General features: G+C 52.7%; 37 protein-coding genes and 1 tRNA gene (1 of these 38 running past the window's edge). 27 read left to right on the top strand and 11 right to left on the bottom strand.

Going from position 1 to position 57,671, the window contains the following annotated elements; genetic code table 11:
• The 8 genes from AAIG11_RS13115 to AAIG11_RS13080 form a co-directional block, all read left to right on the top strand.
• Positions 1–1,842, top strand: partial view of a type 2 lanthipeptide synthetase LanM family protein gene (locus AAIG11_RS13115; protein ID WP_343186697.1) — the 3' portion only. 1,449 nt of this gene lie to the left of the window's left edge; only the last 1,842 of its 3,291 coding nucleotides appear in the window; its start codon lies beyond the left edge, outside the window; it ends in the stop codon at positions 1,840–1,842.
• A 133-nt stretch (positions 1,843–1,975) separates the two neighbouring features.
• On the top strand, positions 1,976–2,314 hold the full coding sequence (locus AAIG11_RS13110; RefSeq protein WP_343186696.1) for a Nif11-like leader peptide family RiPP precursor: 339 nt from the start codon (positions 1,976–1,978) through the stop codon (positions 2,312–2,314).
• A gap of 173 nt (positions 2,315–2,487) precedes the next feature.
• Positions 2,488–2,838 (top strand): hypothetical protein, encoded by a 351-nt coding sequence (locus AAIG11_RS13105; RefSeq protein ID WP_343186695.1) that lies wholly within the window; start codon positions 2,488–2,490, stop codon positions 2,836–2,838.
• 39 nt (positions 2,839–2,877) lie between these two features.
• Complete coding sequence (locus tag AAIG11_RS13100; protein ID WP_343186694.1) at positions 2,878–3,810, top strand: ketopantoate reductase family protein; 933 nt, start codon at positions 2,878–2,880, stop codon at positions 3,808–3,810.
• A gap of 48 nt (positions 3,811–3,858) precedes the next feature.
• Positions 3,859–5,877 carry a sensor domain-containing diguanylate cyclase gene (locus tag AAIG11_RS13095; RefSeq protein WP_343186693.1) on the top strand — a complete coding sequence of 673 codons (2,019 nt, stop codon included), beginning with the start codon at positions 3,859–3,861 and terminating at the stop codon, positions 5,875–5,877.
• A 163-nt stretch (positions 5,878–6,040) separates the two neighbouring features.
• Complete coding sequence (locus tag AAIG11_RS13090) at positions 6,041–6,700, top strand: Pr6Pr family membrane protein (RefSeq protein WP_343186692.1); 660 nt, start codon at positions 6,041–6,043, stop codon at positions 6,698–6,700.
• Between the two features lie 139 nt (positions 6,701–6,839).
• Positions 6,840–6,915, top strand: a tRNA-Arg gene (locus AAIG11_RS13085).
• Between the two features lie 343 nt (positions 6,916–7,258).
• Positions 7,259–8,710, top strand: coding sequence for a stalk domain-containing protein (locus AAIG11_RS13080; RefSeq protein ID WP_343186691.1), 1,452 nt, complete (start codon positions 7,259–7,261; stop codon positions 8,708–8,710).
• 104 nt (positions 8,711–8,814) lie between these two features.
• Here the strand turns inward: AAIG11_RS13080 and AAIG11_RS13075 are convergent, their stop codons facing one another.
• Both AAIG11_RS13075 and AAIG11_RS13070 read right to left on the bottom strand, forming a co-directional pair.
• The gene (locus AAIG11_RS13075) at positions 8,815–10,023 is read right to left on the bottom strand and encodes a glycosyltransferase (RefSeq protein WP_343186690.1); all 1,209 of its coding nucleotides are present in this window, start codon (positions 10,021–10,023) and stop codon (positions 8,815–8,817) included.
• 127 nt (positions 10,024–10,150) lie between these two features.
• On the bottom strand, positions 10,151–12,178 hold the full coding sequence (locus AAIG11_RS13070) for an RCC1 domain-containing protein (protein ID WP_343186689.1): 2,028 nt from the start codon (positions 12,176–12,178) through the stop codon (positions 10,151–10,153).
• Between the two features lie 712 nt (positions 12,179–12,890).
• On the opposite strand from AAIG11_RS13070, the gene AAIG11_RS13065 reads away from it, so the two are divergent.
• A complete protein-coding gene (locus tag AAIG11_RS13065) occupies positions 12,891–18,479 on the top strand; it encodes an S-layer homology domain-containing protein (protein ID WP_343186688.1) in 5,589 nt (1,862 codons plus the stop codon).
• Positions 18,480–18,863: 384 nt separating this feature from the next.
• Here the strand turns inward: AAIG11_RS13065 and AAIG11_RS13060 are convergent, their stop codons facing one another.
• From AAIG11_RS13060 to AAIG11_RS13050, 3 genes are read right to left on the bottom strand one after another with little or no spacing between them, the layout of a single operon-like run.
• Positions 18,864–20,786: an ATP-binding protein gene (locus AAIG11_RS13060; RefSeq protein ID WP_343186687.1), complete on the bottom strand. Its 1,923-nt coding sequence runs from the start codon at positions 20,784–20,786 to the stop codon at positions 18,864–18,866.
• Positions 20,779–23,100: an ICP22 family protein gene (locus AAIG11_RS13055; protein WP_343186686.1), complete on the bottom strand. Its 2,322-nt coding sequence runs from the start codon at positions 23,098–23,100 to the stop codon at positions 20,779–20,781. Before AAIG11_RS13055 ends, AAIG11_RS13060 begins: the two co-directional genes overlap by 8 nt.
• Complete coding sequence (locus tag AAIG11_RS13050; protein WP_343186685.1) at positions 23,097–23,897, bottom strand: LytR/AlgR family response regulator transcription factor; 801 nt, start codon at positions 23,895–23,897, stop codon at positions 23,097–23,099. Before AAIG11_RS13050 ends, AAIG11_RS13055 begins: the two co-directional genes overlap by 4 nt.
• Before the next feature lie 528 nt (positions 23,898–24,425).
• On the opposite strand from AAIG11_RS13050, the gene AAIG11_RS13045 reads away from it, so the two are divergent.
• Positions 24,426–26,816 (top strand): bifunctional diguanylate cyclase/phosphodiesterase, encoded by a 2,391-nt coding sequence (locus tag AAIG11_RS13045; protein ID WP_343186684.1) that lies wholly within the window; start codon positions 24,426–24,428, stop codon positions 26,814–26,816.
• A gap of 56 nt (positions 26,817–26,872) precedes the next feature.
• Here the strand turns inward: AAIG11_RS13045 and AAIG11_RS13040 are convergent, their stop codons facing one another.
• From AAIG11_RS13040 to AAIG11_RS13025, 4 genes are all read right to left on the bottom strand, one after another.
• The gene (locus AAIG11_RS13040) at positions 26,873–27,304 is read right to left on the bottom strand and encodes a hypothetical protein (RefSeq protein ID WP_343186683.1); all 432 of its coding nucleotides are present in this window, start codon (positions 27,302–27,304) and stop codon (positions 26,873–26,875) included.
• Positions 27,305–27,317: 13 nt separating this feature from the next.
• Positions 27,318–27,521, bottom strand: a complete 204-nt coding sequence (locus AAIG11_RS13035; protein WP_343186682.1) for a helix-turn-helix transcriptional regulator — start codon at positions 27,519–27,521, stop codon at positions 27,318–27,320.
• Positions 27,522–27,739: 218 nt separating this feature from the next.
• The gene (locus tag AAIG11_RS13030; protein WP_343186681.1) at positions 27,740–28,489 is read right to left on the bottom strand and encodes a radical SAM protein; all 750 of its coding nucleotides are present in this window, start codon (positions 28,487–28,489) and stop codon (positions 27,740–27,742) included.
• Between the two features lie 578 nt (positions 28,490–29,067).
• Positions 29,068–29,343 carry a DUF2933 domain-containing protein gene (locus AAIG11_RS13025; RefSeq protein ID WP_283410855.1) on the bottom strand — a complete coding sequence of 92 codons (276 nt, stop codon included), beginning with the start codon at positions 29,341–29,343 and terminating at the stop codon, positions 29,068–29,070.
• A 565-nt stretch (positions 29,344–29,908) separates the two neighbouring features.
• Between AAIG11_RS13025 and AAIG11_RS13020 the strand changes: the two genes are divergently transcribed.
• From AAIG11_RS13020 to AAIG11_RS13000, 5 genes are all read left to right on the top strand, one after another.
• Positions 29,909–31,006, top strand: a complete 1,098-nt coding sequence (locus AAIG11_RS13020; protein WP_343186680.1) for a two-component system sensor histidine kinase NtrB — start codon at positions 29,909–29,911, stop codon at positions 31,004–31,006.
• Entirely contained in the window at positions 30,996–32,423 is a 1,428-nt protein-coding gene (locus AAIG11_RS13015; RefSeq protein ID WP_343186679.1) for a sigma-54-dependent transcriptional regulator, read from the top strand. Before AAIG11_RS13020 ends, AAIG11_RS13015 begins: the two co-directional genes overlap by 11 nt.
• A 476-nt stretch (positions 32,424–32,899) precedes the next feature.
• Positions 32,900–33,268, top strand: coding sequence for an iron chaperone (locus AAIG11_RS13010; RefSeq protein ID WP_343186678.1), 369 nt, complete (start codon positions 32,900–32,902; stop codon positions 33,266–33,268).
• 169 nt (positions 33,269–33,437) lie between these two features.
• Entirely contained in the window at positions 33,438–33,590 is a 153-nt protein-coding gene (locus AAIG11_RS13005) for a hypothetical protein (protein WP_343186677.1), read from the top strand.
• 157 nt (positions 33,591–33,747) lie between these two features.
• Positions 33,748–40,983 carry an S-layer homology domain-containing protein gene (locus AAIG11_RS13000; protein ID WP_343186676.1) on the top strand — a complete coding sequence of 2,412 codons (7,236 nt, stop codon included), beginning with the start codon at positions 33,748–33,750 and terminating at the stop codon, positions 40,981–40,983.
• Between the two features lie 364 nt (positions 40,984–41,347).
• Here the strand turns inward: AAIG11_RS13000 and AAIG11_RS12995 are convergent, their stop codons facing one another.
• Positions 41,348–42,634, bottom strand: a complete 1,287-nt coding sequence (locus AAIG11_RS12995) for a CapA family protein (protein ID WP_343186675.1) — start codon at positions 42,632–42,634, stop codon at positions 41,348–41,350.
• Between the two features lie 265 nt (positions 42,635–42,899).
• Here AAIG11_RS12995 and AAIG11_RS12990 point away from each other — a divergent pair, with 265 nt between their 5' ends.
• The 4 genes from AAIG11_RS12990 to AAIG11_RS12975 all read left to right on the top strand — a co-directional run bounded on the left by AAIG11_RS12990 (position 42,900) and on the right by AAIG11_RS12975 (position 46,513).
• Positions 42,900–43,664 (top strand): response regulator transcription factor, encoded by a 765-nt coding sequence (locus tag AAIG11_RS12990; RefSeq protein WP_343186674.1) that lies wholly within the window; start codon positions 42,900–42,902, stop codon positions 43,662–43,664.
• Positions 43,636–45,483, top strand: a complete 1,848-nt coding sequence (locus tag AAIG11_RS12985) for a sensor histidine kinase (protein WP_343186673.1) — start codon at positions 43,636–43,638, stop codon at positions 45,481–45,483. Before AAIG11_RS12990 ends, AAIG11_RS12985 begins: the two co-directional genes overlap by 29 nt.
• Before the next feature lie 168 nt (positions 45,484–45,651).
• Positions 45,652–46,089, top strand: coding sequence for a universal stress protein (locus AAIG11_RS12980; RefSeq protein ID WP_343186672.1), 438 nt, complete (start codon positions 45,652–45,654; stop codon positions 46,087–46,089).
• A 220-nt stretch (positions 46,090–46,309) separates the two neighbouring features.
• Complete coding sequence (locus AAIG11_RS12975; RefSeq protein WP_343186671.1) at positions 46,310–46,513, top strand: hypothetical protein; 204 nt, start codon at positions 46,310–46,312, stop codon at positions 46,511–46,513.
• 19 nt (positions 46,514–46,532) lie between these two features.
• On the opposite strand, the gene AAIG11_RS12970 is transcribed toward AAIG11_RS12975, so the two are convergent.
• On the bottom strand, positions 46,533–47,429 hold the full coding sequence (locus AAIG11_RS12970; protein WP_343186670.1) for a patatin-like phospholipase family protein: 897 nt from the start codon (positions 47,427–47,429) through the stop codon (positions 46,533–46,535).
• A 301-nt stretch (positions 47,430–47,730) separates the two neighbouring features.
• Between AAIG11_RS12970 and AAIG11_RS12965 the strand changes: the two genes are divergently transcribed.
• From AAIG11_RS12965 to AAIG11_RS12930, 8 genes are all read left to right on the top strand, one after another.
• Positions 47,731–48,483 (top strand): DUF3784 domain-containing protein, encoded by a 753-nt coding sequence (locus AAIG11_RS12965; RefSeq protein WP_343186669.1) that lies wholly within the window; start codon positions 47,731–47,733, stop codon positions 48,481–48,483.
• Positions 48,484–48,521: 38 nt separating this feature from the next.
• The gene (gene sppA / locus AAIG11_RS12960) at positions 48,522–49,514 is read left to right on the top strand and encodes a signal peptide peptidase SppA (protein WP_343186668.1); all 993 of its coding nucleotides are present in this window, start codon (positions 48,522–48,524) and stop codon (positions 49,512–49,514) included.
• Positions 49,515–49,525: 11 nt separating this feature from the next.
• Positions 49,526–50,251, top strand: coding sequence for an RDD family protein (locus tag AAIG11_RS12955; protein WP_343186667.1), 726 nt, complete (start codon positions 49,526–49,528; stop codon positions 50,249–50,251).
• Positions 50,252–50,332: 81 nt separating this feature from the next.
• Entirely contained in the window at positions 50,333–51,088 is a 756-nt protein-coding gene (locus AAIG11_RS12950; RefSeq protein WP_343186666.1) for an ABC transporter ATP-binding protein, read from the top strand.
• Positions 51,078–52,280 carry an ABC transporter permease subunit gene (locus tag AAIG11_RS12945; protein WP_343186665.1) on the top strand — a complete coding sequence of 401 codons (1,203 nt, stop codon included), beginning with the start codon at positions 51,078–51,080 and terminating at the stop codon, positions 52,278–52,280. The genes AAIG11_RS12950 and AAIG11_RS12945 overlap by 11 nt, the downstream gene beginning before the upstream one ends.
• A complete protein-coding gene (locus tag AAIG11_RS12940) occupies positions 52,277–54,268 on the top strand; it encodes an ABC transporter permease subunit/CPBP intramembrane protease (RefSeq protein ID WP_343186664.1) in 1,992 nt (663 codons plus the stop codon). The genes AAIG11_RS12945 and AAIG11_RS12940 overlap by 4 nt, the downstream gene beginning before the upstream one ends.
• A 124-nt stretch (positions 54,269–54,392) precedes the next feature.
• Positions 54,393–55,211, top strand: coding sequence for a helix-turn-helix domain-containing protein (locus AAIG11_RS12935; RefSeq protein ID WP_343186663.1), 819 nt, complete (start codon positions 54,393–54,395; stop codon positions 55,209–55,211).
• A 230-nt stretch (positions 55,212–55,441) separates the two neighbouring features.
• Positions 55,442–57,448 (top strand): flavocytochrome c, encoded by a 2,007-nt coding sequence (locus AAIG11_RS12930; protein WP_343186662.1) that lies wholly within the window; start codon positions 55,442–55,444, stop codon positions 57,446–57,448.
• Positions 57,449–57,671 lie beyond the last annotated feature (223 nt).

Genomic DNA, 57,671 nt, shown 5'->3' with positions numbered 1-57,671 from the left:
GAGTCAGCGGAATCATGGGTTGACCGCAGTTCCCTGAACAGCAGCATCAGGGAAAGTGTGCCGGTTTTCAATGGCAGACGGGAGTTGGTTTTTGACCACCGGCAGGCATTCTTAGAGGGGTTCACAAAAGCATATGAATTTCTGATGAAGGAAGGCAGCGCTGCCATCTGTCAATGGGCAGAAGAAACAGTGCGGGGCAAAAAGGTGCCGGTGCGGTTTGTGATGCGCAAAACCTGGACATACGCGCAACTGCAGGCATGCCTGGTCTCCCCCCGGTGTCTGGAAGACGGCTTTCTTTATTCCGCCGAAGCCGAACGCCTGGCAGCCCCCTACCTGCTGCATTCCACTGTTGCAGAGATGACAAAAAACTGGCCGGCGTTTCAGGCAGAGTGTCGTCATCTGGAGGCGGGTGATGTGCCGATTTTCGGCGGCTATGCAGACGAGAAAGGGCTCTATGATCCCCATGATTGCCTTGTGGCCGATTATTTCACCCACACAGCCCTTCAGCGGGCAGAGCAGCATATGAAAGGGCTGAACAGGGAAGATTTAGAGCGACAGACGGCCTATATCCAGGCGTCTTTGCACATCAGGAATGAAACCACTCACACCGCGGGCACGGCAGCACTGCAGACAAATGAAAAATCCGTGAATCAGGCAGCTTCCTCCGAGAATTCTTCCATGGGTGCCTCTATGACTTTCTCTATGGATTCAGCGGTTTTCAGAGAAGCTGCCATGAACATCTGTCATGAATGGTGTCGTCAAATGGAAAAACAGGGGCACGATCTTTCTCTTTCTCCCTCCTATCACTACCATTTGCGCAGTCAAATCATCGAAATCGTACCCATGAGAGCCACCCTGTACGACGGATGGATGGGAGTTGCCCTCTTCATGGCGGCCTGTTTCAGGGCCACAGGAGAGAAGGCGGCACAGACATGGGCACTGAAGCTGATGAATCCCTTCTGTGAAGAGCTGAAGCATGCTGGCTTGTCTGCCCCACTGAACCGTCTGCCTGTGGGAACAGCCCACGGGTTGGGAGGGATGCTGCTGACACTGGCGAGAGTGGGGGAATACCTGGAAGATCCAACACTTTTCGTGGCGGCAGAAACGGTGGTTCGCGGCATTCCCCGGGAATCCATCAAAAGAAGTAATACCTGGGACTGGTTTGAAGGGCTGGCCGGGTTGGTGCATGGGCTGTTGGTGGCAGCGGAAGTGCTGCCTGACGGAACCACTGATGAACTGACGGACAGCTGCATTGAAAGGATTTTATGGGCAAAGGACCAGTGGTGGCATCCGTCAACGGACAAAAGGATGAGACAGACAACCGACAGAGAGATTCCTGTGCTGACCATGGGAATGGGGGCACGAAGCGGCATTCTGCAGGTGCTGATCCGCTACAATGAAAAACAAAACCGCCCGGAGGTGGAAGAAATCATCCGGCAAGGCGTCAGGGCAGAAGCAGCTTTGCTGGAGGAACTATCCACCGAAAAAGAAGCCGTTCCCCTCAGTTTGTGCAGCGGCATTGCAGGCATGGGCCTGATGTGGGCAAGCCTGGAAAAATGCGGCCGGGAAGAAATGAAAAGCATCGGCCGCAACAATATGAACCGCATCGCCACCATGTTTGATCAATACCAGCCGCTTCAGACAAATGATTTGTGCTGCGGCAACAGCGGTGTGGCAGAATGGCGGCTGGCGGCTGACGGGTCATTGGAAACCTGTCGTCATTTGTTGCACCGGCACGATACCCATCTTTGGAATCCTTCTTTATTTAAGGGATTGACCGGCATTGGCTACACCCTGCTACGGGCTTCTGAGGAAAAAACCATTCATAGTCTGTTTTTTTGAAATTTGACAAGCAATCAGGTGTCATTTTAGATATAATGAAAACAGTGGAATAAGGGTTTGTTCAGCAGTCACACAGATGGCCAAGGGCAATTGCCGTGCAACCATAAATGACAAAAGGAAAGGTGGAAACAACATGTTGGAAAAAATGAAGCAAATGCAGGCGAAAATGGAAGCAAACCCTGAACTGGTGGAAAAACTGACCCGGCAAGAAAGTCCTGAAGAAGTGCAAGCAGTCCTGAAAGAAGTTGGACTGGACTTTACCGAAGAAGAAGTGGAGCAATTGGGAGCGCTCTTGGCAAAGCAAATGAAAGCCATACAAGGAGAACTTTCAGAGGACGATCTGGATGGCGTTGCCGGCGGAACGATGGAAATGAAATTTGATTTGAACCAAGCGGCTCAAGACATGTCAAAATTCATTGTGACAGCTGTTGATGTGGGCAAAGCATTGCACAGCACGTTGCAACGCTGGTAGACCATCGGAACACAGAGAACTGATGTTATTTGCAAGTGAGCACTCATGCGATCCCGAAAACAGCTCCCCGAACCGTTTTCGGGATCAACCTGTTCGTGGAAAACGAGGATCACCTCATACAGTGAAAACAAAAGTGATGACATGGATGATTGCAAAGAGGGAAGGAGAGAATGATGTCAGGAATGAAAAAATGGCTGGAACTGAAAGAAAAACTGGAAAGCAGCGAAGCATTACTCCTTACCCTGATGGAACAGGAACGGCCGGAAGATGCGCAGCTGCTTCTGGAAGGAGAGGGCATGCGCTTCAACCTGAAAGAAATACATCTATTGAGGGACGCCCTGCTACAGTCGGTTTGCTTTGCAGAGGGCGAGCTTTCTGATGAAGCGCTTAACGAAGTGGGTGGCGGATATATAACGTCAGAGATAAGCACTCTTTTTGACCCAAGCACACGAAAGTTTGACAGCGCGTTGAACAGTCCGCAGTTTATCAGCATGGCAAAGACAGCACTGAAAAGCAGATGGTAAAAGAGGAAAACATCAAACATTCTTATCAGAGGTGACAACATGCAACTCATTCAGGAAGTTATGATGGTGGGCCTGGGAGCCATTGGCGGTGCCTATGCCCTGAAATTTGTCAACAAGCCGGGCGTTACCCTGCGGGTGCTGGCAGGTGGGGAACGGAAAAAAAGATATGAGGCGAAAGGCTTCCAAATCAATGACACCCCTTACCAGTTCCGATACGCCGATCCGGCAGAACCCCAGCCAACACCGGCCCAGCTGATCATTGTGGCGGTGAAAGACTACGGCCTGCAGGAAGCCATCACAGAAATGGCCCCCTTCGTGGGAGAAGACACCCTTATCCTTTCCCTGATGAACGGCATCACCAGTGAAGAACGGCTGGGTGAAGCCTTTGGGGCTGAAAAGGTGCTTTACGGCATTTGTATGGGACTGGACGGTTTTCGGGACGGCAATGTGATTCGATTCAAGCAATACGGCACCATGAGCTTCGGAAAAGCCGACAACACCCAGTGGTCGCCAGAAGTGGAACGGGTGGCCGCCCTTTTTGACCAGATGGATATTGTCTACCAGGTGCCCCAGAACATGCTGTATGAACTGTGGTATAAATTTATGGTAAACGTGGGCATTAACCAGGCATCAGCAGTGGTGGGAGAAGGCTTTAGCGCCTTTCAGACAATTTCGGAGGCCCATCAGCTGATGCAGGATGCCATGAAAGAAGTGCTTCAGATAACGCAGAAAAACGGCGTGAAGCTGACCCCTGCCGATCTGGATAAATGGGATGCAGTGCTGGTGAACATGCCGCCGGAAAGCCGGCCTTCCATGCTCAACGATCTGGAAAGCGGACGCCAGACAGAGGTGGAGATGCTGGCAGGCACTGTCTGCCGCCTGGGGAAGGCGTTGGGAGTGCCCACCCCGGTGAATCAGGTGCTTTATCAGGCCATTCGGGCGAAAGAGCAGGCCACAAGAGAGGGTCTTTAGGTGACAGGCAAACAAACAAGATGGCAACAACAGTTTCCAATCAAATCGATGTTGATCCTTATCAGTGTGATGCTGGTGATCTTCACGGCACTGGTCGGTTTTTGGATACCGGAGAATAAGCCGTTAACTACTGCAGCAACTGCAACAGAGATAGACTCTTTTCGGGTTGAAAAGGGTGTTTTTGACCTGCGCCAGTGGAACCCGGAGATGAACCCACTGCTGTCAATGAACGGTGACTGGGAAATTTTTACAGATCAGTTGCTGACACCGGAAGAATTACCGGCATTTCAACCTTCACATGAGCCGCCAACGATTCCCATCCCGGCCGAAATCATGCCGGGAAAACCACTTTCAGAGCTGGACGCCAACGGGTATGCCACTTTGCGGGTACGGGTGCTGTTTCCGGAGAATGAAGGGATTTATGGCTTGAAATTCGCCTATTTCGCCTCAGCCTACCGGGTATGGGTGAACGGAAAAGAACTTGTCAGTGCCGGTACGCCTGTCACCAACCCGGCAGAATGTAAGCCCCGGTACCTGCCATCGGAACTGTTGTTTCATCACGTGGATGGTGAAGTGGAGGTGGTGGTGCAGGTCTCTAATTTTCACCACCGACGCATGCGGCTGCGACCGGTGTTTCTGGGTGACGGCCAGGCAATTACCCGACTCACCCAGCGTCAGATCATCAACGAAAGCCTGATTTTCGGAAGCCTCATGGTAATAGCCCTGTATTATGGGGTGTTGTATCTGATTCAACGGCGTGAACCGGCCCTCCTCTCTTTGGCAACGGCTGCCTTCATCACAGCCATCAGAAGCGGTGTCATCGGTGAGCGGGTACTGGTACGCCTGTGGCCCCAGATGCCGGGAGAGCTGATGATGAAACTGGGATACCTTCCCGTGTTCATTTTGCTGCCACTGCTGGTGATGTATGTGCGGGATATTCTTGATTCGTCGGAAATGGACCGGGCGGCTCGACTGAGCCTGTGGGCAGTGCTGAGTTTCACCCTCTTTGTGGCAGTGGTTCCTGTAAGCATCTATGATGCCGCCTTTCAATACGGGCAGGGACTGATTCTTTTAGGATCCATCTATCTGATTTATGTGATGGTGGTGTACGGGTTTCGCAAAAAGAACCAGGGGGCATATGCCATGGCCGCCGGCTCGGTGGTGGTGTTACTGGCCGCCGGCAGTGACATGCTGCGGGAATTTACGCTTTGGAACGCCCCCGAGCTGGTGTCAGAAGGATTGCTGATCTTCATCATGATTCAGGCGGGCTTTCTTGCCTGGCGCTTTAACCATGCGTTTCTGCGTGCCAACACCCTGGCAACGGAAAATGCGGCCATGTATGAAGAAATTCAACATATGAACCGGGACTTGGAAGAAAAAATCCGGCAGCGCACCCTGGAACTGACCAATACCAACCGGAAGCTGATGCTCATGTCCCGCACCGATGCCCTTACAGGTGCAGACAACAGACGCTCATTTGAAGAAAAGCTCCAGAAAGAGTGGCATCGACTGAAACGTGAAAACCAGCCACTGGCACTCATTATGAGTGACATTGACTTTTTCAAGGAATACAATGATCAGTTTGGTCATCCCGAGGGGGATGCGTGCCTGCGGCAGGTGGCAGCCGCCATTGGCAAAACCCTTCGCCGTGAAACCGATGTATTGGCCCGATACGGCGGCGAAGAGTTCATCATTATGCTGCCCAATACCGATATGGCGGGAGCCTGTCGGGTGGCGGAAAAAATTAGAAAGAATGTGGAAGCTCTGCAAATTAAGCATCCATATTCCCAAATTCATCGGGTGATCACCGTCAGTTTTGGAGTGGCGGCCGCCACACCATCTCGAGCAACAACACCGGAAGCCCTGGTTCGCAGGGCAGATCAAGCCCTCTATGCAGCCAAGCAACAGGGACGCAACTGTGTGGTGCTGACTGATGAGCAACACACAATCCCCCCAAAAGATCTCCAAAGTGAAGCTAAAAATGGCCTTCAGAAAGAACCCCCAAAAAATCTCCAGAATAAATTGGAAAATGATCTCCCGAATGGTTTTCGAAAGTATTTGGGATAAAGGCAGCAGCGAAAGTATTTGGGATAAAGGCAGCAGCGGATCTGGAGAAACCCTGATGAGCAACAGGATGCTGATGTGAAAGAATCTGGGAGCTTGAATCGCCAAAAGCGGTGCAGCAGAGTGATGAGGGAAGAGTTGAATATCTGAGAGGAGCGGAAGACCATTGAGCTCAAAAAGACTTTTTTCAGGCTGCAAATACTGCCGAATGGCCTATGGGCTTATTGGCCTGGTGGCGCTGTTACTCAACTATCTTTTTATGCTCAATGGGGTTCATCATGATTTCGGTCCACTTCAGGGAGGTTACCGATTGATGCGGCTCTTCACCAATCAGACCAATTTGTTGGTGGTTGCCTGGAGCCTGTACTCCTGCCTGAAAACACCGGAGCGCCGGGAAGGTCTGCACCTGCCCAAAGGCCTTCGGGGTGGACTGGCGGTGTATATCACCCTCACCATGGCAGTGTTCCACGTTTATTTGCGTCAGGGCTATTTCCTCACCCCCCCTTTATTTGCCGTAAGTCTTGTGGCGCATTACCTGGTGCCCCTGGCCTATCTGACAGACTGGCTGCTGACAGAATCAAGGGGTTATTACCGGTGGCACTTTCTGACGTACTGGAGCCTGTACCCCTTGGGCTATGGACTGGTGACCATGGTCGTTGGCAGCCTGACAGGAGAATACCCCTACCCCTTTTTAAACTGGCAAGAACAGGGAGTCGGCCCAGTGCTGCTGCAGTCGGCGGGGGTCCTGCTGGCGGTGTTGTTGCTGGGGGTGGTGGCGATTGTTCTCAATCAGAAGCTGCTGCGTCAAGGAGCACGAGAAAGCTAATGCCACATTTAATGAACATCGCAGGAATTGGCCGCAGTTCGACAGTACCCGTTGCTGAAAAGTCGGGCACCTTGACAAGGTTTCAAATTTTGTTTATGCTACAAAGGCAGGCACGGAAACAACCTGCACCCACTATCATGCACCTGTAGCTCAGGGGATAGAGCAACGGTTTCCTAAACCGCAGGTCGGAGGTTCAAATCCTCTCAGGTGCGCCAATATACCCCCTTGAATTTGCAGAAGCATGCAAAAAAACAAGGGGGTTGTTTTCAATCAGTGTATGATCAGTTTGTCATGGAGGGGTGCCCTTGCAGAACAGAAAAGGAAATCAAAGACAGTGGGTTTCGTTCATCTGTTATTAAAGCCCTTTCATCCCCGATTCAGGGCCAGTTTCTTTTGGAAGCCACTGCAATACCGATACAATAGAGACAGTCAGTATAGGCCCTTTCATTTGATGAGACAAAGGGACCTAAGGCTTCAAAGGGACTGAGGAAAGGGCGTTATGATGAAACTGTCAAGAACTGCCCTGATCATTTAAAACAGAATAGGAGATGAGACAACATGAATCAACAAAGTGGGAAGAAGCGGTGGATCTTGGTTTTAATATCGATCTTACTGTTGGGACAGCCCCTTGCAGTCAGCGGCATCACAGTTCAAGTGGATGGAAGAACCCTACCCATGGATGTGGCGCCTGTCACCATGCAGGGCCGAACCATGGTGCCCCTGCGCAGCATTTTTGAAGCTCTGGGGGCAGAGACGCAATGGGATCCAGATAACCAGAGTATTAAAGCATCGGTGGAAGATACAGTTGTCAACTTGCATATCGGAAGCCCCTATTCAATGGTTAACGGCAAGTTTGTCATCGTGGATGTGCCGCCGACCATTATTAACGGTCGAACCATGGTACCTGCCAGATATGTGGCAGAATCCCTGGGGGCAAAGGTTGACTGGTTGCCTGATAGCCAGACGGTAGCCATTACTTCGAAAGATAACATAGTTCATGTACCTGGTGGTGCCCCTTCTTTTTCGATTGAGCAGCCCTTGTACTCAACCTTTGATACGACAGACCTGCCCTTTGATATCCCTGAGAACCCGTATGAAGAAGTGATCATTCATTACGCAGAAGATAATTATGCCCGCATCACCTTGGATTATCCCAATATCGACATCGAAGGACGCGTGCCAAAGGCTTATCATGGAAAAAAGGTAATGGCTACCATGGCAGGTTATTTTATGTCCAAGCATTTCCCTGTTGACTCATCCGGGCATTTTAAAGGTTCTTTTTCAGTCTATGAAAAGCAGGATACGCCTGAATTCTATATCGATGGCAAACGCAATCCACAGCCTACTTTAAGAGAAAGTTTGACAGGCGGAAGTGAATTTGGAATCATGGTAAGGCTGCCACATATCACGGACCCCAGTGGCAGGAATGTTACATTCAAGGTGAGGCTTTCTGAGGATGAGCAAGACCTGTATTTTGACATTAATGAAAAGAAATACAAGGAAAACCTCCGGTTTCTCAGCGAGCCAACAGCAAAAGATCTTGAGGTGCTTGGTAAAAATGATCCTCGGTATTCCCAGTTAGTTGACATTGTGAACCAGGTGGTGAAACCTGGCATGAGTGATTATGAAAAAGCGTATGCTATTTCCGTCTGGGTTGCAGATAACATTTACTATGGTTTAAATATTCAGGGATACAAAGGTGGCACATTGTACGATGTCCTTGAGCGGCGTTGGGGCGTTTGTTCCGGGTATGATAAGCTGACAGTGGCCCTTCTTCAAACTGCCGGTATTCCGGCCCGAACGAATATGGGTCACATTACCAGGCGTGGCCGAACAGAAGGGCATCAATGGACTTCCTTCTATGCAGATGGCCGCTGGGTCCTTGTGGATACCACCTGGATGTCAAAAAATCAATATTTTGGAGATGTCGATACGTATTCAAAGGGGAGTTCAATGAACCTTGAGGAGTTTGATATACACATTATCCACTTGTCAGAAACCCGGGGTTAGGGGCTACTTGACAACCAAGATCTTTTTCAGATTCTTCATTTCCCAAAGAAAGAGCCACTCCTTTTACAGCTGTTTTGAAAAGGGTTGCCGGCATCTGGCAATTCCTACCCCTCAACATCCGTAGAAGCCAGTGCTGCAGCAGAGCAACAGGAGGACCGGATCATGGCCTGGCGGTAAATGTCCAGCAAGGTTTCGGCCAGATGGGTTTTATCCTGCTGCGCCACATGACGACGGCAGCGCAGCCGCCACCCCTGCCACTGTGTGGTGCTCAGGCGATGAAAAAAATGGAGATGCCGGGCCAGGGTGGCAGCGTCATCATACACAAAGCCGTTGACCCCGTCGTTTACCTGCTGTCGGTTCCAGGGGTCAAAGCGCTGCAAAACAGGGAGACCAGTGGCCTGAGCCTCCAGCAGGGCAATGGACATCATTTCAGTGGTGGAGGCAGTGACAAAAAGATCTGCCGCGCCATAATACTGGGGCATGGCATCATGGGGCACCTTTCCGGCAAAAGTGACGGGAAGGTGCTTTTCTCTTGCCAGGGCCTTAAGAGCGTTTCCATCAGGGCCGTCTCCCACAATAAGCAGGTGAAGATTTTGCTCACTGGATACCTGCAGATGCCAGGCTTCCAATAGATGGTCAAGACCCTTCTCCCTTCCCAGTCGTCCCACAAAAATGGCCAGAGTGGTCTTTTCATCAATCCCCAGCTGGCGGCGCAGGGCGGTGCGCAGGTGGGGGGAATTGTCGGCAGGCTGAAAACGTTCGAGATCAACACTGTTGGGCACCAGCACAAAAGGCGTGGTCACTTTCCGGGCTTTAAGGTAGGCAGCGGCCTTCTCAGAAGGCCCGGTGGTCATGGCCGCTGCCGATGCCAGCAGCTTGACATGAGAACGGGAAATCATCCGCACCAGGGGCATGAGGGGAGGCGGTGCCAGATAGTGCAAGTATTCATCATAAGCAGTGTGCAGGGTATATACCAGGGGCACCTTCAACAGGCGGGAAGCCAGCAGGCCAAAGGTACCCACCCCAAATTCCTGATGAATGTGAATCACATCCGGCCTGAAATCCCGGAGAATCCGGTAGCGTTTCCAGTTGAAAGGAGCCGCCAGTCCATAACCGTACACGCGCTTCATGGCTATGCCGGGACACCGGAGCACGCCCTGGGCATCCACCTGATGACGGCGCAGGTCGGGGTCGGCGGTGATGAGCAGCACCTCATGGCCCAAATCCCGCAGACCGTCGGCCAGTACGGTAATGTGGGTGGTAACTCCGTTGGTGTAAGGGTGCCAGGTTTCTGTTAAAAGGGCAATTTTCATGGGAACACCTCCAGCCGGAAAGGGTGTTGAGTAGTGGTTGAATTGATTTTACCCAAATTCATGCCTTTACAACAGAAAGATGATGGTACTTCTAAAAAGGAAGACATTCCATGTGGTTTGCCAGAGGCTATCTTCGGTGTTCAATTGCGATGAAGATCCGGCTGGAGGGCTTCATATGCAATACATGAATCATGTATGCGTCATCCCAGTAAGCGTTGTAGCTGATTTGTTCCCGGGTCTCAAAGAGCGTACTCGCATAATCAAAAGACTCTGCCACAATATTCAGCTCGCCCAGCTTAGATGCTAAAATAGCTCTTCCGAAATCCAGTCCATGCTGTTCTAAGGATAACGGAATGTACATGGCCAGTTCCAATCGGCTGTCAAGGTCGAAATAGACTTCCAGATCTTGGGGTAACGGCTCTGCATAGTGGTATCCATTTTGCCATGCAATGCTTTCAGTTGCATCCCTCAATGGAGGAAATGTCACTTCGACAGGCACTGAGGCGGCTGACTGGTTTATTCCGACGCCAAGACTTCCAAAAGTGTTGCTTCCCCATGTCCATACCCGGCCATCTGCACCAAGTGCAATAGAATGCTTTGTTGAAGTGGATATCTTGACAATGTTGTGCAGGTTCTTCACCTGTACGGGCGAAAAACTGGATTCAGTGGTACCGTTGCCAAGCCTTCCGCGAAAATTGTTGCCCCATGCCCAGACAGTTCCATCGTTTTTCAATGCAACAGCTGTGCGGAATCCCGTACTGACGTCAACCACATTGGAAAGGGTGCTTATTTGAACGGGTGTCTGTCTCGAAGTATCGGTGCCGTCTCCAAGCATGCCATTATCATTAAAACCCCAGCTCCATAAGGTGCCGTCGGACTTGATGGCCATGGTGATGGAACTTCCTGCCTGGATTTTGACCACATTATTAAGATTGGTTGCTTGAACAGGCAGGGGGTGTCCATATGTTGGCGGCCCTGTTGTCGTGCCATTTCCCATGGTTCCTGATCCGTTCATACCCCACGACCACACTGTGCCGTCGCTCTTGAGAGCAACACTGTGATGGCTGCCGGCTGAGATGGCAATGACATTATCCAAGCCACTTACAGGAAGCGCTGTACTGCTGTCCTCAAAAGTACCGTTCCCCAATTGACCATGTTTGTTGTTGCCCCACGCCCAGACGGTACCATCACGTTTGAGGCCCAGGGTGTGTCCAAGTCCAGCCGAAACGTCAACATAGTCCTGAAGGCCATTTATCTTTTGGGGTGTCACCAGATAATTGGCGGCGGGATGCCAGTTGGTTAAGTCGGAAATTTCATTCAAAGATGCATTGGCAGGATCAACGTCGCTGTAAACGCCCCATCCATAAACGCTGCCATTTTGTTGAAAAGCCACCACAGATCTGCTTGCATTAAGGCGCTGAACATTGGTCAGCCCTTCGATTTTAACAGGAATGAATCGACTTGGCGAAAAAGCATAGTACATCATTTCACTTCGTTGTTTCTTAACTTCGGTGATTCCATCACCAACAAATGATCCACCCCAACCCCAAACGGTTCCGTCACTCATCAAGACATAAGAACCATATCCGGTGGTTGAAGCAACATCGACCACGCTGCGTTGGGCATTCACTGCTTTTTCAGGCATCATTTCAGTGGCAGAGGGTGAAGGCGCTTCTTCTGAAGTGAGGTGAGGTGAAGTGCTGGATGCTTCGCTTTGAGAGGTGCTTGGTGAAGTGGATATATGAATCTGATGGTTGGCACCATCCCAAACCACTTGACCACCGAAACTTTCACTGACAAACCGGGCAGGTACCATGGTGCGGCCATTGACCAGTGTTCCGGGAACATCGATTTCCACAGGGGCTCCATTAACTGTCGGGTAGCGGCTTCCTATGGGAAGAACAACGGTGGTGGTTCCTTTACGTCCGGTGACGGTGCGCGTTTGGTCATTCCATTCCACTTCGGCTCCCAGTGATTCGAAAATAGCCCTGAGAGGAACCAGGGTTCTCCCCTCGATGAGGGCAGGCGGCACGTCCATTTGAAGCAGAACGTCATCTACCGTTACACGAATGGGGGGTGCAGCTGATACAGGGGCAGCTGCAAGGCCTGCAAAGAGTATGACAATGAGAATGATGGCGATGATTCGACGGTTCATTATTTCAGCTCCTTTTGCTTTAAATCGGTTTTCTTTCATTGTATCATGTTGCTTTGGAATGAACCACTAATAGACTCTGCCAGGAGAGCATGATAAAGCGCCTGGCGTGTCCCATCAACCTTCAAAGAATAACCGCTTGTGCAGATTTTTGACCGCTTGATCACGGCCTGTTGAAAAACATTTGACAGCATGCTACTTTAGTGAAAACAACGACAGCCAGTCGCCACCGACCACTCGTCATCGACAATCAGCCACCAGCCGCCAAACTTCTATAAAAGAAGCTTGGTTGTTTTTTTTATGACATAGGATAAAGAAAGGCTAAAGAAGTAAAAAGAAGCTGTGAAGTAAGAAGTTGAAAGAAGCTGTGAATACTGAGGGTCTTCTTGGCGAGGAGTTCGATTGAAACAGTTTTCCCAGGCCGATAGGAGCGGTTCAGTGGCAGGAATCAGTGGCAGATGGCCTGTCTGACATTTTCAGCATAGGAAGGAGGAGAAAAGCGAAACCCGGCAAAAACCCGAGGACTGCAGGGAATCAAAGAAACGCTGACCAGGGTGCTGCAGGGAATCAAAGAAACGCTGACCAGTGTGCTGCAGGGAATCAGGGAGATACTGATCAGAGCACTGGAATGCTGTCGTGAACAACACCTTGTGCTTCAAACAAAATAACAGGACAATGCCCATGAACAAAAGGGCATTGAGCATTGGAGGAAACGATGATAATCAAAAGTATGAGCAGGTGCCTGAAAAGCACCTCTTTCCAACAAAAATCAAAGCAAATGATGGCATTAACATTGGCTGTTCTCATGGCCACCCCGGCCACGGGCTACGGCTTTTCTGCCCATGAACAGCAAGTGGAAACAATCACCGCTTTTGCACAGCTCACCGGTGAAATTACCAGCCAACAGCTGGCAGTGGGGGCCCGGGAATCGGATATTCATCTGCCAAACACGCTGGGCGTGACAATCAGCGGGCAACCAATGGCACTGCCGAATGTTCCCGAATTACCCGAACTACCTGAAACACCAGACGCATCCGAACTACCTGACACATCCGAAACACCAGACACACCAGATAACGGGGAAAGCATGGAAAACGGCGGACAACCTGGCGAAACCCTCCCCGAAGAAACACCACCTGACGGGAGCGCCCCGACAACACCAACAGCCGATGAATCCCACGGCGAGGCGGGACCTGCTTCAGATCAAGAAGATGAAACCGCTCAAGAAGGTGAAACCTCTCAAGGTGATGAAAACGACCCGGCAGGGAACACCACTGGGGAAATCCAGGGAACGGTGATCGTGGACAGTGACAAGGTGCCTTTATCAGGGTTCACCACCGAGTCTTCCAGCCGTTCGATCACACTGGAAGAGGTGCATTGGGTGATTGATGCTGAAAAAAGCAGCTCCCCATGGTTTGATGCCAGTGAAAACGGTGCCGGCTATACCTATGTGCCTGTTTTGCCGGCAGGCTACACCCTTGCAGAAGGTGTGAACCTGCCGGAAATCAGGGTGCTGATTGGCAGTGCCATGATGCACGCGTTATCTGACCCGGCACCCGTTGCCATCAGCGGCATAGCCGTTGACAGCGACGACTGGTATGCTGTCACAGACGCCAGCGGTGTGGTAAGTACCGAAGGAGCCGGTCCAGGCAACTGGCAGATTCATGTGACCAAAAGCGGCACCACTGCAACGGTAACATTAAAAGGGGCCACTCTTTCTAATCCTGTTTTTTCCAGTCATGCCATTGAAGTCAACGATTACGATTTAAACATCGTGCTACAGGGCACAAGCAACCAGATTGGAACCGCCAGCGGCAGTACCAGCGGCTATGCCATCTACAACGGCACCGGGGGAAAATCTATCAGCATCACCGGTGCCGGCCATCTGGACATCAGAGGCAACTATGGGATACGCATCAATGGAACAGGAGACGTTTCCATTGACATTGACGGCGATCTTACCCTGGAATCCACCTGGCAGATGATTCAAACCAGCGGCAATATCTCGGTGAAAGCCAACAGCATGACCATGAACGGACACTCGCTTCAAACCGGGAGCGGAGAGGTGTTTCTAAGGGCGAACAACGGGAACATCACCCTTCAGGGCACAGGGAATGCGGGCATCAATTCCCAGGAGAAGATCACCCTTTCAGCGCCGGAGGGTGGAGTTTCCCTAAGCGGCCAAGGCTATGCCATTAGCCAGTTAGGCAACCACACCATTTCCATTTCCGCAAAAAATGAAATTGTTTTGGCGCAAAGCATCCGGGGAGGGATGGGTGGAAGCGGCGGCAGTGACATTTCCCTTGTTTCAGAAACCGGAGATATCACCATTGACAGCAGCAATATACTCATTGAAAATGCAAAAATCAAAGTGGAGCTGGCGGCACCCAGGGGTGACATTCGACTGAAAACAACTGAACCACATAAATTCATTATTTCCGGAAGCGACTATACCCTCAACATCAGTGCCAAAGGGGTGGTGGACCTGCAAGGGAACAGCGGCATTTCAGGCTGCAGTTCAGCGGATATCAGAGGGCAGAAGATTCATATTGCTGCTCCGGGAAGCGGATATGCCCTGATGGCAGGGGCTGCCTCCATCACCAATCCGTCAGGGGGCAATGCCGCAGAAATCACTCTTTCAGGCGGCGGGGGCGGACGGCATGTGTTTCTGGGCGGTCATCTGACCCTCAAGGCGGACCAGGTGATCATCGCGGCGGCCAGTGACGCAGCAGGTGCCATTTCATCCACCGGCAATGTGAGCATCGGTGATGCAGGACTGGTCATCGGTGCAGTGAGCGCTGCCGGAACAATGACCATGGCAGACAAAGTGCTGCAGGTGGCAGCAGCTGGTCCTGACGCATCTGCAGGTCTGAACCTGGTCACAGCCCCCACCGTTTCCACCTATTACAAAGCGGGAGATGGCTATGCCCTGTTTGAGCCGGCCCAGGGAAGTTCGCCTGCCACGCTGGTGTTGAACAATGCCGGCATCATGGGCAGCGATATTCCCCTGCAAGTAGGTGAAGAAATGGTGATCCGGCTGCGGGGCACCAATCATTTGACAAACACCAACACACCAGGCGGTGTCGGAATGTTGGTGGCGACAGGCGGTGGCCCGTCTCGGTCAATCAGCCTTCAGGGTGGTACCGGCGACTCACTGCTGGTGTCAGCATGGCAATGCATTGCCGGGGTAGAAAACCTGACCATTTCCGGCGGTAACGTTGAGATGCGAGGTGCTGTTTACGGAATCATTGCTCAGGGAGATGTCCTGATAGAAAACGGCGCCCGGGTAACCCTTCAGGGGGGAGCCTTCGGGGGGGCCCTTGTCATGGGAGGTTTCATGGGCGGAGGGGGTGATCCCAAGCACCTCACCATCAGTGGTGGCAGCACCCTGGCTATTGAAGGCGATGCCATCATCTCTGGCAACCTCACCGTTGGCAGCGGCAGTACCATCACCCTTCAAGAAAGAAGCCGGTTCATGATTGATCGGGCAACTGCCATTATCAACCAGGGAACCATTGTCAACAATGGTATCATGCACCTTCCCCAGGATACCACCCCGGCGCAAATGGCAGCTCTGTCCATTTCCGGCAGTGGCATTCTACGGGTGGATGTGGTGGATGAAGTCGATGGCTCCTTCATAGGCTATAAGACTTACAAAAACGATGGTTCAGAACTGAAAGAAGTTGGTGGCCCGGATGGCCTTGACCTGACCACGGGCGACCACAGCGGCAAAACGGTGGTAAATGACGGTTATGCCTGGGATAACGCCAGCAACACGCTCACCCTGGGCAATGCCTATATTGACGGGAATGTGACACTGCCCGCCGAAACAATGGTTCATACCACAGGGTCCACAGTGATTCAGGGCAGGATGGAGAGCGATTACAGCAGGCCGCTGAATCTGACCTTCAGCGGGGCAGGCGCATTGTTCAGCGCTGGGGGCATCGGCGGCGCCTTTAACGGTGATACTGTCACCCTTCAGGAAGGCGCGCAAGTGACCATGGGAGGCGCCCTGTTTTTGGGTGGTTCAGGTGGGCAAGATGGCACACTGAACGTCACTGGCCAGGGCACCAACCTGACGGTTTCCTCTGCCCACGGCTACGCCGTGATGTGCGACACCGTGAATGTGTCCAACGGTGCCACCCTCATTGCAAACGGCGATTCCATTGGCGTGCAGGCGCTGGAAGGCGGCGTGAATGTCACCGGCGGGGCCACACTAACCACCAACTGCGACTACGGGGTATACATTGAGGATGGCAAGCTGACAGTGGATGACGACAGCAGGCTGATAACCAACGCCGCAGTGGCACCTTTCTGCATTGTTGACCGCACAGCCCACGCCAAAGAGCAGCAGGACGTTCTTTCACTGCCAGGGCTTCCTTCAGGAACCGAGATTGCTTTTGTGACAGGCACCCAGGCAACCTACTGGAGCCTGGTGGCTACGGGAAACAGTCTTTCCGTGACACAAGAAAACAGCTCGCCGGTGACCTTGTCAGGTGCCAAAGCCGGAACACTCCACTTCGTCAAAGCGACTAACCCCGGTGGAGACGATAATGGCGGCGGCAACGACAACGGCGGAGGCGACAATAATAATGGCGGCAATGATAATAATGGCGGTGGTAATAACGACGGCGGAGACGGCGATCATAATGGTGGCGGTAATGACAACGGCGGTGGCAGTTCCTCTGGCGGCTCCTCCCGTGCCAGGTCTTCAGCTGTGGTCACCACTGAAAAGAAGCCTGACCAGCCGGTGATGGGCAGTGTCAATGCCAATGGCAAGATTTCCGGCAGCCATGCAGTGATCATCATTACCGACAGCATGGTGAAAACAGCCATTGAAAAAGCTGAGAAAGCTGCAAAAGCGCAGAACAGAACAGCCAATGGCATTGGTGTGGAGGTAGTGCTTGTTGCTCCTGATGCCACCAGCTGGACCATCATCACAGAGCGTGCGGCACTGAACCGATTGGTCACCACCAATGTGAAGCTATTTCAGATGGTGGGGCTGCCGGTCAATGTCTCCTTTGACCAGGATTCTCTGAAACAGCAGCGCACCCAGGGTGACGGCGATATCACCATGACGCTGAAGCCAGTCGAAGTCAACAACCTTCGCAATACCTACGACATAACACTGAGCACGGTGAAAAATGGAAAAACCGTCAGTCTTGCTTCGTTAAGCAAGGGCATCGCAACGGTATCAATTCCCTACACACCAGCAAACGGCGAAGCAGTGGGCGGCCTGTACGCAGTGCATGTGGACAAAGAAGGCAACACCACCCGACTGGCCCATTCCGTCTACGACACCAACAGCGGCGCGGTGATCTTCACCACCCCCCACTTCTCCCAGTACGGCATCGGGTACACCGCACCCACAGCAGTCTTCACCGACAGCAGCACCCACTGGGCAAAAGAAAGCGTGGATTACCTGGTGGGCAGAGGTCTCATCACCGGCACCACCGAAACCACCTTTGCCCCCAATGCCCCCCTCACCCGGGGAACCCTGGCAACAGCCCTGGGCCGACTGGCAGGCATTGACATCAACACCTATACAACCAACCGCTTCACCGATGTGAAAGCCACCAGTGCCGAAGCCCCCTACATTGAGTGGGCCCACAGCAAAGGCATTATACCGGGAACCAGCAGCCGTCAGTTTGCCCCAGAGAAAGCAGTGACCCGGGAAGAAATGGCCGTCATCCTTGCCAATTACGCCAAGGCAACCGGCTACCCACTCCCCGTCACCCGGGAAGCCATCCCCTACACAGACACAGCCAGCATGACAAAAACCAACCAGGAAACCCTGAAAGCCATGCAGCAGGCAGGCATCCTCATGAGCAGCAGCGGCAAACAGTACAAACCAAAAGAAAAAGTCACCCGGGGAGAAGCCAGCGCCATCCTCACCCGCTACATCAAACTGACCATCAGCCCAGCCACCGCCCAGGAATGGACCCTAAACGATACCGGCCAGTACCAGTACTACCAAGACGGCAAAGCCCTCACCGGCTCCCAGACCATCCAGGGCGTCAAGTACTTCTTCAACACCGACGGCACCCTGAAAACCGGCTGGGTGCAAGACGGCAGCAACCGAAGATACTACGCAGGCAAGACCCTGGTGGTGGGCTGGAAAGACATGGAAACCAGCGGCAACCACACCACCTATTACTTCACCGGAGAAGGTCTCCTGATAACCGGCAAATGGCTTGAAGTGGAAGGCAAATGGTATTACTTCCACCCCGACGGCACCCTCGCCAGAAGCACCATCATCGACGGGTATGAAGTTGATGAAAATGGTGTGAGAAAGACAAGCTGAAATAGGGGGAGCTCAAAAGCCTGAGAGATCTCCCGAAAACAATCAAAAGCCTGCCCTTGAGTTCAAGGGCAGGCTGAGGTTGAAGACAAAGGGATTTAGCCAGGGCAGCTGACTCCAATCTTGTGTGTTTTTAGTCGAAAGTCTCGAAAACAGCGCCAGAACTCGCTGCGCTCAAACAGCAGGCGCTGGCGGTTTTCTCATCTTTTCGAAAAAACACTGACAAGATTTTCAAGGCTGTCCTTTACCAAATCCCTTGTCTTCATCTTACTTTGTCTACAGTCTGAGCCTGCCCTTGATTCCAGGGGCAGGCTTTTTTGTGTTCACTGAAAATCAGCCGTCAGTGGTGTTGTTCGTGGGACACAGATGAATGCTGATGCCATCAGCTTATTGAGGAGATTCAACGTTCAGGGGAAGCGACAGTTCTGCGTGAAAGCCCTTTTCATCGGTATACAGATTGATGACGCCGGCATACCGTTCCACGGTTTCAAGAACGGAAGCAATTCCCAATCCAACCTCATTCCGTTTGGAAGACAGGTATTTTCCGCCGAAGGTTCTGATTTCCCCTTCAAAAGTGTTATCCACCACCAATTCCAGCTGCTGATCCCGAATGCGACCGGCAATGAAAATGATTTTGTCGCCGGTCTGTTGGCGTTGGCAGGCTTCCACGGCATTTTCCAGCAGGTTTCCCAGCAGGCCGCACAGGTCAACAATGGGAAAGGTCAGCACTGCCGGCAGGGAAAGTCGAGATTGGAACTGAATTCCCGCTGACTGGGCAAGGTGACGATAATACTGTACCAGTGCGTCCAGTTCAATGTTTTCGGTGAGGCGGTCAATGTGAATGCCTTCGCTGACTTCGGTGATTCCCTGAAGATAGCTTTCAAGGGCATGGCTGTGTCCCTCCCGGGCCAGGGTCATAAGGGTGCGCAGATGGTGGCGGAAGTCATGGCGCAGCCGGGCGCTTTCTTCCACCTTTTGGTTCACCTGCTGCAAGTGGGCCACCTGCATGGCCAGCTGGCGCTTCATTTGCCGCTGTTCTTCGGCATAAACCAGGCTGTGGCGGTATCCCATCATCACTTCATACCCCATGACCACGCCAATGGCCAACACCAGACTCAAGCTGCCCCATTCCTGAAACCACCCACCCACAATGGGCTCGTAATGAGGCAGCAGGCGATCCCAAATCAGGGCGCTGGCGTAGAAGCTGTCTGCATAGAACAGCACCGAAGCGCTTTTGGTTTGCCGGCCAACGGCCAGGGCGGCGGTGAACAGCAGATACCCGGCGGTGAGCCACTTGAAGGCCTGCACCAGTCCTGAAAAGCCCTGCATCAGCGGTAATGACAGGTAAGCGGCTCCCAAACCGTAAACAAGGGCCAGCACACAAACAAGGCCCGCCGCCCAGCTGCTCACCAGCCGGGCCCGGGAGCCGGTTTGGCAAATGCGGTTGTGAAGCAGGATCACCAACAGGGTGACCAGATAACCGCTGACCAGTTCAAGGGTATACCAGGGCTGCACCGGCAGCGGCAAGATGCCGTGTACCACCGGGTAAGAGGTGAGCATCGCCGTTGCCAGGCAGAGCATGAAAAACAGCCACACATGGTTGCGGCGGCGAATGCGCACAGCCAGATACAGGCTGAAAGCAGCCAAGAGTCCCATCACTGTCATGAGAATGAGGGAAAGGCCGAATCGAAGCCCCCGCAGGGTGGTGACATGCAGCGGGTCTCCAAAGGCAGGGGGATACACCAGCCCGCTGTAGATCCAGGAATGGTTGGTGGCTGCCAGCAGCAGGGTCACTTTGCCGGAGGCCTCGAAGGTGATGATGCGGCACTGGGTTTGATCCTCATAGGCTTCCGGGTCAGGCTGCCCCATTGTCAGCCGCAGCCGGTCATTGACATAAAACCGGTAGGCGGCATAGACTTCGGGCAGCTCAAGGGCATAGGTCTGCACCGTCTCCGGCAGGTGGAGGGTCATGGCATAACTGCCACTGCCCCGGGGTGACCGGTGGGGGTTTCCCAGGGCAAAAGTGGTTTTTTCGCCAATGGAAAGGTGATAATAGCTGTCTCCCTGAAGCGGCAAGGTTTCCGGTGTCAGCAAGCGGTCCGGGTAATAACGCCAGCCGTCCCGAAGATAGCGAATGGGGGTGTCTGTCCAGTCATTTTCTGAAACATACAGCACCCCATTAATGGCCTGGGGTGCGGTGGTGGTGTATTTATTGTCCACCCGGTACAACGTCACAAACAAGGCGGATGAAAGCAGGAGTGTCAGCAGCCATAACAAGGGTTTTTCCAGGGGAAAGGGGCGTTTAACCATGGCGGCGCCTCATGAAATAGGTCAGGCCCAGGCCGCTTCCAGACAGCAGCAATCCTCCCGAAAGGGGCACCAGGGGCGGCAGGTTTTTTGCCGGGGTGGTACCGGTATCTGTTGAAAGGTGAGGCGGACTCAGCAGATAGGTGCCGGCGGTGTCGATGGGAAAGCTGAGAAACTCGCCGTCATGGGCCACCTGGGAGACAGGGAACCCGGCTTCATGCTGAATGACGGGAAGGGTGTGGGGAGACGGGGGGGTATACCCCAGGCGCACCACGGTTCCTGGAATGGCTGTGACAGCAGCACCGCCAGCTTCAATGCCAATGAAGATCTGATGTGGCGCCGGCTGGGTCAGGGTGACCGAAAGGGTGTCGGTGAAAGCCAGGTCAAATACCTGCAGCACCTCACTGGGAATGCTCACCGTCAGCACCCTGGTGCCAAAAACCACCGCTTCTCCGTCTTCCAAAAGGTCTCGAAGGCGCAGTCCTGAAATCACTGTTTGGGTGGGAGAATAAGACTCCATGACAGGGGCAGAGGCCGGTGAAGGAACAGGTTCCGGGAGACGGTTTGCAAGAGCGGTTGAAGGCTGGTCATCACGTGGTGTTAACGGTGGGGGTGCTGAGGGTGATAGCACTGCTGAGAGCTGTTCAGAGGTTTCGCCAGAAGCCTGACGGGAAGCGCTCCCCTGCAAATCACTTGAAAGGGTAGCCAGTGTTTCAGCACGGTGGCCAGAGGAAGTCCCGGAGTTCTCATAAAAGCCACTTTCAGCAGCGGCAGCTGGTTCTGTGGGAGCAGCTGCATGCACTGCTGCCGATGAAGCTGTGTTGCCTTTGTACAGCAGTTCCAGGATATCGAAAGAAAGCATGGAGCGGGAGAATACCAAAAACCCTGCCGTCGACGGCATTGATGTGGTCTGGGCGGCGGCATTTCCATTGGTTAACGGTGGGGTTGCAGGTTTTTTTTCAGTGGCAGTTCCCGGATCCTCTGATGGAGGGGCAGGCGGCACCGGTGACGGGGTAGACGAATCGGCGTCAGGTGTCGTCGGTGCTGCCGCAGAATCGTCAGGTGGGGTATTGTCATCACCATGGCCGGCATTCTCGCCACCATCAGTGCTGGAACCATCGCCGGAGACAGGCGGTGGTGTGGGGCCAGGCTGCGAGCCTGTTCCAGGGCCGCTTCCCCCCACGTCGCCCCCGTCCCGGTCCCCTCCGGAATAGTCAATGATCATCAGTGTTTCGTCATAAACAAAGGAAAGAATGCCTGTTTGCCCCCCGGGGTAATCCACCTGAAGGGCGTAGGTGCTTCCCTGGTCTAAAAGATGCTGGGATAGCTGAAAATAGTCCTCCGTTACCCAGAAGCCCTCGGTGAGGCTGGTCCATTCTTCCTGATCCTGGCGCAGCCAGGGAACAAACTGATCCAGTTGATGCGGTTGCTGCTGTTCCGGTGAAAGCACCCAGGGAAACCGCAGAAACCCACGGGCTGCCACAAAGCAATTCAGGTCCGGCGCTCCGGTGGCCTGAATGGAAACATAAGACAGCTGCCGGGGGAGGGCGACGCCTTCAGCCAGCACATAGGTGGATTCAAGGTCAGGCTCTGCCCAGGCAGTGTACACACCGGCGACGCTGGTGTTGATGGCACTTACAGACCAGGTGCCTGAGGGCAGGTAATAGTCGTTGCCCGCTTCGTCATAGCCGAAAAAGCCGTCAGCGATCCACGCAAACCAGTCGGTGAGGGTCTGCTGAGAAGTGCCCAGGGCAAAGGCCACGGCATCGGGGGGATAAGGCTCATCAAAATAAGTGAGTATAATAGGATTAGCCATCAGGGTGGCATCCAGAGCGGGTGGGTCGATCATCTCGCCAGCCGGATTGGCTTCTTCAGGCAGTTGATCATCAGGATCAAGATGCTCTTCTGGATTTTCGGGATCAGGGCTATTCTCAGCATCATCAGGATCAAGACCAGCTTCAGCGTCATCAGAATCAAGATTAGCTTCAGGATCGTCAGGATCAAGATCAGCTTCAGCATCATCAGCATCAAGATTCTCTTCTGGACTTCCGGGTTCAAGATGATTCTCTGGATTCTCGGGATCAAGAGTAGCTTCAGGGTTTTCAGCATCACCTGAATTTTGCGGAGTCTCACTGACTTCCTCAACTTCCTCAACTTCCTCAATTTCAGTATTTTCTTCAAGGGCATCAAGCACATCATGGGAGGAAATGGTTGGTTCAGAAAGGGTTGCCGGAGGAGCGCCATGAGCCCAGACAGCGGGACTTAGCAAGCTGCCCACCACCAACAGAAGGGCTGCCAAGAAGGGAAAAAGTTTCATAAGCTCACCTCCCGAAGTGCACCAGCGGAAAGACTTAACCGTTGATGTTGAACCTGGCGGTACAGGCGTCGGCTGACAGGCAGGCGTTCGCCGTTTTTCAGCACCAGGTAATCCGTGCATAGCTCTTTCACTGCTTTCAGGTTCACCACAATGCCCTTAAAGCAGCTCATAAACTGGGGATAAGCCGTCAGCTGGTCAGCAAGAGCCGTAAACTTGCCGGCTACAAACACAAGGTCATCCATTAAATGGATGCAGGCAGAGCGGTTTGAGTAATCGGCATACAGAATGAGGTGAAGGGCGATGTCAAGGGGCTGGTTCATGACCGTTACCGTGATGGTGGGTTCATTGGCCGTTGGTGCTAACTGGCAGTACCCCAGTGCCCGGGAGAGTTTTTCCATTGTGGCAGGTTTGACGATGTAATCCGCCGCCCGCACATCATAGCTTTTCACGCCGAATTCAGCGCTGGTGGTGAGAAAAACCAGGTTTACATGGGGATCCATCTGACGCAGCTGCAAGGCACAGTCCACCCCATTTTCATCATTCATAAAAATATCCATAAAAACCACATCAAAGATGCCAGGGGTGTACTCCCGCAACAGTGCGCTGCCGCTGTTAAACTCACTGACTTGGATGAAGGGCGGTTGCTTGGCAGACGCGGCGCGGGCAGTGACATTCAGGGATGCTTCTTCCAATGGCATTGCTTCATATTGTTTCAACAGGCTGCAGAGCTGCTGGCGCTCAGCGGCCAGGTCGTCGACGATGGCGGCTTTAATGGGGAGTCCCTCCTTTACACACACTGACAGGGATACATGCGGGCATGGATCTATACTGACATGGACCCGACCCATCAATCAATGAATCAATCAATGAATCAATCAATGAATCAATGAATACGAACAAAAGCATACACAGATGCTAAGGCAGACGAAGACGCATTTTTCCATACAATACTATATCATAAATGATGGCAAAAAAGGAGTGTTTCAGATAGGGATGTCACTTGCTTTTCCGATGGTCCACATATGAGTATTGATGATTCCCCGGTTTCACATTTTTCAATGAAAGACATTGAAAACAGGGTCATCATCAAAAGAAAAGAACAGCAGGTGATTTTCACAGAGGCAGCGTAGCACCCGGAGTCAAAGGGTATGATACTCTACAGAATTCAGCTTCTGACAAAGTTTTGACAGCAGTAACAAAAGAAGAAGAAGAAGAAGAAGAAACAGAAACACCCACAAGCAGCAGTAAGAGCAACAGCAGTAGAAAAAGAAGAATAAGCAACAGCAGCTGAAAAGCATGAAGAAAACAGGGAAGGCGGTGGGGCAATGCACTCCATTAGAACAAAAATGATTGTGGTGGTGCTGGTGGCCATGACCCTGATCAGCATGCTTCTGTCATGGATAGCCCTTGATGCCGCAACAGATACAGCTTTTAACAATGTGACCCAGTCTATTCGCGACTTGTCGGCCGAAGGGGCAGAGCTGGTGAGCGCGCGGCTGGAAACTCAGTATGCCTACCTTCTGGGATTAGGCAAAATTGCCCGGCTCCACCGGCCGGAAGTGGATCTATCAGTCAAAACCCAGCTTCTCCATGAAGAAAAAGGCAGGAGTCCTTTTCTGCGAATTGGGTTTGCCAATCCCCAGGGGGTCGTCCATTTCACAGACGGGAAAGAGCATGTGTACAGCTTGGACATTGGTGAGCAGATTTTCTTTCAACAATCAATGAAGGGCCATCCCTGGGCAGTGCCACCCAATCCCAGCTTTGATCCTCAGGATCAGGGGGAGATGGTGATGGTTTATTCGGTTCCCCTGACCTATGAAGGAGAAGTGACGGGGGTGTTGGTGGCTGTCGGAGAGTGGGATATGCTGACCCGGCTCATTGAAGACATGGGACACGGGGAAAATGGGTACGCTTATATTTTGGACAGTCACGGCACCTGCATTGCCCACCAGCGCAGAGAGCTTGTTCTTTCCCAATACAATCCCATTGAAGATGCAAAAGAAAATGAAACGATTCTCCCGCTGGCCCAACTGTTTCAGGATGTCATTGAAAAAGGGGTGTCCGACGGCGCTTATTTTTTCAATGAACGGATGGTATATGCCAGCTTTACACCCATCGGTAACACTTCCTGGGTACTTTCGGTGGCAGCGTTGGAGTCGGAAATGATGGCCAGTGTGGTGTCTCTGCGGAGAAAAATGACTCTGGCAGTGATGGGGATGCTGTTTTTGGGGAGTGTCATGGCCCTGTTCATTGGAAACTATTTCACCGCGCCGGTGATACAGATGGAGAAACTGTTCACCAAAGCGGCCAAGGGTGATTTGGGCGTGAGAGCCACCATCAAAAGTCGGGATGAAATTGGCCGGGCCAGCCGCAGCTTTAACACCATGATGAACCACATCAATGAACTGACCTATTATGACCCGGTGACCCAGTTGCCCAATGCCAGGGTACTTGCAGAAGTTTTTCATCAACATATCACCGGGCAACAAAAGGGGGGCCTCTTAGTGAAGCCCATCACTCTTACCCTGATTGCAGCCGATGGATTCAGCCGTATCAACGAAACCTATGGCTATGACCAGGGAAATCACCTGCTGCATATGGCGGCCCAGCGTCTGCAGCAAATGGCAGATCAAGACAGCAAGGTTTTTAGGGGACACAGTGATGAAGTGTTGGTACTGAGAACAAACAGCGATGAGTGGAATGAAGAGCTGAAACGGGTGGAAAAGTGGCTGCGGTATTTGATGGAGCCCTATGACACGCAGGCAGGGGTGCTGAATCTTACCTTTAGTGCAGGGATGGCTCGCTCCCCGGAACACGGGAACACGGTGGAAGAACTGCTTCAGAAAGCCGGGCTTGCCAAAACCCTTGCCAAAACCCAGGGGCGGGGGCAGGTTAAAGCCTTTTCGGCGGAAGTGGGCCGAGAAGTGCTGGAAGCCACTGAACTGGAACACTTACTCTCCCAGGCACTGTCTCAAAACCAGTTGAAGCTGGTGTACCAACCCATTGTCGATCTTCGCTCACAGAAAGTGCAGGGCGTCGAGGCGCTGCTAAGGTGGCAGCATCCTGAAAGGGGAAACATACCTCCCGATGTGTTCATTCCCTTGGCAGAACGATCCGGACTCATTCATGGCATCGGCCAGTGGGTGTTGAAGGAAGCATGCCGCCAGCAGGTGGCATGGCAGCGGAAGCATTCAGTGCAGTGGTTTATGGCGGTGAACATTGCTGCCAGTCAGTTTGAGTCTCCCAATTTTGTGGCAATGGTGGAAAAAACCCTGCGGCAAACAGGGATGGATCCCCGCCGGTTGGAGCTGGAGATGACAGAGCGTACGGTGATTCAGGAAGTTGAAGGAAGCATTCGTCGGCTTAATGTGCTTCGTCAGATGGGGGTCAGGATTTCCATGGATGATTTTGGTACCGGGTATTCCTCCCTCAGCTATATGGTGCGGCTGCCAGTGGATACCCTTAAAATTGACCGATCCTTCATCAGTTCCATGACAGAAAGCCAGCAAGCCCAGGCCATTGCATCCACCATTATTGCCATGGGCCATTCCCTGAACCTGAAGATGATCGCTGAAGGCATTGAAACCAAAGAACAGCGGGATCTTTTGCAGAAGGGAGTCTGTCAAATGGGTCAGGGCTACCTTTTCAGCCGTCCCCTTTCAGCAGAACAGATGACACCACTACTGGAGCAGTCTAGTCAGGAAAAGGACAGATAAGCCCGGTTATTTGAGTCAAGGATGAACCTTTTGCATGCTGACTGCCAGTATTCTTCTTAGTCGTTTTCTTCCATATATTTCTTTTCCCACACTTGAACAATCAGACGGTAGACAATAAACAACAATAGAGTGGCAAGAAAGCTCCCTGCGAAACCGCCCAACATGCGCCGCGTGTCCATTCCTACCCTGATAAACACCAGTAAAGAGGTTAAAACACCTGTGAGTAACGGCACAAAAAAGACATAAGACTGCTGTCCTTTTCCTTTCAGAGCCAGGGGGTAGGTGAGGGGAATTCCTTTGGCTGCCAGGATAAAAAACTGCACCAGCGATGCCATTAACCAGACTAAAAAGAAGTCGAGGGTATCCATCAGGGTTTGATGGAGAACAAACCATCGATACAGCAGTACCCCAAAGATGCCAAACCAAAAAATGATATAACTCACGCTTTTTGCCACTTTCACATCGGCCATAACTCTCTCATCATTCATCATGTGACCCTCCTTATTGGTTCTCTTCTATCCAGAATAACTGATCAAGTGATTTGTTGAGCACTTTGCATAACTTTAGTCCCAAGGCAATGGTGGGATTGTACTTTTCTTTTTCAATTAACCCGATGGTTTGCCTGGTGACACCGGTGCGTTCAGCCAGTTCCTCCTGAGTGAGCTGCTTTTCAATGCGGCTTTGTCGAACACTATTCTTAATCATCCAAAACACCTCGATTCTGCACCATCTCAATTCTGCACCATGAGTGCAATATATATGTTCCATCTTGATTGTAATATATATATTGCATTTCGTCAAGGGCAAAACGGACAAGCCTTTTACTGCAGGAGTAACAAAAGAAAGACTGACCGGCATTACTCTCATCAGCCAGTCAGTCATTTCGATTTCCCTTTTGATTTCCCTTTTGATTTTTATATAGGCTAAATGGCAGTGCCACTTTTCGTTTGATCTACATCTTTGGGCAATGATTCCTTACAGGCCATCGCCTCCTCCAGGATCAGGCATATTTCCTGGTATCGCTGGTCGCTGATGCCCAGTTTTTTAACGAATGGCGGTTCATCCATCCGCTGAATGAGAAGCTTATGGGGTCTGATTACCTGAATCACTTCTTTCAGCTTATCCACCGAAGCGTCATCATCGTTATAACCTTTCAGCAGAGTGATTTCCAGCATAAAAGTTCCCGAAAATTGCCTGTTAAAAGCAGCCATGTTGGCAATGTAGGTATCAAGAGAGTAGTCCTGTGGTGGCCGTTGCACTTTGTGAAAGGTTTCATTGGTAACAACTTTCATCTCACCCAGCACCTCCTGGCACTTGTTGGCTGTTTGCTGATGGATTCTTTTGCCCAGCAGGTATCCATTCGTTAGCAGCCTGACGGAGGTACCTTTTGATTGAATGAAGTCGATGAGGTGGTCTATTTTTTCATGGAGAAGGGCCTCCCCGCTGGAGTTGATAAAAACCAGATCTGCTCCAGTGCTGCTTAAGCGGTTCTCCAGATCCGAAAGTGCTTCTTCATAGCCGTCAACACGTGCCGGTGCTTCACCTTTCTGTTCAGATCGGCCTAATGGACAGAAGATGCAGTCGAAATTACAATGCTTTTCAGGAAGAATATTCACCTCCAATACTTTCTTTCCGTCTTCCAGGTAGGGCTTCTTGTAGCTAAAAAAGCTCATTGTCGTTTACCTCCTTCATAGAGTGGGCTATTTGAACAACAACCAGTAGGGTTACCAGCAGTTCAACGGTCATATCAGATAATGAAGACTCAACACCTTCGTAACAAGTTAGATATCAAACTTCGTGCACACAAATGGAATCCAGAAGAAACAAAAAAGAGTGCCAGAAGCACTTCTTCTGAGACCTATCGAAGTACTTTTGGCACTCTTGCTTTTACCCGGTGGCAAATGCAGGTGCGAAGGGTTTATTTTCCACAGTGTAAGCCGAAAACAGCTCTTTGTCAAGGAGGTATTCGGGCTATTGTGGTTATTCTGTGATAATGTCATGTTAAATATATTCTGGTAAAATGTCACCATTGTGAAAGACGTCTTCACCGGTACTAATCGAGAGAGTCTGTTGAGCTACTATGAATCAGGGTTGCCATAGATATCTTGGCGTGGATCAAGTGGTTTTCTCTTTAATCGTTGTATCCGTTATGTTTTCTCCTACGCCTGTATCATCAGCCTGTAGATACCAAAAAAAGTGAGGCAGAAAACTACTTTCTTCATAGAAGACTGCCTTTAGATGACGGATGATATTAATCTTGAAGTTGATGCTGATCTCTTCCGGTGTGCAGGTGATCTTCTTTTTTCCCGTGGTCTCGCATCATCAGCATCATGCCGATATGCATCAGCGGGCAGATGAGAAAAACAGCAAAAGGAACCAATCTTCCCAAAAATCCAAGATCAATGCCCATACGGGGCAAAGCTATCAGGGCAATCATTGGCACCAGGCACAAGAGCATCATTAATCCGTGCTTATGCCCCTTTTTTTCATGTTGTTCGTTGTGGCCGTTCCGATTACAATGGTTCAAGGCTATTCACTCCTATCTTTTTAATCAATCTTTACAGTTTGCTGGTGTGTTATTGTTGCATGCTTCAGCCAATTACCCACCATCAGAATCACAGTCATCACCACCAACGGTAAATAATATTTTCATGCAAGAACTCCTCTCCGTTTTTGTCAGTGCTTTTGATGACCAGTATATAGATCAGCAATATTCGTGCCAGATTTTGTGGCAGCCTAACCAAATTGCACGACAGTCTTCAATGATGGACAAAAACAACCTCCTAAACCTGTTAAGTCTGTTGCTGGCGGTGCCGCTCCGGCTTAAGAAATAGCCTGTTCAAAAGAAGCTGAGAAAAAAGTTTTAGCATGACTTAGCGCGTTCCTTATTCGCTGTTCCCGATACTTTATGCTCGAAATGCCGTTGCTGGCGGTGCTGCTCTGTAGGATATGCTACAATAGAAGTAAAAAGGGTATCTTTTACCACATACGACCGGATGGACAAACACCTTTTATCCTTCAGTGTTGCTTCCAACCTGTCATCAATAAAAAAATCTAAATAAGAAACCTATTTCAAGAAATGAGTGTTTATCATGACGAATAAAGGAAAAGGGAATTTGACCCTGGTGCTGGTGCTGATTTTAGGAGTCACCGGGCTTCACTACGGCACCACGAAAAGTCCCTGGGCCATACACGACTTCTATCGGCGACTATATTATATCCCCATCATCCTGGCGGCTTTCCATTTTAAGCTGCGGGGTGGTTTTATGGCGTCTGCGCTGGTGATGCTCCTCTATGCCCCTCACCTGCTTCTGTATTTTGGCCGGCTGGACATAACGGTTATCAACCAACTATTGGAAGCGGGCATGTTTATGGTGGTGGGTGTCATCACAGGATATCTGGCAGAGGAATCTTATCGCCGCGAATTGCAGTTGCAACGCCAACTGTCACAATTGATGAAAATGGATTTGCTGGAACGTAAACTGCGGCAGAACGAACGGTTGGCCTCGCTGGGTCAGCTGGCCTCCGGCATAGCCCATGAAATCAGAAACCCTCTGGGCATCATAAAAACCATCAGCCAAACCCTTCACCAGGAGGCCCTGGAAGCCGGGGAAGATTCTCTGACAGAAGGTCTGCACATCATCGAAAGCGAAACAGACCGGGCCAATAAAGTGATCAAAGGCATGTTGGACTTTGCCCGGCCAGAGCCCCTTCATTTAAAGCCCACCAATGGAGAACAGGTGCTTCATGAGTTGCTCACCGTCCTGCGGTCTTTGGCCAAGCAGCATCAGGTGGAAATAGATAGCCGGCTGCAGTCGGTGCCACCCTTACAGGCCGATGCCGACAGGCTTAAACAGGCGGTAATGAACCTGATGCTCAACGGCATTCAGTCCATGGAGCAGGGCGGTACCCTGGCCCTTTCATTGGAAAAGGGAACTGACAGCATGGCCCTCATCACCATTACCGACCAGGGTCAGGGTATTGACAAAGAGAGCTTACCCCACATTTTCGACCCCTTCTTCACCACCAAAGAGGGTGGCACCGGGTTAGGACTCTCAGTCACCCACCGGATCATTGAAGAACACCGGGGAACCATCGATGTAACCAGTGAACCGGGCAAAGGCACCACCTTTAAGCTTCACCTGCCCCTGGCGCAGAACCATATTGAGGAGGCACCACATGAAACCTAAAATACTCATCGTGGACGATGAAAAGAACATGCGCTGGGCCATCAGCCGGGCCCTGGAGAAGGAAGGCTATGTGATTTACGAGGCTTCCAACGGTCGGGAAGGCATTGAAGCTTTTGAGCGCCACCGCCCGGATGTGATGCTGCTGGACCTGAAGATGCCGGTGATGGATGGAATGGAGGCGCTGAAAAAAATCAAGGAAAGCACCACCACCACCACCTCTGTTCTTATGCTCACCGCCCACGGCACCATGGAAACCGCTATTGAAGCCATGAAACGGGGGGCCATGGACTACCTGTCAAAACCCTTTGACGTGGAGGAGCTGAAAGTTCAAATCCGTAAGGCTCTACATGTCAGTGAGTTGGAGGAACAGGTCACCTACCTGAAAGAAGCCACCGCCTTTGAAACCGGCAACGTGGTGATTGGCAACAGTCAACCCATGAAAGAGCTGATGGCCATGGTGGAGCGGGTGGCCGCCACCCCTGCCACCATATTGATTCAGGGAGAAAGTGGCACAGGTAAAGAAATCATTGCCCACTTAGTTCACCACAACAGCCCCCGGCGAGACAAACCTTTCATCAAAGTAAACTGCGGAGCCATTCCAGAAACCTTGATCGAGAGCGAGCTTTTTGGCCACGAAAAAGGGGCGTTTACCGGGGCCGTCAGCCGAAAAATTGGCAAGTTTGAACGTGCCCGGGGTGGCACGATACTGCTTGATGAAATAGGCGAGCTGAGTTTATCTATGCAGGTAAAACTGCTCAGGGTGGTGCAGGATAAAGAAATTGAACGGGTAGGCGGATCAGAGACAGTATCTGTGGACGCCCGGGTCATTGCGGCTACCAACCGCCAGTTGAAAAAAATGACAGAAGAAGGCACCTTTCGGGAAGACCTGTATTACCGGCTCAACGTCATCCCCCTGCACATACCGCCCCTGCGTGATCGAAAAGAAGACATCCCCGGCTTTGTGCACCATTTTATGAAGGCGTTTTGCAGTGAAATGGGCCGAAAATTGATGACCCTTTCTCCCAAGGCCATGGCGCAGCTGGTGAACCATCCCTGGAAAGGCAATGTACGGGAGCTTGAAAACTATATTGAGCGCCTGGTGATTTTGTCTCCAACAGACGACGTTCAGGAGGTGGACTTGCCAACCCCAGGCACCACAGGTATCTCAGGCACCACAGGTATCTCAGGCACCACAGACACCTCAGGCACCACAGGTATCTCAGGCACCTCAGATACCAAAATAGACAGCGGAATACAGCTGCCGGAAGAAGGCATTTCTTTGGATGAGCTGGAAAAAAACCTGATACTGCAGGCTTTGGAAAAAACCGGCAACAATCAAACCAAATCCGCCCAGCTGTTGGGCATCAGCCGTCATACGTTAATGCATCGTATGGATAAGCACGGCATCAGCAAGTAGTGATTTCCAGCGTCAATAGGCATATCATCATTTCCGATGGCAGCCCAATGTGGCTGCCATCGGAGGTTGAAGACAAAGGGCTTTAGCCAGGCCAGCTGATTCCAATCTTGTGTGTTTTTAGTCGAAAGTCTCGAAAACAGCGCCTGAACTCGCTGCGCTCAAACAACAGGCGCTGGCGGTTTTCTCGCCTTTTCGAAAAACACTGACAAGCTTTCCAAGGCTGTCCTTTAACAAACCCCTTGTCTTCAGCTTATTTTGTCTACAGTCTGGGACAGCCTTCGGGCTGCTTTTTTCTTATTTCATTACAGGTTGTCATTTTGGGTATTAGAACTATCAAAGGAAAATCTACCGTCAAGAAGTTCTGCCGAAAGAATGAGATTGAGTGGATCCAAAAGAAGCCATCAATTACAAGCCACTCACCAGAGTCGCGAGACACATAAAGTCTTTCATGATCTGCATGAAGGGAGCGGATTTGTGTGAAAACCTTTCAGGATTTCCTAAACACCATCGAAGACCTTGAAAAGAAGGAAAAAATGGAAACCATACTGAACCATATCAGGGAAAAATATCCTCAGTTACAGGAAGAGATCAAATGGCACCAACCCATGTTCAGTGACCATGGCACCTTCATCATGGGATTCAGCCTGGCCAAAAACAACATTGCTGTGGCTCCCGAAGCTGTAGTGATCAAACACTTCGAAAAAGATATCCAAAAGGCCGGCTACACGCACACAGCCAACCTGTTTCGCATTAAATGGACAGATGAAGTGGACTACCACCTGCTGGAAAAAATGATTGAATACAACATGGAAGAAAAAAAAGGCATGAAAAGGTATTGGAGATAAGTCCGCCGGCTGGTGTCACCAACAAAGCTGGCAGACGTTTGATTCGACGGTGGCCAGGAAGTACTGGTACTTCTACCCAGCACATCCGAATCAGCGTAAGAAACAAACGTATACGCTGCACAGGGCTGCTCGCTCATGGCATAGTAAAGACAGGTAGGGAGCTGGAAAGATGCAATCCGTCAATGCGACGGACATGCGTAAAGACTTTGGCAATTACATCGATGAGATTGTTCGAACCAATAATAACAAAAACCACCCCATTGTCAAGGACAGTGAGGTGGTTTTTTTCTTCCCGCCATTAACCGCTTGTGCAAAAAAATGACCGCTTGTGCAAGAAGCATTGAAATGAAACAGGCAGGTTGTTAAGATGAGAGCCGACTTGAAAGACGTGAAGGCAGCTTAACCTGCTGAGGTGAAAGACAAAGGGATTTGGCCAGGGCAGCGCAACCTGCTTATGATAACAAGGAGGCGTTCATCACATGAAAATTGATAGGAGACTTGCAAGAATCATCAACACATTGGTGGAAGGGATGGTGAGGTTCATGGAAGGCATTGCCATCAGAAAAAAAGCAACGAGAGGCGTGGCATTGACCCTGGCGATGCTGATGCTGAACCCATTCACAAGCACCGGCGTTTTTGCAGCGGCACACGAACCGGCAACGATCACCGCCTTTGCCAAGCTGCCTGGGGAGACGGCCATGCAGCGGTTGACCGTGGGCGCAGCAGAATCGCTGATAGACCTGCCGGAACAACTGAGTGTGACCATCAGTGTCTATTCAGCAGCGTCCAGTGTTTCTTCAGCAGCGCCGGAGAACCGCAGGTCTGAAGAAGGGCACCTGGGAGAAACCCTTGCAACAGAAGCAACAGAAGCAACAGAAGCAGCGGATTCAGAACACCGGGGAGAATCACCACAAGAGGGTGCCGGCAGTTCAGTCTTGGACAATGGCGACACAGAGCAGCGAACAAACGCAGAAAACCTAATGGAAGCACGAACACTGACAGGCATCACCTGGCGCATCAACGAAGCCACCAGCACTTCCAACACCTTTCACTCCTACGAAGCCGGAGGGGTTTTTTACTATGAGCCGGTGCTGCCAAAGGGCTACCACCTTGCCGCCGGTGCACAGCTGCCTCAGATTAAAGTCGAGATTGTCGAGGGAGAAGCCATTGGAAACTGGGCCTTTTATCAAACCAAGATCATCGATGGCATTGAAATCACCGTCAAGGCGGAAAAGAACGTGTTTCCAGAAGGCGCAGTGCTTCATGCCAGAAAAGTGATCAGCCCGGCAGAAAAGGAAAAAATAGAGGAAGCCGTCACCAGAGAGGTACAGGCACAGCATACTGCAACAAAGGTGGCCCAACTGGTTTCCTTTGATATCACCATCACAGATGAAGACGGCAACCAGCTTCAGCCCGATACCAGCAAAGGCGAAGTCAGGGTGTCCTTTGCCCAAATGCCGGAGACACCAGAAAAAGACACCGCCACACAGCTGAAAGTCTTCCACCTGGATGACACCCTCCAGCAGGCACAGGCACTGGAAACCACTGTGGATCACGAAGCAGGCACACTGGAAGCCCCTGCGGCACATTTTTCCGTGTACACAGTGATTTTACTGGGTGGCGGCAGTGTTTACGACATTTCAACAGGCCCACTGACCATCAACAGCAGCAACCTAAGCACCTACAATCACAGTACCATCACCGGAACTGTATCGAACACAGCCGAACAGCTGACCATCGACGGGGTAACAGTGAACCTGACCATCGAGGATTTAAGCATTACCATGACTGGTCATGGCGGAAATATGTCGGGCCTGACCCTGAAAAATGGGGCCACCTTAAACCTGACCCTCAAAGGAACCAATGCACTCACCGGTGCTTACGGCGGTGCAGGCATTGACGTGCCCCAGGGCTGCACGCTGAACATCACGGCAGCGAGCACCGGCACCCTGACAGCCACCGGCGGTAACAGTTATGGGGGTGGTGCTGGAATCGGCGCCGTTGGCAATCAATGGACGCCAGCATATCCAAATGGCTCCATTCAGTCGGTGGGCACCATCCACATTGCCGGAGGGACCATTATTGCCACCGGAGGTACAGTCAACTATGGGGGTTACATTTTGGGCGCTGCCGGCATCGGCGGATCGGTGGAGAGCACCACCGGCACCATCACCATTTCCGGCGGAAGGGTCACAGCTACCGGCGGGGCAAGTGCCGCAGGAATAGGCGGCGGTCACAGCGGGCGGGTGGAGAGCATTACCATCGAGGGTGGCATCGTGTCTGCGACCCGTGATTCAGGTGGTGCCGCCATCGGTTCTGGATTTAACGGAATATCCGGCGGTCCGCTGTCCTGCGGAACCATTGCCATTAACGGAGGCGCCGTGACAGTTGATGGTAATATTGGGTACGGTGGGGGCCATTCAACCGCCACCAATGCTGGTGGAGCGGTTTCCATTGGGAATGGTGCCGCCATCACAATGAAAAACGGCGTGATTGAACCTGCCGTTGGGGGTGTCAGCACCTACCCACTATCCGTGACGATTTATGACGGAAGGCTGACCAGTTCCATCGAGAATGCCGCCTACACCATCGGCGGAAGAACTTATCAGGGAAGCATTCACGTAAGCGAAAACTATGTGGGGACCCTTTCAAGCACCCTTGTGGTGGGGGGGGAGCCCCTTTCGGCAACGGAAGCCATCACGATATCAGGCAACGGTCACACATGGACAGGAAGCTGGGTGAGTGGCAACCCTGTGGAAGTCGGAGAAAAACTGTACCCCGTGTATCTGTGGTTCTATGATACGGCGATTACCGATGATATCACCGGCGTCTTGGTATCGGCACAGCGGAACGGAACTCCTCTGAATGCGGATGCTGCAAGTGGTGTGGTGCAGTTTGTCTGTGACGGAAAGGTGACACAGCAGCGGGAAGGTGCTGGGAAAATAACTGCATGGATGTCTGCTGGCGCAGGAACGACGGTGTCTGTCACGGCAGCCAGTCTTAACGACGGAAATGAAATCAGTAAGAGTGACCAGACAATCAAGGCTTCCGGGGACGGAACCACGATTATCATGCACGATACCCTGGTAACAGAACAGCTTTCAGGTCCGCTGGATCTTTCTTATGGAAACATCACCTTTGCAGATAACGGCGGAAAGCTGAGTATTACCCATACCCCCAATGAAGGGGAGAGTGAAGTCACTGTAACCGGGCAGTATTACGAGAATGAATATGAGATCATCCAGTCAAATAACGATACCGTCACAACCAATCAAATTGTTTTCCAGAACACATCAGCCTTTGTCAAGGTGAAGCTCAGTGGCGTCAACATGGCGTCCCAGGGAAAGGCCATTGACCTGCAAACAGCCAAGGCACAGCTGGATCTATCGGGAGCCAACACCATTGATTGCGGCGGCGGTGACGCGGGCACTGCGGGCGCCCGCTATATGGGCATTCGTGCAGGCGAAGGTTCAGCCCTTCGAATCACTGGAAACGGCAGCTTAGAGGTGAAAAACCCTTCCAGATTAGGCACGGGCATTGGAGGATTCTATCATTATAGCGGGTTTGGAGTGGATATGTTTAGAGAAGGTGCCGGAACCATTGAGATAGAGGGCGGAACCATCACTGTCTCCGGTCAAACAGGACCGGCCATGGGCAGCAGTTACAGATATGAGGGGGATCATCCCGGCAGTATTCACATTTCTGGGGGAACGGTCAATGCTGCCACCAGCAATAGCGGTGCTGCCATTGGGGGAAGCGAAAGCGGTACTTCTCCGACCATCCATATCAGTGGCGGAACTGTATCGGCGACAAGCACTGGAACATGGAGCGGGGCCGCTTTTGGCGGCGGCTTTAAATCCAAAGGCGGAGGAGCCATTACCATCTCCGGCGGCAAGGTGACGGCAGCAACATCAAACAGAAGTGCCGCCATTGGCGGCGGATGGCAGGGCACCAGCCCTCCTATCACCATCTCCGGCGGAACCGTGGCCGTATCTGGAAGCATTGGTCGTGGAGAAGACGGAAACGGCGGCTCATTGACCATTGCCGGCGGAACCATCAGCACCACCTCAGGGGGAAAGCCCACCATCAATGGCATCACACCCACCAACAGCAGCAGCGAAGCCGTCTATTACACACAGGCACAGGTGGGGGGGATTTACGGCCCTTCGTCACCGGTCACCAATGCATCTGTTACAGGCGGCAGTTATGGGTTTGACCATGTGAATACCGATGCCAGTGGCCTGCTGCATTTGTTTTTGCCGGCAAGCAGCGAAAATGAAACCACAGCCGCCTTTAACGGCATTGCCTATCAGGGGACCATCACTCCCGCCGGCCCCAACACACTGAAAAGAAACATTCCCTTTGCGGTGTCAGAAGGAACGGTTACCAGCACTGGTGCCACCCTGCATGCAACAGCGAATGCAGGCAGTACCATCTACTATGTGGCCAGCAGCACAGCCCTTACAGAAGGCAGCCAGGTGGCAGGTGCCGCTGGGGTGCAGAGCATGGCGGCCTCCGGCGAAGCGGACCCCATCACCCTGACCAACCTGTCGGGAGCAACCACCTACACCTACTACCTGACAGCCAGGGAGGGTGACGACTACTCTGATGTGGAGGCAGTCACCTTCACCACCCTCAAAATACCCATTACCGGTGCCACGGTGACCATCACCGACGGGGATCACTTCACCTATGACGGCACAGAAAAAACCCCCACAGTGACAGTGACCCTGGCGGGAGAAACCCTCAGCGCCAGCCAGTATCAAGTCAGCTACTCCAACTCCAATGGAGGAGAAGACAACCGTACAAACGCAGGCACCGTTACCGTGACAGTCACCGCAGCGGCCGATGGCAGTTACTCAGGCACCGTCAGCCAAACCACAGGCATGACCTACACCATCGCCAAAGCACCACTCACCGTAGCGGCGGTCACTGCCACTGGCAGACCCTTTAACACCACGAAGCAGGTGAGCATCACAGGTGTGACCCTAAGCGGAATCGTCCCAGATGACAATGGAAAAGTGAGCGTGGACACATCCACCCTCACCGGTACCCTCAGCAGCCCAGATGCCGGCACCTACGAGGCCCTCGCCCTTTCCACCCCGATGATCTTAACAGGCATGGCAGCCGGCAACTACCTGGTGACCCAGCCAACCGCACCAGTTGCTTCATCGGTTCAGATAACCAGAGCAGCGGATTTCAGCCTGACAGGCACCGCTGCCATGGTGAAGCATCAGGCCAACTACAAGACCGAACTGGATCTCACCCAGCTCAGCGGCTACCCTGAGAATCCGGGAGCCACCCCAGCGTTTGCAGTCACCAGCGGCCCCGGGTATAACGGCCTGACCAGTGCAGTGGTGAATGCAAACGGCCTGTTGACTTTGGTGGCCGACAATACCGGTAACAGCGCTACAGACGTTGTCACCGTCAGTGTGACAGGCATGGGTAATTATGCCGACAGCCTGATCACCGTCACCGTGAACTACACAGACAAAACACCGGTGACCATTACCGGCGTTGCAGGACAGAACGGCACTTACAATGGCACCGCCCATGGGGGCTATACAGGCACACCCACCAGCAGCTACACCGGTGCTTATGAAATCACTTACACAGGGCGAAACGGTACCACCTATCACAGCACCACAGCACCAGTGGTGGCAGGTGATTATGCCGTCACTTTCAAGGTGCCCGACAGCCATCCAACCTATATGGGTGCTGTCACTGTCTCCTTTGAAGTTGCCAGGGCAACCATCATCATCACCGCCGATGACAAAAGCATGACAGCGGGGGTCACCCTGCCCAGCTTCACCGTCAGCTATACAGGCATGGCAGCGAGAGACACAGCCGCCAGTATTTTCACAACCCCTGCCACTGCCGCCACCACCACCGACGGCAAAACAGTGGGCAGCTATCCCATCACAGTGAGCGAACCCGTGCTTACGGCTGAGGCAGCCCGTCACTACATCCTTGGGGCTGTTGTCAATGGCACGTTGACCGTCAGCGCGTCATCCTCCGGTGGTTCCTCAGACGGCGGCTCTTCTGGTGGGTCATCAGGTGGTTCCTCCGGCGGTTCTTCCTCTGGGGGCAGCCGTGTTCCAACACCAGCCACAACACCGGCGAAAACGCCCAACCAGCCGGTGACCGAAAGGGTTCCTGTCACGGCCACACCAGGGCAAAATGGAGGGGCCAGTGCCGCCATCCCGGATCAAAGGGTGACCGATGCCATTGCCAGGGCACAGGCGGAAGCAACGCGTCAGAACAAGACAGAAAACGGACTTGCAGTGGCACTGGACATCACCATGCCAAAGGGGGCCACTTCCCTGAGCGCCACCCTTACCGCCAGTTCACTGGACAGCCTTGTGAACGCAGAAATCAGCAGTCTGGAAATCAGCGGTGCCCCTGTGAAGGTAAGCTTTGACAAAAAAGCGCTGGCTGAAATCAGAAAGCAGCGCACGGGCAATATCATCATTCGCATCACACCCCAGACAGCCCTTTCAGAGGAAGCAACAAAGATCACTGGCACAAGACCGGTGTATGACATCACCGTGAATGATGGAAAGGGCCAACACATCATCAGCTTTAATGGTGGCATCGCAACAGTATCAATCCCCTATACACCAGCAAACGGCGAAGCAGTGGGCGGCCTGTACGCAGTGCATGTGGACAAAGAAGGCAACACCACCCGACTGGCCCATTCCGTCTACGACACCAACAGCGGCGCGGTGATCTTCACCACCCCCCACTTCTCCCAGTACGGCATCGGGTACACCGCACCCACAGCAGTCTTCACCGACAGCAGCACCCACTGGGCAAAAGAAAGCGTGGATTACCTGGTGGGCAGAGGTCTCATCACCGGCACCACCGAAACCACCTTTGCCCCCAATGCCCCCCTCACCCGGGGAACCCTGGCAACAGCCCTGGGCCGACTGGCAGGCATTGACATCAACACCTATACAACCAACCGCTTCACCGATGTGAAAGCCACCAGTGCCGAAGCCCCCTACATTGAGTGGGCCCACAGCAAAGGCATTATACCGGGAACCAGCAGCCGTCAGTTTGCCCCAGAGAAAGCAGTGACCCGGGAAGAAATGGCCGTCATCCTTGCCAATTACGCCAAGGCAACCGGCTACCCACTCCCCGTCACCCGGGAAGCCATCCCCTACACAGACACAGCCAGCATGACAAAAACCAACCAGGAAACCCTGAAAGCCATGCAGCAGGCAGGCATCCTCATGAGCAGCAGCGGCAAACAGTACAAACCAAAAGAAAAAGTCACCCGGGGAGAAGCCAGCGCCATCCTCACCCGCTACATCAAACTGACCATCAGCCCAGCCACCGCCCAGGAATGGACCCTAAACGATACCGGCCAGTACCAGTACTACCAAGACGGCAAAGCCCTCACCGGCTCCCAGACCATCCAGGGCGTCAAGTACTTCTTCAACACCGACGGCACCCTGAAAACCGGCTGGGTGCAAGACGGCAGCAACCGAAGATACTACGCAGGCAAGACCCTGGTGGTGGGCTGGAAAGACATGGAAACCAGCGGCAACCACACCACCTATTACTTCACCGGAGAAGGTCTCCTGATAACCGGCAAATGGCTTGAAGTGGAAGGCAAATGGTATTACTTCCACCCCGACGGCACCCTCGCCAGAAGCACCATCATCGACGGGTATGAAGTTGATGAAAATGGTGTGAGAAAGACAAGCTGAAATAGGGGGAGCTCAAAAGCCTGAGAGATCTCCCGAAAACAATCAAAAGCCTGCCCCTGAGTTCAAGGGCAGGCTCAGACTGTAGACAAAATAAGATGAAGACAAGGGAGTTGGTAAAGGACAGCCTTGGAAATCTTGTCAGTGTTTTTTCGAAAAAGGGAGAAAACCGCCAGCGCCTTCTGTTTGAGCGCAGCGAGTTCAGGCGCTGTTTTCGAGACTTTCGACTAAAAACACACAAGATTGGAATCAGCTGACCGGGCCAAAGCCCTTTGTCTTCAACCTAAGCCTGCCCCTGAGTTCAAGGGCAGGCTTTGTCGTGTTCGCTGAAAATCAGCCGTCGGAGGTGTTGCTCTATGGAGATCTTTCAGTGGGAGAGCTGCTGCATCATCCCGTCATCATCCACCCGTACCGACTCACTCAGCCGGTTCACCCGCTGGATGATCCGTTGCCGTTCTGTTGGGTCTGTCAGATAGCGCACCAGTCCCCACCGCACCTGAGCCGGGTGAAGCACCGCTGTTTCAATAGCATCCGGCGACAGTACCAGTTCCAAGGCCCCGGTGTCGTTGGCCATGGGGTCATGACTGGTGGTGAAGACAAAATTCCCCAGAGAATAGGCGGTGAAAGCTTTGGGACCCCGCCATTCAAAGGCCTGAAGCACATGGGGATGGCTGCCAATCACCAGGTTGACCCCGGCTTCATACAGGGCTTCTTCCAAGGCCAGCTGATAGGGTTCCGGCTTATCTGCCAGCTCCACCCCCCAGTGGAGGTAGGTGATCACATAATCCACCTCACCCACCCAGGGGACCACGTGTTCCAGCAGGGATTCAGGGTTGTAAACAGTGGCCATCCCCGGGTGGTTTTCTCCTGCCCGCCAGGAAGCCACGGGAATCACCCGGGAAGCCCCAAAGATGGCAAAGGATACCCCATTGATTTCTCCCACATAAGGAGCGTAGGCAGCCTGTCGGTCTCGGCCCAGGCCCACGTAGTGAAAACCGGCAGATTCAAGAGCGCTCATGGTTTCCAGCGCAGGGCCGTCCATGCCATGGTTGTTGGCCAGGGTGAACACCAGTTTTTCTCGGTAGGGGTCAAAAAGATCCAGATACCGGGGGGCCGTTTGAAAAGCAAAGGACTTCTCCATCATCTGACCGCTGGTACCCACCGCCGTTTCCAGATTGGCGACGATGAGATCCACCTCCTCCAGCAATGGCGCAAACTCCTGCAGGGGATAATGCATCCCCTTTTCATCCATCACCGCCGCCACCCGCCCCGTCATCATATTGTCTCCCAGAAAAAGCACCCGCAAGGAAGCGTCAGTGGAGGCATCGGCTTCCTCAGAGGTGGTTGTTGACGTATTCGGGCCGGTTTCTGCCGGAAAAGAGGCGTCAGTCTGACGGTTCCAGGGCAGCAGGCCCCTGAGCCCCTGAAACAGCTGAGTGGGCAGTTCTTCGGGCAGAAGTCGGGTCAACTGGTGAGTCAGCTGATGACGCAGTTGATCCATGCGCTGCGCCGGCGAGCCCGGTGTATCTGAAATGAAATGAAGGCCCACGGCCAGCAGCACAATGAAAAAAAGACCCCAGCAGCAGCGACGCAGCCATTGGCGCCGTTCTATTTGTTTTCGTTCCTGTAAACGCTCCAGGCGTGATTTTTCCATAAAAACCTCCAGATTGATTTCAGTGGATCAAGACAGCGGTGGCACCGAAGGCCAGGCAGGTATAATTGTCATAAAGTCGTAAGAATTCCGTTCGATGAAAGCGGGTTTTTCATGGTATGATGCTGTTAAGTCACCGGTGACGACATCACATAAAGGCATCAGGACGCCATTAAAGTATCAAGAGTACCATACAGATTCAAAAATCCACACAAATTCAAGATACCATACAGGTTCAAAGAATACCAGTTTTAAGGAGTTGAAGCAAATGGCATCATACACGCCCCATTCACCCAGTCAGCGACAGGCTCATGTGCAGGAACCATCCGGCCAGCCACAGCCGCATACCATCCTGGTGTGCGATGATGATGAAGCTATTGTCAATGCACTGGCAGTTTATCTGAAGCAGGAGGGATACCGGGTGCTGAAAGCCGGCACTGGCAGCCGGGCACTGGCCATTCTTCAGGAGGAGCCGGTGCAGCTGATCATCATGGATATTATGATGCCGGAAATGGACGGTCTTTCCGCCACCCTGAAAATCAGGGAAACACAGAATATTCCTCTTATCATGCTGTCAGCCAAATCAGAGGACACCGATAAAATCACCGGCCTTCATTTTGGGGCCGATGATTATGTGACCAAACCCTTTAATGCCTTAGAGCTGATGGCCCGGGTGAAGTCCCAGCTGCGGCGCTACACCCGGCTGGGCAGCCTGCCCGCCACTTCACAAATGCTGGTGAATGGGCGGTTGGAGCTGGACACGTCGGCCTGCGAATTGAAAGTGGACGGTGTTCCCGTGAGGCTCACCGCCACTGAATATAAGATCGTGGCTTACCTGATGAAACACTCGGGCCAGGTGTTTTCCACCAGTGCCATTTATGAACAGGTGTGGGAGGAAACCTCCCACGCCGTGGAAAACACAGTGGCGGTGCACATTCGCCGCATTCGGGAAAAGATCGAAATCAATCCTAAAGAACCAGAATACTTAAAGGTGGTGTGGGGCATTGGCTATAAAATGGAAAGGCACACATAGCGAAACCATCGTTGACGACAGCCATCAGACCGGCGATGGGCATCATCAAAATAGCAGCGATATGAGCAACGGCAGTAACAGTAACAACAGTATCAGTCATCTTCTTCACAATGGTCATCATACTGCCACTGAGTCTGCAAAGGGTCATGACAAAGAGCCTGTCAGTGAATCTGAAGAAAGACCATCGGGCGAAGGTGACGCGGAGGCGGCACGAGAAAAGAAAACCAGTCACATCATCTTGCCGCAGGTAATCAACTGGATCAGCTTTATGGCGCTGGCGGGAAGCGGCGCGGTGCTGGCATGGCTGGCGGCTGCCAGGCAGTATGAGATGCAGGAGCAGGCTTACCAGGCCCTAAAATGGGTGATGCTGGGCAGCGCCCCTCTTTTGTTGGGAGGGCTGGTGGTTGTGGCAGTGATGGCCCGACGGGCGGGGGAGGGTACTTCCCGGTGGCAGCTGGCCTTCGACCGGATGCCCAACGATGTGCATACCCTGCTGGTGATGATGGCCGCCGGGGCTTCTCTGGGAGGGCCTTTGCTCGGGTTCCGCATGACTTATCCCGACCCCGGCGGAGAGCTGGCCATTTTTCCTCTCGTGGTAGTGCTGGTGGTACTTGGCATTGACGGAATTATCGGTTTAAACTATTACTACACCATGATCCGTCAGCTGAAAAATCGGAGCTTGTTGAGAAACACGCTTGTTGCCATAATTGTCAAACGAGTGGTCCGTCTGCTGGGAGCACCGGTGCGTATGTTGAATGAATCGGTGCGCACCCTGTTTCACAACGGTACCGTGGGGCCGGCCACCATGCTCCTTTTTCTCGCTTACGGCCTCTTAAACGGCCTCATTGCTGCCGTCTTTGCCGCCTCAGGCGCTGCAGTGTTCTTCTTCCTGGGGGTATTCAACGCATTGGTGCTGGCCTGGCTGGCCCGGCCCATCAACGCTTACGCCACCCTCTGCCAGGCAGCCCATCACATTTCCAGGGGGGAGATCGACTACCCCCTCAATCCCATAGGAATGCCCATTCCCATCAACGGTCTGGGAGAAGACATGAGCCGCATTCAGGATGGTTTGCGGAAAGCTGTGGCAGAAGCCGTCAAGGGAGAACGAATGAAGTCCGATCTCATCACCAATGTCTCCCATGACCTGAAAACCCCCCTCACCGCCATCATCAGTTATGTGGACCTGCTGCAGAAAGAAGGACCGGGTAGTGAAAACGCCGCGGAGTATCTGCAAGTGCTGGAAGAAAAAACCGGCCGGCTGAAACGCCTCATTGAAGACCTGGTGGAAGCCAGCAAAGCCTCCAGCGGTAACGTGAAGGTGTTTTTGAAACCGGTGGATCTCAATGAAGTGCTGGTGCAGGCCGCTGGTGAATTTGAAGACCGCATGGCAGAAGCAGGCTTGGAACTGCGGCTGCAGCCGGCCCAACTATCCGTATGGGTGATGGGTGACGGTACCTGCCTTTGGCGCATGTTGGACAACTTGCTGTCCAACGCGCTGAAATACAGCCTGAAGGGTACTCGGGTATACGCAGGGGTGGAATCCGCTGAAGGCCAGGGGTTGCTGGTGGTGAAAAACGTGTCGGCCCAGGCGCTGAATGTGGATCCCCATGAGCTGACAGAACGCTTTGTGAGGGGCGATGAATCCCGCACCACCGAAGGCTCCGGTCTGGGGCTGGCCATCGCCATGGGTCTGGCTGAAGCCCAACAGGGGCACCTGACCCTCAGCATCGATGGTGACCTTTTCAAGGCACAGGTGGCCCTGCCCCAGGCGATGCCACCAGCATCTGTTCACAATAAAGCTCAAAACCCAACAGCGTGATGGGTGATACTGCAGCTCAAATCAGCGAATAAACCGGTCATCAAAGGAATAAAACAGCCGTCAAACGAGTAAACGAATCTTCACAGGGTAGGTAACTAATAGAGACCACCCGTTCATCAGGGAGAGCTGCCAGCCAGCTCTTCCGGCTGATTTGAAAGGAGGATTCCCATGAAACGTATACTGGTAGCCATTGATGGCTCGCCCACCTCAGAACAGGCTCTTCGGGAGGCGCGGGAAGTGGCAGAAAAGGAACAGGCAGAAGTGACAATCATGACTGTGATCACCCATGCCAGTGCCTATGCCTACGCCTATACCCCGGCTCTGAACAAATCCTTTGAAGAAGAATCCGTTAGAAATGCAAAGAAGACTCTGGAAGAGGCGATCAAAACCTTTGAAGGGTATCCGGGAAAAGTGGAAAGTGTTCAGGTGCACGGTGATGCGGCCAACATGATCATTCAGCAAGTGGAAAAAGACCTGCCGGATCTGCTGGTGATTGGGAGCCGGGGCATGGGGGGATTCCAGCGGTTGATTCTGGGAAGCACCGTATCAAAGGTGCTGAATCATGTGTGCTGCAACATACTGGTGGTTCGCCAGTGCGACATTTAGCGAAAGCTGGCGTGAGAGAGCTATGAAAAGTTAATTGAAAAGAAGGTGTTTTGCCGATTCTCCTTACGGGAATCGGTTTTTCACATGGATAGGAAATACCATACGCGCATCAATTGGGGAGATGACCAGTAGAAAAAGATGAATGGCGCTGAACGCAGATTTGGAGTATCATAATTAAAAAAGCAGCGCTGCATTTTGAGCTGATTATAAGGAGGCAACCATGTTTCTAATTTTTATTTCCATCTTCACGGGCTATCTGGGATTGGCAGTGGGAAGTGCGATGGGGGCGGAGGGCGCCTTGAGTATTGTCGGCTTTTTATGTCCATCGATTTTTGTGCTTCAAAAAGTGTATCTAAAGCTGGAAAAGCTGGAAGAACTGAAAAAAGAAGAAGCAGAAGAAGTGGAAAAAATCACAGAGACATGATTCGTGTTGTTTAGCCGCGTTACCCCTTCTCTAAAAACGCTTTCCAGGCGGGCAGGTCCCGTTTCCCCTGCTCATCACCCAGGTGATATGCCGCCAGCAGTTTTGCGTAGGTTTTTTCTTTTTGTGAGATGGGCATGGCATCCGGGTAAACCAGCAGGGCTTTGCCGTCGGATTCAAGAGATTCCAGCTCATCCAGGGTTCGGTTATAGTGAATATGCCGCTGCATCATGGCTTCGGCCACCCGGGGATACTTGCGGTAGAGGGCTTTGACTAACCCTGCATATTTCATGGGAGGCTTCCGGTAGCCCCTGGGCCGGGTGAGGATGACAAAAAACCGCTCAAACCCGTCTCTTTGGGCAATCTCCAAAGCAATACCACCGCTGAGACCGCCATCCACATACAGGGTGTCCCTGAACCGGGCCGGGGGCATGATCAGAGGCAGGGAAGAAGAGGCCCGCACAATTTTCATTAAATCCTGGGGTGTCTGAATGTCTTCTCTGGAGAAATAGGTCATGTTGCCCGTCGCCATTTGAAAAGCGCCGATGCGCAGCCTGGCCGGGTTTCTGGCAAAGGTTTCATAATCAAGGGGAAGGGTGCCGTCGGGCTGAGGCGTTTTCTCGTAAATGTATTCGGCCCGAAAATAGCCCTCGCCTGAAAGAAAAGACCGCCAACCTCCAAACTGGGGGTCTTGCACCACGTCCACAAAAGAGCGTTTCGCCCGGTCAATGTCCCGGGAAAGGTAATTTACACCGCAGCTGGCGCCGGCGGAAATGCCGGCCACGTAGTCAAAATACAGCTGGTTTTCCAGCAGGTGGCTTAACAAACCGGCAGAATAGCTGGCCCGCATGCCGCCGCCTTCAAAAATGAGGGCGGTATTTTTGATATTATTTTCAAGGGGGTTTTGCTGCTTGCTCATGAAATCATCTCCCGGTAAGGTCGTCATCGCTGTCGTGTTTTCTCCAAAATCATTATAGCGCATGTGCGTTTACTTTTCCAATAGACTGGTAACCGGCGCAAGTCTTTATGGGATCTCAACAGGGCGAAAAACAAGTGAAACAAAGTGGGCAGCCATACGTAGAATAGGAAGAAAAATAAACGGACGTAAAGAACAGCAACACTCAAAGAGATTTTCAAAGATTGAAAACGTGAATGGAAAAAAGATTCTCCTTAATTCCAGACTAAAGAGGTGATGGTGCATGCAATCAATGGCGATTTCCATGGGTACATGGATCCTGATGGGAAGCGGGCTGTTAATGCTGCTTCTGGGCGTGGCAGTAAAACACTGGAAATGGTACTGGCTCATCGCCGGTTATAACACCATGCCAAAGGAACAAAAAAAGCAGGTGAACACCGAAGGTCTGGGTCGGGCCATTGGTAACTTTCTTTTTCTCCTGGGGGCATTGATGATGGGCGGCAGTTTGCTGGAAGCCCGGGGAATGGACAATGCTTTTCTGGTGACGATGCTGGCCCAGCTGGTGGTGATTCCCATTTTTGTGGTGTGGGTGCAGCGGTATGACCCGTCCACCCGAAATGCCGATGGCCGCATGAAGATGAGTGTGAAGGCAGTGCTGGGAGTGGTGATTCTGGCTTGCGGGTTCAGCGTCCTGCTGATCGGGTACGGGCTGATTCCTCCGGAAGTCACTGTGACAGCAGATGCCGTGAGCGTTTCCGGCATGTACGGCACCACCTTTCAGGCCCATCGCATTTCAGAGGTGCAGTTGGTGGAAACCATGCCGGGAATTCGGCGAAAAACCAGCGGCATGAATGCGGGCAGTGTGCGAAAAGGCTGGTTTGAGCTGGAAGATGGCGAGAACGCCCTGCTCTTTGTCACTCTCAATCAACCGCCCTATGTCACCTTTCGGGATGAACACCGCCTGGTGATCATCAACCGCAAAGACCCTAAGGCAACAGAGTCCCTCCACCAAGCCATCAGTGACCTGGCAGACCAGCCACAACAGGCGGATGATTAAGATAGTCAACAGACAAACTAACGAAAGAGGCGATGAATGTGAATAAAAAACGATGGATTGCGCTGATTATTTTTGTGGCGCTGGTGGGTGTATCAATAGTTGTACAGTTTCCCAGTGTGGAGGAAATCGGGTTTTTCCACGGAGAAGACTGGATGGAAACGGTGATTGAAAGCGGTTCAGAAGAACTGATCACCGTGCTGGATGTGGAAGGTATGATTACAGCTAACCTGCCTTCCGGTTATTTTTATGACCAGTATTACCACCACGGCTTTTTTTTGAACCAGCTGCAATCTGTTTATGAAAACCCGGAGGTGAAAGCCGTGGTGCTGCGGATTAATTCCTCCGGCGGCGGTGTCTCCGAAAGCGATGAAATTTTTCAGCTCATCATGGACCTGCGGGAGGAATATCCCAAACCCCTGGTGGTGTTCTTTGACCAGGTGGCAGCCTCCGGCGGCTACTACATCGCAGCACCTGCCGATCATATCGTGGCCACCCGCAATACCCTCACTGGTTCCATTGGCGTGATCATGCAAAGCATCAACTTTCACCAGATGGCCGAAGACTGGGGAGTGGAAGATGTCACCTTCAAAAGCGGTCCCTATAAAGACCTGATGAACCCCCTGCGGGAAATGGATGAAGAAGAGCAGGCCATTCTCCAGTCCATCGTGGACGAAAGCTACGGCTTTTTTGTGGATGCCATTGTGGATGGCCGGGGAATGGATCGCAGCAAGGTGATGACTCTGGCCGACGGCAGGGTTTACACTGGTCCTCAGGCGCTGGAAAACGGCCTGGTGGATTCTCTGGGACAATTTGAAGACTCTCTGGAAGTGGCGAAGGAACTGGCAGGATTGGAAAATCCTACTATTATCCGCATTCAGCGGGATGACAGCTTTAGCTGGTGGCAGCTGCTGGCTCAGGGTCCAGAACAAAGCCTACTGAGTCGTCTTGTTCCCGGGTTGGCAGAAATGCAGGGCGGTCGGCCGGTCTCTGTTAACAACCACGCGGTACCCATGTACCTGTGGTCATGGTAGGAGGTGAGCCCATGGAAAATGAAAAGCAGCAACAACCGATAGAAAATGATGAAATACAGCTGGAAATGAAGTCGACACCACCGGAATCGCAAGAAAATCAGGAACCGCCAGTAGTGCACGGATCACAGGAATCCCACGAATTACAAGAATCTCAAAGAGTAGAAGCGGCGTTTGCAGCACAGGAACCACAGGCGGATCAACAGTTGAATGATTTGGAGTCTGTGGAAAACAGGACTTTTGTGGCTGATCACCAGGAACCCATGGAAAAAGTGTACCGCCCTGCCGGGTTCTTTATCCGATTGGTGGCCTACCTGGTGGATCTGGCGGTGATCAATGCAGTGCTGGGGATCATTTCCGGTATTGTTGCCGTGGATGTCAAGGCACTGCCCTTGCTGGCGGTGAGCTTTGTGACCATCGGACTGGCCGGTGCCCTTTACTTCACCCTCATGACCTGCTTCTTTGGACAGACCCTGGGAAAAATGATCGCCGGCATAAGAGTCATTCAAAGCAATGGCACTCCGCCGGGGCTTCTCACCGCCTTCTTCCGGGAAACCGTGGGCCGCACCCTCTCCCAGCTGCTGGGAGTGCATATGGGCTACTGGTGGTGCGCCTTTCATCCTAAGAAACAGGGCTGGCACGACCTGATCAGTGACACCTATGTGGTGCATGACCGGTCGGCGGAGCGGGCCCGGGAAATTCGGATTCCCGTGGCTGTCGCTTCCGGCGAAAGCTTCTGATGAAAACAGCACCCTGAAAGGGTGTCTGGGAAACTGAATGACATAAAGAGCCAACTGGATCGCAAAGAGAGGATAGATACCATGCTTGTGGTCAACCAGGTGAGCAAACAGTTCCACGATAAAAAGAAGGGTGCCATAGATGCCCTGAAAAGTGTCTCATTCGAAGTGAACCAGGGGGAAATTTTTGGCCTGCTGGGGCCCAACGGTGCCGGTAAAACCACCCTGCTGCGGATCATGGCCACCATCATGCAGTCCACCGCCGGCACCATTCAGGTGAACGGCTATGATGTGGCCACCCAGGCCGCAGGGGTGCGCCGTTCCATCGGCTTCCTCTCCGGCAACACCCGTTTGTATAAAAAGCTGACCCCGGTGGAAACCCTCCGGTTTTTCGGCAGCTTCTACGACATTCCCAAAAATGTGCTGGAAGAACGCATCGAGGCCATTCTCACCAGTCTCGACATGCACGAGTTCAAAGACCGGATTGTGGAAAAGCTCTCCACCGGCCAGGTGCAAAAAACCTCCATTGCCCGGTGCATGATCCACGACCCGGCGGTGTATATCCTCGATGAACCCACCCTGGGGCTGGATATTCTCACCAGCCGCACCATCATCGATTTCATCAAACAAAAAAAAGCGGCAGGCAAAACCATCATTTTCTCCACCCATTACATGGAAGAAGCCGATTCCCTCTGCGACCGCATCGCCCTCATTCACCAGGGCGCCATTGTGCAGGCCGGCAGCCTGGAGGAGCTGAAGGCGGCCACGGGAAAAACCAACATTCGCGACATTTTTCTGTGGTATATTGACGGCGGGGCGGGTGACAGCCATGCCCTTTAAACTCCCAGGTGCCATCAGCCTCTCCAAAATCAGACAAGTCTTCAATAAAGAAATGCGCTCCCTCTTTCGGGATAAAAAGGCCCTCCTCACCATGTTTCTGCCTGTTCTCATTTACCCGGTGATCATGGTCTTTTTTTCCGGGTTCATGATGCTGGTGCAGTCTGGCCTGGAGCAGCAGGTGAGCCGGGTGGCGGTGGCACCGTCGGTGAGTGCCGGGCTGGTGGACAGACTCATTGAAGAAGAACGCATTGAAGTCGTGCCCCATCCCCGTGAGCCGGAAACCGCGCTGCTGGAAAAAAACCTGGAGGTGGTGGTGGAATCCAGGCAGGAAGGGGCAGAAGAAGTACTGCTGCTTTACTACCATTCGCCCACCGAGGCCAGCCAGCGGGGCATGAACCGGGTGCGAAGCCAGGTGAACGCCTACCGGGAAGACCTGGTGGCAGCGGGGCTGACAGATGCAGCCCTGGCAGAAAACATCCTCACGGTGGTCACCATTGAAGACGTGGAACTCTCTGAAGCCGGTGAATCCGGCAGCCGGATCATGGCCACCGTGCTGGGCATGGTGGTGCCCTTTCTCATTATGCTCTATGCCATCATCGGCACCTACACCCTCTCCGCAGACGTGAGTGCCGGAGAAAAAGAGCGGGGAACCCTGGAAACCCTCTTTTCCCTGCCGGTGAAGCGGACAGAAATCGTGGTGGGAAAACTCCTTGCCTGCGTCGCGGTGGGGATGATCAGCGGCCTGATTAACCTGATGGCCATCTTCCCCCTGCTTTACGGCATCGCCTACCAGGTGCCCGACCTGACCATTTCCCTGTCGCCGGGCTTATTGGTGTTTCTGGCCCTCATGCTGCTTCCTGTGATGATTCTCACCAGCACCCTTTTCACCGGTCTGGGATTGCTGGCGCATACCTATCAGGAGGCCCAGTCTTACGGATCAATGCTGCTCATCGTCCTCATGCTTCCCTGCTACCTGTTGCTGATTCCCGATATTGAGCTGACCCCGCTGACCCTGCTCATACCCATCACCAACACCCTGCTGGTGATGCGGGAAGCCTTTTTGGGAAGCTACGCCCCCGGCTGGATTGCCGGTACCCTGGCCATGAACCTGGGGGTCGCTTCTCTGGGAATCGCCGTGGTGAACCGGTGGTTCCAGTCAGACCGGGTGATGTTTGGAGGTGACGGCCAATGAACTGGAAAGTGATTCGAGCTCTCATGGGTAAAGAAATTCGCTCTCTCCTGCGAAACAAGCGGGTGCTGCTGGGCATGCTGGCACCGGTGTTGGTGCTTCCCCTGCTGGTGTACGGCTTTCGGGCCGTGACCGAAGGGGTTTCCCGAGAGGCGGCAGCCACCGTCAGCCGTATCATGATCACCGGGGAGCTTCCTTCTTCCCTGGAAACAGCACTGATAGAGGACCAACGGCTGGAGCTGGTGGTTTCAGATGCGCCGGTCTCCGGTATTTCCCCTGAGGCCCTGGCAGCTTACCGCCAGGCGGCAGAGGCGGATGATTTGGATATGATTCTTCGCTATGAAGACACCCGGGAAGGCCATGTCTTTCAACTGATTTATGACGTGGGGCACCGCCGGGGAGTCAGGGGAGCAGAACGCCTCACAGAACACCTGGAAAACTTTCGGGAAGGGGAAGAGCTTCGCCTGCTGGAAACAGCCGGCTTGCCGGCTGCCCTGCTGAAGCCGGTGGAACTGCAGCTGGAAGATCTGGCTGGAGAAGAAGAACGGGCAGGTTCTGCCCTGAGCAACATTCTGCCCCTTATTCTCACCCTGTATGCCATGGTATCGGTGGTGAATTTTGCTGTGGAGTTGACCACGGCAGAAAAAGAAACCGGAACCTTGGAAACCCTCTTTTCCATGCCCATCAGGGGAAGCGATCTTATCACTGCCAAACTGCTGGCCTGCGTTCTCTTTGGAGTGGTCTCAATGGTGGTGAGCCTGGGGGTGCTGATTCCCCTCATGCCCCTGCTGGCCGATGCAGGGCTCACTGCCCTCACGTTCACCTCAGGCACCTGGGTGGCGCTTCTTCTCACCCTGCTGCCCCTGATTTTCATTGCCGCCGGCACCAGCATGACCATGGGGCTCTTTGCCAACAGCTATAAAGAGTCAGGGGCCTATCTGACCCCCCTCCTGTTTGCCTTCATGATTCCTGCCTACATTGGCATCACCCCCGGGCTGGAGCTGAACCCCTTTTATGCCCTGGTGCCGGTGCTAAACGCCACCCTGCTGCTGAAATCAGTACTGCTGGGGAATCTGCAGCCGGCGCTGCTGGGCATCACCCTGGTGACCAACAGTTTCTTTTCCATGGCCAGCCTCACCCTCATGGTGAAAGCCTTCGGCACCGAAAAACTGCTTTTCGGCATCGGCACCACCACCACCTTCACCCTGCAGCGCCACCGTCTGCAGCCCCGCAGTCTCATCGCAGTGGAAGACGTGTTCATGACCCTGCCCCTGGTGGTGATTCTCTTCATTTATCTGAGCACCATCCTCACCGGGGTGGGGAGCTTGCTCACCGGCACACTGGTGGTGCAGTACCTGGTGTTTGCCCTGCTGCCCATCGGCATTCTCTGGTATTTGAAGGCGGCACCGGTACCCTCTCTGGGCCTGCGCCGGTTCACCCTCCGGGGCATGGCCGGCGGCCTGGGGGTCTGGCTGGGAGCTTTTTCCCTGGCTCTGATGTACCAGATGCTGATCACCCCATTTATCACCCAGGTACCCACCCTGGTGGAGCTGGAAGCAGAACTGGCCCGCCTCAGCCCCCTGGCCCAGTTTCTTTTCATTGCCGTCACACCGGGAATCTGTGAAGAAATACTCTTTCGGGGATTCGCCTTTCGGCCTCTGGAGGCAAAATGGGGACCAAAAGCGGCCATTCTCATCACCGCCCTCCCTTTTGCCCTGGTACACATGGACTTTATCCGCCTGATCCCCACCTTTCTTCTGGGGCTGGCCTTCGGCTATGTCACCTGGAAAACCCGGTCCATTTACCCCGCCATGACCCTGCACATTCTCAACAATGGCCTGGCATTGCTGGCACTGGAACATGTAACCCTTCAATGGCTGCCCCTCCTGGTGCTGCTGGTTCTGGGCCTGGGAAGCGGCTGGTGGCTCTTAAAGCCTTTACCGGCACTTCGGGGAACCGGCAACACAAAAACATCAACAGAGACAACATAATTAGCCCCAAAATCCCAGTAACCGGACTGTTCAAATTAATAGTCATGAGGCTCACTCTGAGACGAATCAACACTGACGGGGAATCCCGCAACTGGAATCCGAAAACGAAAGGGGTGAGCAACACATGCGTCTTCGCATTGGTGAAGTGAAAAAAATCCTGGGAGTTTCAGCAGAGACACTGCGGTTTTTCGATAAAAAGGGAGTTGTGGTGCCCACCCGCCATCCAGATAACAATTACCGCACTTACGAAGGGCGGGATGTGAACCGGATTGTGCGTTACAAGTATCTGAGAAGACTGGATTTCTCACTGGAGGATTCAGTGGATTTCATCAGTGAGATTTCAGGTGAAGAAGCACTGGAAAAAATGTCACAGCAAGAGGTGGCAGTGGCAGCAAAAATTCGTGAGTATCAGGAAGTGCTGCAACAGCTTGCTTATCAAAAAGATTTGTATCAGCGCATCATTACCATGGTGGGAAAATACCAGCGGGAAGTGCTGCCGGCCTACCGGTTCTATGCCAATCAAATGGACCGGGTCTTTGAAACCCGGGCCATGCAAAACGACCATACCCGCCAGTGGATTGACGAAATGCCCCGAACCATGGTGGCTTTTCACATTCCCCGGGAAAAAGTCGATGTGCCCGGGTGCATTTACTGGGGATATGCCATTTTGGACAGCACAGGCGACCATGAAGAGCGGGCTTCCCATCTCCCCGTCACCGTCTGCCACAAAGCGCAAGATACCGTGTTCACCGTGATTCACTGCATCGATGAAGATCTGACAATCCCAGGACGTTTTCAACCACTCAAGGAGTACCTGCAAGCAGAAGGGCTCCAAATTGACGGCGATCTGTTCGGAACGGTGGTTCATCATCAGGTGATCGACGAGAAGCCGCATTTGCATTTTGCAGTCTGGGTGCCGGTGAAAGAAGCGCCATGTCAGTAGATGCATAGATGGCACTCGCAGGATTGTCTATTGTGAAAAAGAGGGAGCCATCACCAAAGCTTCCTGTTGTGGCCATGATGATGATTAAAGCAGACAGAATGCGGCACTCCGGAAGGCGCTGCAACAACATCAACGGATAAGAAAACTTGACCCTGTACCTGGTACAGGGTTTATACTTGTTTAAGTTAGTTCGTGATTTAACAAACAAAACAGAAACAAGGAGGACGAACATGAAACACCTGAAAAAGATGAACAGATCAAAAAAAGCATCGGTTAAAACAGCACTGCTGCTGGCACTATGCCTGATGATGCTTTTTGTGACCGCCTGCGGCAACGGCGGTGGCAGTGAAGCACCTGCCGCACCTGCTGAAACAGGAGATGCCTTATACTCACCCGGCACATACACGGCCAAAGCCATGGGGAACTATGGTGATGTGGAAGTCTCTGTCACCTTTAGTGAAACTGAAATTGTCAGCGTTGAAATCGGGGAACACATTGAAACTCCCGCCATTGCTGAACCGGTATTCACCCGGTTCCCGGCTGAAATTGTGGCAGGTCAGACCCTGGCCATTGACATGATTTCAGGGGCCACCAACACCAGCCGTGCGGTGCTGGAAGCAGTGGAAGACTGCGTGCGCCAGGCCGGCGGCGATGTGGCAGCTTTGAAAGTTGCCTCAGAAAAACAAGCCAGCACCGAAACCATTGAAAAAACCGTTGATGTGGTGGTGGTTGGCGGTGGCGGTGCCGGTGTGGCAGCGGCAGTTTCTGCGGCAGAGCAGGGCGCTTCAGTTGTTCTTATTGAAAAAGCAGCTGCTTTGGGCGGTAACACCATGCGCTCCGGCGGCGTTTACAACGCGTATGACCCTGGCCGCCAGGGAGCCGTTGAAATGACATCCGTTCTGATGCAACAGCTTGATGAAATTCTGGCACTTACTCCATCAGAACATGGTGACTTTGCAGATGTGATCACCCGCTTGCAGGCTCAAATTGCTGAATACAAAGCTGGCGACACCAGCAAGCTTTTTGACAGCCCCGAGTTGCACGCTTATCATATCTATGTGGGCGGCAAGCGCACCGATCTCCAGGGCAATGACATTGTGAGCAAGGTGGAACTGGCAGAAATTCTGGCCAACGACGCACTGGCTGGCATCGAGTGGCTGGAAAGCTATGGCCTTGAATGGACCGACGACATTTCCACCGTACTGGGAGCCCTGTGGCCCCGTACCCACAGCAACGTGAAACCCCTGGGCACCGGCTATGTGGGTACCCTCGCAGAAGCCGCTCAGGAAATGGGTGTTGAAATCATGACAGATACCAAAGGAATGGAACTGCTCACAGAAAATGGCCGGGTAACCGGCGTAAAAGCTCAGCAGTCCAACGGTACCACTGTAATGCTGCATGCCACCAGTGGCGTCGTCATGGCCACCGGCGGCTACGGTGCCAACCCTGAAATGCGGGCAGAATACAACACCTACTGGCCGGAAATGCCTCTTGCCATGCCCACCACCAACACCAATGATGCCACCGGCGACGGTATTGTCATGGGGCTTGGCGTCGGTGCTTCCCTCGAAGGCATGGGCTTTGTACAATTGATGCCCAGCTCACACCCTGAAACAGGCGCCCTTTCCGGCGGTGTTTGGGGCAGTGCAGAAGAGCAGATGTTTGTGAACAAGGAAGGCAAGCGTTTTGTCAATGAATACTCCGGCCGTGACGTACTGGCTGCCGCAGCATTGGTGCAGGAAGATGCTCTCTTCTTCATCATTGGTGACCAAAACACCTCCGGCAACCCTCAACTGGGCGGCACCAACATCTGGGGTGACAGCATCGACACCCTGATTGAAACCAAAAGCATCTTTAAGGCCGACACTCTGGAAGACCTGGCAGAACAGCTGGAGATGGATCCGGCAGTACTGGTGGCAGAAGTGGAAAAATACAACGGATACATCGAAGCACAAAATGATCCTGAATTTGGCAAGAAAAGCTTTGGAGCCAAAATCGAAAATGCACCCTTCTACGCCACACCCCGTTCACCTTCGGTGCATCACACCATGGGTGGTCTTGAAATCGACGAACTGGGCCGTGTGCTGAACGAATCTGGCAGCCCCATCGCCGGCCTCTACGCCGCAGGCGAAGTGGCAGGTGGCGTGCATGCCGGTAACCGGCTGGGTGGCAACGCCCTCACCGACATCATCGTCTTCGGACGCCTTGCCGGTGCCAGCGCAGCCTCACAACGGTAACAGGCAGCTGATTCAAAAATGCGATAATCTTTCAATTTAAAGCTAACCACAAAAGCCATACACTTGAAAGCCGTGCCTCTCGCAAGAGAAGCACGGCTGAGGTTGTTGAAAAAGTCTATGAAAATAGGCTTTTTTTCTTGCAATCAAAAAGGAGATTCGCCCCTTGATGTCGAATATAGATATAAGGGGTGATTCGAATGATGACAAAGAGAGACCATGTTCA

It is taken from the genome of Anoxynatronum sibiricum, from assembly GCF_039414295.1.
GTDB lineage: Bacteria > Bacillota > Clostridia > Peptostreptococcales > Tindalliaceae > Anoxynatronum > Anoxynatronum sibiricum.
Note: the sequence above shows the minus strand (reverse complement) of the source record. Positions and strands in the feature narration are given on the sequence as shown.

What these genes read in the sequence shown, in the direction of transcription:
- AAIG11_RS13110 (WP_343186696.1), top strand. Translation starts at nt 1,976, where the DNA reads ATGTTGGAAAAAATGAAGCAAATGCAGGCGAAAATGGAAGCAAACCCT.
- AAIG11_RS13105 (WP_343186695.1), top strand. Translation starts at nt 2,488, where the DNA reads ATGTCAGGAATGAAAAAATGGCTGGAACTGAAAGAAAAACTGGAAAGC.
- AAIG11_RS13100 (WP_343186694.1), top strand. Translation starts at nt 2,878, where the DNA reads ATGCAACTCATTCAGGAAGTTATGATGGTGGGCCTGGGAGCCATTGGC.
- AAIG11_RS13095 (WP_343186693.1), top strand. Translation starts at nt 3,859, where the DNA reads ATGTTGATCCTTATCAGTGTGATGCTGGTGATCTTCACGGCACTGGTC.
- AAIG11_RS13080 (WP_343186691.1), top strand. Translation starts at nt 7,259, where the DNA reads ATGAATCAACAAAGTGGGAAGAAGCGGTGGATCTTGGTTTTAATATCG.
- AAIG11_RS13075 (WP_343186690.1), bottom strand. Translation starts at nt 10,023, where the DNA reads ATGAAAATTGCCCTTTTAACAGAAACCTGGCACCCTTACACCAACGGA.
- AAIG11_RS13070 (WP_343186689.1), bottom strand. Translation starts at nt 12,178, where the DNA reads ATGAACCGTCGAATCATCGCCATCATTCTCATTGTCATACTCTTTGCA.
- AAIG11_RS13065 (WP_343186688.1), top strand. Translation starts at nt 12,891, where the DNA reads ATGATAATCAAAAGTATGAGCAGGTGCCTGAAAAGCACCTCTTTCCAA.
- AAIG11_RS13060 (WP_343186687.1), bottom strand. Translation starts at nt 20,786, where the DNA reads ATGGTTAAACGCCCCTTTCCCCTGGAAAAACCCTTGTTATGGCTGCTG.
- AAIG11_RS13055 (WP_343186686.1), bottom strand. Translation starts at nt 23,100, where the DNA reads ATGAAACTTTTTCCCTTCTTGGCAGCCCTTCTGTTGGTGGTGGGCAGC.
- AAIG11_RS13045 (WP_343186684.1), top strand. Translation starts at nt 24,426, where the DNA reads ATGCACTCCATTAGAACAAAAATGATTGTGGTGGTGCTGGTGGCCATG.
- AAIG11_RS13040 (WP_343186683.1), bottom strand. Translation starts at nt 27,304, where the DNA reads ATGAATGATGAGAGAGTTATGGCCGATGTGAAAGTGGCAAAAAGCGTG.
- AAIG11_RS13035 (WP_343186682.1), bottom strand. Translation starts at nt 27,521, where the DNA reads ATGATTAAGAATAGTGTTCGACAAAGCCGCATTGAAAAGCAGCTCACT.
- AAIG11_RS13030 (WP_343186681.1), bottom strand. Translation starts at nt 28,489, where the DNA reads ATGAGCTTTTTTAGCTACAAGAAGCCCTACCTGGAAGACGGAAAGAAA.
- AAIG11_RS13020 (WP_343186680.1), top strand. Translation starts at nt 29,909, where the DNA reads ATGACGAATAAAGGAAAAGGGAATTTGACCCTGGTGCTGGTGCTGATT.
- AAIG11_RS13015 (WP_343186679.1), top strand. Translation starts at nt 30,996, where the DNA reads ATGAAACCTAAAATACTCATCGTGGACGATGAAAAGAACATGCGCTGG.
- AAIG11_RS13005 (WP_343186677.1), top strand. Translation starts at nt 33,438, where the DNA reads ATGCAATCCGTCAATGCGACGGACATGCGTAAAGACTTTGGCAATTAC.
- AAIG11_RS13000 (WP_343186676.1), top strand. Translation starts at nt 33,748, where the DNA reads ATGAAAATTGATAGGAGACTTGCAAGAATCATCAACACATTGGTGGAA.
- AAIG11_RS12995 (WP_343186675.1), bottom strand. Translation starts at nt 42,634, where the DNA reads ATGGAAAAATCACGCCTGGAGCGTTTACAGGAACGAAAACAAATAGAA.
- AAIG11_RS12990 (WP_343186674.1), top strand. Translation starts at nt 42,900, where the DNA reads ATGGCATCATACACGCCCCATTCACCCAGTCAGCGACAGGCTCATGTG.
- AAIG11_RS12980 (WP_343186672.1), top strand. Translation starts at nt 45,652, where the DNA reads ATGAAACGTATACTGGTAGCCATTGATGGCTCGCCCACCTCAGAACAG.
- AAIG11_RS12975 (WP_343186671.1), top strand. Translation starts at nt 46,310, where the DNA reads ATGTTTCTAATTTTTATTTCCATCTTCACGGGCTATCTGGGATTGGCA.
- AAIG11_RS12970 (WP_343186670.1), bottom strand. Translation starts at nt 47,429, where the DNA reads ATGAGCAAGCAGCAAAACCCCCTTGAAAATAATATCAAAAATACCGCC.
- AAIG11_RS12965 (WP_343186669.1), top strand. Translation starts at nt 47,731, where the DNA reads ATGGGTACATGGATCCTGATGGGAAGCGGGCTGTTAATGCTGCTTCTG.
- AAIG11_RS12955 (WP_343186667.1), top strand. Translation starts at nt 49,526, where the DNA reads ATGGAAAATGAAAAGCAGCAACAACCGATAGAAAATGATGAAATACAG.
- AAIG11_RS12950 (WP_343186666.1), top strand. Translation starts at nt 50,333, where the DNA reads ATGCTTGTGGTCAACCAGGTGAGCAAACAGTTCCACGATAAAAAGAAG.
- AAIG11_RS12945 (WP_343186665.1), top strand. Translation starts at nt 51,078, where the DNA reads ATGCCCTTTAAACTCCCAGGTGCCATCAGCCTCTCCAAAATCAGACAA.
- AAIG11_RS12940 (WP_343186664.1), top strand. Translation starts at nt 52,277, where the DNA reads ATGAACTGGAAAGTGATTCGAGCTCTCATGGGTAAAGAAATTCGCTCT.
- AAIG11_RS12935 (WP_343186663.1), top strand. Translation starts at nt 54,393, where the DNA reads ATGCGTCTTCGCATTGGTGAAGTGAAAAAAATCCTGGGAGTTTCAGCA.
- AAIG11_RS12930 (WP_343186662.1), top strand. Translation starts at nt 55,442, where the DNA reads ATGAAACACCTGAAAAAGATGAACAGATCAAAAAAAGCATCGGTTAAA.